This window comes from Martelella sp. HB161492, assembly GCF_013184775.1.
GTDB lineage: Bacteria > Pseudomonadota > Alphaproteobacteria > Rhizobiales > Rhizobiaceae > Martelella.
In genome coordinates this window covers 115,344-173,014 of the sequence record NZ_JAATVV010000005.1, presented here as the reverse complement: position 1 = coordinate 173,014, position 57,671 = coordinate 115,344, and the positions used below count along the sequence as shown (strand labels likewise).

Genomic DNA, 57,671 nt, shown 5'->3' with positions numbered 1-57,671 from the left:
GCTGGTCACCTTCGGCACGGCCACCGGCGCGCCGCTGGCACTCAGCTCTGGCACGCTCATCTTCAAGCAGCTGACGGTGAAAGGGTTCTGGGGCAAAAAGGTCAGCGACGAGATGGCGCCGGAAAAAAAGGTTGCGCTGTTCGGTGAATTGCTGCGCCTTGCTGTCGCTGATGCTCTGCCGCTGCCAGTCGGCGGTATTTTTCCGCTTGATGCCGTCGCAGATGCTGCAAAGGCAGCACTTGTGCCCGGTCGCCCCGGCAAGATCCTGCTGCAGCCTTAGCCGAGGCCGCGCCCATTCGGACCTATGGCGACGGCGCGTCAAATCGCGCCTGACGGGAGCCGCGCTTTTGGCTTCCGTCAGGCGGGTAAACTGTATAGCGTCAGCATGAAACGACGAAGCGATTTGGGGAGGCGGAGCGCATGTGCACGCGGATATTCTATGAGACTGGCAATGGCGCCTATATCACCGGCCGCAACATGGACTGGAGCGATGTCCATATGCAGACGGATTTCTGGGTTTTCCCACGCGGTCTGAAGCGGGATGGCGGGCTTGGTGAGGCCTCCGTGGAATGGACCTCACGCTATGGTTCGGCGATTGTCAGCATCTATAATCTGGCAACGTCCGACGGCCTCAATGAGGCGGGACTTGCCGGCAATATGCTCTATCTCGCCGAGTCGGATTTCGGCGATCCTGCTACGCGCAACAAGCCGCTCATTTCTGCGGGTGCCTGGCTGCAATATATGCTCGACAACTTCGCGACGGTCGAAGAGGCCGTTGCAGCAATGGCGGATGATCCGCTGACGGTTGTCAGTGCGGATGCGCCGAATGGCAAGCCCGCAACGGTGCACCTGGCGCTGTCCGATGCATCCGGCGATTCGGCGATCCTCGAATTCGTCGGCGGCAGGCTGACGATCCATCACGGCCGTGACTTCAAGGTCATGACCAATTCGCCGGTCTATGACCAGCAACTGGCGATCAACAGCTATTGGGATCTGGTCGGCGGCAAGAACTTCCTGCCCGGAACCATCGCTGCGGCCGACCGTTTCGCGCGTGCCAGCTATAATCTGAAATCGACGCCGCAATTTGCCGATCAGCGGGCAGCCCTTGCATCCGTCTTTTCGCAGATGCGCGCTGTCAGCACGCCGCTCGGAATGGCCGATCCGGAAAAGCCCAATATTGCCTCGACGCTGTGGCGTACGGTGATCGACCATGAGACGCGCCGCTATTTCTTCGATTCGGTGATCAATCCTTCGGTTTTCTGGATCACGCTTGATGATTTCGACCTTGAAGCCGGTGCGCCTGCCATGAAGCTTGGCCTTGGCGATCCAGCCACGCCGGGCGGCGATGTTGCCGGGCTGTTTCAGGCGCGTGAGCCGTTCACCTTTCTGGTGCCATGAGCCGACACGTCAACGCACCGGCCCGAAAATCGAAACTAATGTTCGGGCCGGTGCGTGAGAGCGTTCCCGGAGATCGTGGAAACGCTCAAGCCTTGGGAGGCTATTGCTTGAGGTCGAAGAGCAGTGCCTTGCCGCCGGTGACCCAGTCTATCGGTCCGATGTCTTCCGTACCGATCTGAAGTCCGGTTCCCGGATTGAGCCGTTCGCCCTCCAATGTCGCCAGCCCTTCGACAATCTGCACGAAGCGCCGGCGTCCGGGCTTCGGTGTGACGGTCAGACGATCGCCCTCCTGCGGTGCGGCGATCGAAATCGCAGTGTCCGAGATCAGTTTCAGCATGTCTTTACCGCCGTCCCGGCTGGCGAAAAGCGACCAGTCGCGCGTCTCTTCCGGCAATGCGATCTGCTGATAGGTCGGCGCACCGCCGAATTCTTCCGGAATGATCCAGATCTGCAGGAAATGGGCTGTCTCATCGTCAGAGGCATTCATTTCCTCGTGACGGATGCCCGAGCCGGCTGACATCAGCTGTGCCTCGCCCGGTCTGATCACCGTGACATTGCCGATCGTGTCCTTGTGGCGCAGCGCGCCCGACAGCGGCAAGGTCAGAATGTCCATATTGTCATGGCCATGGGCGGAAAAACCGGAGCCGGGAATGATCCGGTCCTCGTTGATGACGCGCAGGGCGCCGTAGCCCATGCGGGTCGGATCGGCAAAACCGCCAAAGGAAAAGGTATGAAAACTATCGAGCCAGCCCTGACGGGTATGGCCTCGATGCATGCTGTCATGAATGAGTACCATTGTCTGTCTCCTGCACCCGCCCCGTTACGGGGTGGGTCAATTGAGGGGTGATCAGGCCTTCAGAAAGGTTGCGACTGCCGTGATCTCCTGGGGTCTGATCTCATGACCGCCATCATGAATGCTGCTGGTGACGATCGCGCCCTGATGATCGAGAAAGGCCGTCAGCCGCTCCGTCAGCGGCAGCGGGCAGATCGGATCGCGCCGTCCCGCCGTCACCAGGACTTTCGTATTCGCCATGCCGGAATTCTTCTCCGGTTCGAAAGGGATCAGCGGATGCAGCAATGCTGCGCGGTCGAAAAGACCCGGATGTTTGAACAGCACGGCGGCGAGGATATTGGCGCCGTTGGAATAGCCAATGCCATAGACCGGCCGGCCTTCATTCGCAGCCCGGTGGAGGGCGATGAACCGCGCCATCTTTTCGGTGCGGCGGTTGAGGTCGTCCATGTCATAGACGCCTTCGCCGGTGCGTCGGAAAAAACGGGCAGCGCCGAATTCCAAGACATCGCCACGCGGCGATATGATCGCCGCGTCCGGCAGGATTTCGCCGACAAGGCCGGAAAACTGCATCTCGTTGCCGCCCGTGCCATGAAAGGTGAAGACGAGCGGCGCGTCGCGGTTTGTTGCCGGCTTTTCATAGGTCTCATAGGTCTCATCAAGCATTTTCGTCTCCTTCAGCCGGAAGGCGGGGTTTCCCCCGTCTTCCACGGCGTTTTGTCAGTCGGCGATCGGGGTCAGGATCTCCTCGATCTTGGCGCGATAGGCCTCGTACTGGCCTGGCAGCTTCAGGGCTTCGCCGAGATGAGCAGTATCCTCATCATGATCGAAACCGGGCTCGTTGGTGGCGATTTCGAAGAGCACGCCACCCGGCGTGCGGAAATAGATTGCCCAGAAATAGTTGCGGTCGATCACCGGCGTGACCTGATAGCCGGTATCCATCAGTGCCTTGCGGACTTCGAGCTGGGCAGCGCGGTCTTCGACGGCGAATGCAATGTGATGGACCGATCCGGCGCCCTGACGGGCACGCTCAGCAGACGGCAGTGCCTGCAGGTCGATGACGTCGGCGCCGTTGCCGCCGGGAATGGCGAAACGGGTCCAGTCATCCTTCTGATCGATCTTCTCATAACCCATGAAGCCAAGCAGTTCAGCGGTCGCGCCGTCATCCTTCAGCCGCATGGTGGCACCATGAAAGCCGCGAATGGCCTCTGCCGCGCCGATGTCGCTCTTCAGCCAGCCTTCGCGATGGTCATTGTCGACCTCGACCAGAGCAAAGCCGTCCCTGTCGGGTCCGGCGATCCGCAGACGCTTTTCACCGAACACCTCTTCCTCTCCAAGAATGGCGACGCCGCTCTTTTCAAAACGCGCGCGCCAGAAGGGGATCGAGCCCTTCGGAATGGCAAACAGCGTTTCTCCGACCTCACCCGTACCAGGCTTGCCGGCGGCGATATGCGGGAAGGGGAAATAGGTCATCACCGAGCCGGGCGTACCGACCTCGTCGCCGTAATAAAGATGGTATACATCAGGCGCATCGAAATTGACTGTTTTCTTGACACGGCGAAGGCCGAGCGCGCGGGTGAAGAAGTCATTGTTTTCCTGAGCATCTTTCGCCATGGAGGTGATGTGATGCAGGCCCTTGATCTCTTTAAGCATGTTCCTGTCCTTATCTCTTGCCGGGGCGTTTGCCGCCGCGTTGTTGGTGGCAAGATGGGGCTGAGGGAGCAGAAAGAGAATGGTAATAAAGTAGAGAATATTATTGCAAAAAAGGCAATAATGACCGTCATGAAAGATCTGAACGATATTCGCGTTTTTCTCGCTGTCGCAGCACACGGCGCTTTTGCTGCCGCCGCGCGCGAGCTTTCCATGACCGCGCCGAGCGTGACGCGGGCGGTGTCCGCGCTTGAGGGGCGGCTCGGGGTGCAATTGTTCCTGCGGACGACGCGGTCGGTCTCGCTTACGTCGGCCGGGGCCGTCTATGCGGCGCGGATGCGGCCGCTGGTGGATGCCATGGATGCGGCAGCCGAGGCGGTGCGGGCGGAAGCGGAGGCCGTCGCGGGTCTGATCCGGCTCAACGGTCCGCTCTCCTTCGGCCAGCGGATCCTGCCCGATGTGGTTTCGGGTTTTCGGGCTGAAAATCCGGCGATCACGGTTTCGGTCGCGCTGACCGACAGCTTTGTCGACATCATGACCGCACCTTTCGATCTGGCCATCCGCATTTCCGGTCCGCCCGACGACAAGTCGTCGATCTGGCGCAAGATCTGCCCGGTACGCCGCGTACTCGTGGCTTCCCCGGGCTTCATCGCCACCAATGGCCGTCCGCAAACGCCGGAAGAGCTGGACCAGATGCCATGTCTCGCCTTTGATGCCGATGCGGTCTCCGAGACCTGGGATCTCGCCAGCGCCGGGCGAAAGCGAAAGGTCCGCGCCGGCCATTTCATTGCCAGCAATAATGGCGATCTCATTGCCGCGCTGGCTGAAAATGGCGCCGGCATCGCCCTGCTGCCGCTCTTCATCGTCGAAGAGGCGTTGCAGGCCGGGCGGCTGATGCAGATCCTGGAAGACTGGCTGCCGCCTGAGCTGTGGCTGACCCTTTATTATCCGTCTTATGAGCGCCTGCCGATGCGAGTCGCCCGCTTTTCGGATTTCTTCGAAAGCTATGTGACGCGCATCAGGCCGCTTTGATGGCGCTCAGCCTCTGGTGAACAGGTGAGCGTACTGGCGCGGCTGGCAGCGCAGGTACTGACCGGAAACGGTGATGGTTTCGCCGAAATGCGCGGCTGCATGCCAAGGCCAGCGCGGATCATAAAGGATCGCGCGGGCGATGGCGATCATGTCGGCATCGCCGTTCTGCAGGATGGTTTCGGCCTGTGCAAATTCGGTGATGAGGCCGACAGCAATGACGGGAATGGAAACCGCATCGCGCACAGTCCGGGCAAAGGGAACCTGATAGCCGGGACCGATCGTGATCTTCTGCGCCGGGGACAGTCCACCGCTCGATATATGGATCGCTGACGCCCCCGCCGCTTCAAGCGTCCTGGAAAAGGCGACGGTGTCGTCGAGCGACCAGCCGCCATCAACCCAGTCGGTGGCGGAAAGACGCATGGTGACGGGACGTTCGGCCGGAAAGGCGTCACGCACGGCATGAAAAACCTCCAGCGGAAATCGCATCCGGTTTTCAGGCGTGCCGCCATAATCGTCGCTGCGCTGATTGGTCAGCGGGGAGAGGAACTGGTGCAGAAGATAGCCATGGGCGCCATGAAGCTGGATGGCATCAATGCCAAGCCGGGCCGCGCGCCGGGCCGCTGCGGCAAAGGCGTGCCGGATGCGGGCAAGATCATTCCTGTCGAGCGCATGCGGCGCCTCGTAATTCTGCTGATAGGCCAGCGGCGAGGGCGCGACCGTTGGCCAGCCATGGGTCGCCGCGCTGGCGATCTGGCCGCCGCCATCCCATGGCCTGGCGCTCGAAGCCTTGCGGCCCGCATGGGAAAGCTGGATGGCGACCGGCATGTCGGACCAGCGCCGCAGCGCCCGCAGGACCTTGTCCATCGCTGCCTCTGTGGCGTCGTCATAGAGACCGACATCGGCGTAGGAAATCCGCCCTTCCGGCAGGACCGCTGTCGCCTCAATGGTCAGAATTCCGGCGCCGGACTGGGCAAGATTGCCATAATGCATCATGTGCCAGTCCGTCATCCGACCGTCTTCGGCGGAATACTGGCACATCGGTGCAATAACGATCCTGTTTTTCAACGGACAAGTCCCGAGTGCGATCGGTGAGAAAAGCCTGGCTGACATGAGAAGGGCTCCGGAATTTTGGCAAGATTCTTGATAAGGACAGTTCACGATTTTCCGCAAGAGCGGTCAATTGCTTGCAGAAGATGTCTGGATTTCTGCTAAGGTGCGGCATTGTCGCGTCGACTTAAGTGCAGACTTTCTGGCATGCATGCGTTGATAAATGTAAAGAGGTCGCTTTTCTGTGGCGACTTTTTACGAAAGTTGCGCCTTGTGTCAGCCTGACGGTCATTTCATGTCAAATCTGTGGTTTTATTCGTTTTTCCTTGCATGGAATTGGACGCTACGCCTATGACTTGCTTTCGACCTGCTCGATAAAGTTCGGCGGGAACAGACTATTCAGATGATGCCGTGTAATCCTGAACGACATCATCTGCACGATATTAACAGGGGAGACATGGATGATGAAAAAGAAGCTTTTGCTTTCCGCATGCCTTGCGCTGGTGCTTGCCGCTCCGGCCTTTGCCGCCAGCCCGAAGCCGGGCGAAAAACTGTCCGACAATCAGAAATTGACCTATTGGCTGCTCGATGCCAACAAGACCAAGGACCCGCAGAAGAACAGCGATGTTGAGGGCTCAGCGATTATCCGCCAGCTCTTCGAAGGGCTTTATAATCAGGATAATGCCGGCAATCTCGTTCCCGGTGTCGCCACCAGCTACGAACTCTCCCCCGACAAACTGGTCTATACCTTCCATCTGCGTCCGGAAGCCAAATGGTCGAATGGCGACCCTGTCACGGCCGATGATTTTGTCTATGCCTGGCAGCGTCTCGTAGACCCGGCAACCGCCTCGACCTATGCCTGGTATGCCGAACTCATGAACATCAAGAACGCCTCGAAGGTCGTTGCCGGTGACGCACCGCCTGCCGATCTCGGCGTCAAGGCTGTTGACGATCACACATTCCAGGTGACGCTCGAAAGCCCGATCCCTTATTTCGTCAAGATGACCACCCACGCCTCGACCTTCCCGACGCTGAAGTCGGTGGTGGAAAAATATGGCGACCAGTGGACCCAGCCCGGCAATCTGGTTGGCAACGGCGCCTATATGCTCACCGACGACAAGATCGGTCAGGATATCACGCTGAAGCGCAACCCGAATTACTGGGATGACAAGGATACGGTCATCAACGAGGTCGAGTTCCTTGCCGTCAACGACAAGAATGCTGCGCTCAACCGTTTCCTCGCCGGTGAATTCGATTATGTCGAAATGCCCGGCGGCCAGTATCCGCGCCTGAAGGAAGAGCATCCCGACGAGGCCTTCGCCGTTCCGCATTCCTGCACCTATGCCTATCTTTTCAACCTCTCCGACAAGGGACCGGAAGCGCTGAAGGATGTGCGCGTCAGGAAGGCACTTTCCTATGCAATGGACCGCGATGTCGTCGTCGACAACATCCTGCGCGGTGGCCAGAAGCCAGCCTATAGCTGGACCTATGACGCGACGGCCGATTTCACCCCGCCGGTCACCGAATATTCGACCTGGACCCAGGACGAGCGCCTTGCCAAGGCCAAGGATCTGCTGAAGGAAGCCGGCTATGGCCCGGACAATCCGCTGAAGCTGACCCTGTCCTACAACACGTCTGACGATCACAAGAAGATCGCCATTGCTGCCCAGCAGTTCTGGAAGAAGCTGGGCGTCGAGATCACGCTCGATAACATGGAATGGAAGGTCTATCTCGACAAGCTGCACAATGGCGACTACGAGATGGGGCGCTATGCCTGGTGCGGCGATTATGACGAAGCCTCGACCTATCTCGATTATTTCCGCTCGGGCGGCATGAATTACGGCAAATTCTCCGATCCAGATTATGATGCTGTCATGGCGCATTCGCTGACGGCGGAAGATCCGCAGGCCGACTACAACAAGGCCGAGGAGATTCTTGCGGACCAGATGCCGCTGATCCCGATCTACTTCTACATGACGGACGTCATGGTTCCGAAGGATATCAGGGGGCTGCCGGTCGAGAACGTTCTGCAGAACTGGTATGCCAAGGACGTCTATCGCGTCGCCGAGTGATCCTTTGTGCCAGCGGGTGATGGCGCTTCGCCGTCACCCGCTCGGCCAGGATTGACCCTGTTATCCTGCATGTCCCGCTTGAGACGCCGTCCTGATCGGCAGACAGGAAGAGCGGGTGTGCCCAGCCTGGGTTCCGCCCATGATTGCTTACATCTTCAAGCGCCTTTTGGTGGCGATACCGACGATCCTTCTGCTGATCGTCTTCTCCTTCGTGCTCATGCATATGGCACCGGGCGGCCCGTTCACGTCTGAACGGGAACTGCCGGCTCAGGTGCTCGCCAATATCAATGCGAAATACGGTCTTGATCAGCCGCTCTGGAAGCAGCTTGTCGACTATATCTGGGGCATTCTGACGCGTTTCGATTTCGGCCCGTCCTTTGTCTATCAGGACCAGACCGTCAATTCGATCATCGCCCAGGGTTTCCCGGTCACGCTGACCTATGGCTCGATCTCGTTCGTGGTCGCTGTGCTGGTTGGTGTCACACTCGGTGTCGTTGCCGCTGTGAAGCATAATTCCTGGCTCGACAGCCTTGCCGTCGGCGTGTCCGTCGGCGCGCAGGTCCTGCCCAACTTCGTGATGGCGCCGATCCTGGTGCTGGTTTTCACGCTGTGGCTCGGATGGCTGCCCGGCGGTGGCTGGAAAGGGCTCGAGCATCCGGTCTATATGATCATGCCGGTCATTGCACTTTCCACCTCTTTCATGGCTTCGATTGCGCGTCTGACGCGCTCTTCCATGCTGGAGACGCTGAATTCCAACCATATCCGCACGGCCAAGGCCAAGGGCCTGCCGATGCATCGCGTCGTGGTGAAACATGCGCTGAAACCCGCGCTTCTGCCGGTGATTTCCTATCTGGGGCCGACCTTTGTGGTGATGATCACCGGTTCGGTTGTCATCGACATGTATTTCTCCACCGGTGGTATCGGCATTTTCTTTGTCGATTCGGCTCTCAATCGCGATTATGCCGTCATGATGGGGATCACCATTCTGCTCGGCTCGCTCACCATTCTGTTCAACCTCGTGGTCGACATCCTCTATGCCTGGATCGATCCGAAGATCAGGTACTGACCGATGATGATCGAAAAGACCAAGATGGCGAGTCTGGCGTCCGCCATGACGGAAACGGCCGTCAAGGGCCGCTCGCCATGGGCCGACGCCAGGCTTCGTTTCTTCCGCAACCGACAGGGCGTCATCGGCCTCTGTCTTCTGGCCTTCGTGCTGGCCTTCGCCGCATTCGGGCCTTTGATTGCCCGGTTTCCGATCGATGAGATCGATTTCATGGTCATGGGCGATATTGCCCGTGACGGCGGGCCATCGTTCGCCAATGGCCATTTTTTCGGGACCGATGATCTGGGCCGTGACCTCTTCGCCCGCACCGTTCTCGGCACACAGATATCGCTCGCCGTCGGTCTGATCGGCGCTGGCATCGCCGTGCTTGTCGGCACGGTTTACGGCGCGATTTCAGGCTTTTTCGGCGGCCGCATCGATAATGCCATGATGCGCACCGTCGATATCCTGCTGGCGATCCCCTACATGTTTGTGCTCATTCTGCTGCTCGTTATGTTCGGGCGGTCGCTGGTGCTGCTGTTCGTCGGCATCGGCCTGTTATCCTGGCTCGAGATGAGCCGCATCGTGCGCGGCCAGACTCTCAGCCTCAAGGGGCGCGAATACATCGAGGCCGCGCGGGCGACCGGCGTTCCCTCGCGGACCATTATCAGGCGCCACATCGTGCCGAACCTGATCGGCGTCGTTATCGTCTATGCGACGCTTCTCGTGCCCAATATGATCCTGCAGGAAAGCTTTATCTCGTTCCTCGGACTCGGCGTGCAGGAGCCGCTGACGAGCCTTGGTGCGCTGATTTCGGAAGGCGCGTCCACCATGAGCTACGGGACGCTGTGGCAGCTCGTCTTCCCGCTCTTCTTCTTCATCGTTACGCTGTTTTCCTTCTTCTTCATCGGAGACGGATTGCGTGATGCACTCGATCCGAAGGACCGATGACATGGCGCTCGTAGACGTTTCCAACCTGTCGGTCGACTTCATGACCAATTCCGGACCGGTTCACGCTGTTCGCGGTGTGGATTTCGCGCTTGACCGTGGCGAGACGCTCGCCATTGTCGGCGAAAGCGGTTCCGGCAAAAGCCAGACCGTCTTTGCCATGATGGGGCTTCTGGCGGCCAATGGCCAGGCGACCGGATCGGTCCGCTTCGAGGGAACCGAAATCCTCAATGCGCCGCAAAAGGTGATCAATCCGATCCGGGCCAACAAGATGGCCATCATCTTCCAGGACCCGATGACCTCGCTCAACCCCTATATGCGGGTGTCGGAGCAGATGGCCGAGGTGCTGACACTACACAAGGGCATGTCGAAAAAGGCGGCCGTCGCCGAATGTGTGCGCATGCTCGATGCCGTGCGCATTCCCGATGCAGCCTCGCGTGTGAACCTTTATCCGCATGAGTTTTCCGGCGGCATGCGTCAGCGGGTGATGATCGCCATGGCGCTTTTGTGCCGGCCGGATGTGCTGATAGCCGATGAACCGACAACGGCGCTCGACGTGACGGTTCAGGCGCAGATCATGAAACTGCTTTCCGATCTGCAGCGTGATTTCGGCATGGCGCTGATCCTGATCACCCATGACCTTGGCGTCGTTGCCGGTGCGGCGGAGCGGCTCATCGTCATGTATGGCGGCCAGATCATGGAGAAGGGACCGGTATCCGATGTCTTTGCCAATGCCAGCCATCCCTATACGCGCGGGCTGATCGCCTCGATCCCGCGGGTGGACCGTGATGACGCCGAGCTGGTTTCCATTCCCGGCAACCCGCCCAATATGGCGGAGGTGCCGAAGGGCTGTCCCTTCGCGCCACGCTGCGACTTTGCCGGTGAAGACTGTCTCGATCATCTTGATCCGCTCAGCGAATTTGCACCTGGCAGGCTGCGCGCCTGCAACCGCCCCATTGAGGAGGTTACCGCATGACCACGCTCATCAAGGCTGAAGATATCCGTGTGACCTTCGAGATCCGCCGGCCGGGCATGATGCCCTGGTCCAAGCCGGTGGGACTGCACGCCGTCAATGGTGTCGATTTCGAGCTCAAACCCGGGGAAACGCTCGGTGTTGTCGGCGAATCCGGTTGCGGCAAGTCGACGCTTGCCCGCGCCATCATCCGCATGGTTCCCGCTACCGGAAAGGCAGTCTGGGACGATGGCACGGACCTTCTGTCTCTGACGCCTGACGCGATGATGAAATATCGCTCCGACATCCAGATGATCTTTCAGGATCCGCTGGCGAGTCTCAACCCGCGCATGCAGGTCGGCGACATCATCGCCGAACCGCTCAAGACCCATCAAAAGGGGCTTTCGAAGACCGAAATCCGCGAGCGTGTGCAGGAAATGATGGGACGGGTCGGGCTGCTGCCCAACCAGATCAACCGCTATCCGCATGAATTTTCCGGCGGCCAGTGCCAGCGTATCGGCATTGCCCGGGCGCTGATCGTGCAGCCGAAGCTGATCATCTGCGACGAGCCGGTCTCCGCGCTCGATGTTTCGATCCAGGCACAGGTCATCAATCTCCTGATGGCGCTGCAGCGCGAGCTTGGTCTGGCGCTGATGTTCATTGCCCATGACCTGTCGGTGGTGAAGCATATTTCGACGCGGGTGATGGTGCTTTATCTCGGAAGGGTGATGGAGATCGCGCCCAGCGAAGCGCTTTATGCGCGGCCGCAACATCCCTACACGCAGGCGCTGCTGTCTGCCGTGCCGATACCGGATCCTGCGGTCGAGCGGGAAAAGGCCATTATTCCGCTGGAAGGCGACCTGCCGAGCCCGCTGAACCCGCCATCGGGCTGCGTGTTCCGCACCCGCTGCCTGCGGGCGACAAGCCTGTGTGCCGAAAAGGCGCCGGAACTTGCCGTGGCACCGGGTGAGGCTGCCGATCACCGGATTGCCTGCCATTATCCCGGCCCGGTGAAGGCGGAAGAAACGGTTTCGGCCTTTTGACAGAGCGCTGGCACGCAGGCTGCCGACCGGCGCGCGGCCAGGTGCGTTGATAATGTGACGCAGTAGTGTCGCAGAGAACAGATATGCTATGAGGCCTCGTCACGAGTGCTTCATAGCATGTCTGGAACAAACATGAAAATTGCGGTTGCCGGTCTCGGCTATGTTGGTCTTTCGAACGCGGTACTGCTGGCGCAGAACCATGAGGTCGTCGCCTTTGATATTGACGTTCATCGCGTTCAGCTGATCATGGAAAAGAAAAGCACCATCCTCGATCCGGTGCTTTCCGACTATCTTGCAAATCACGATCTGCATCTTTCTGCGACGACCGACGGCCGGGCCGCCTTCGATGATGCCGATTTCGTGGTGATTGCTACTCCCACCAACTATGATAGTGAAACCAATGGTTTCGACACGCGTACGGTCGAGGCGGTGATCGCGGATGTGCGGGCGACGAACCTGAAAGCGGCGATCGTGATCCGCTCGACGATCCCCGTCGGTTTCGTCGCCGAAATGCGCCAGCGCTTTGCAACGGACCAGATCTTGTTTGCGCCGGAATTCCTGCGGGAGGGGCGTGCATTGCATGACAATCTCCACCCGTCACGCATTATTGTCGGTGATCAGGGCGAACGGGCGAGGGCCTTCGCGGCGCTGATGGTCGAAGCTGCGATTGACAAGGACGTGCCAGTTCTTTTCACCGATCCGAGTGAAGCTGAGGCGATCAAGCTTTTCGCCAATACATACCTTGCCATGCGGGTTGCCTATTTCAACGAGCTGGACAGCTATGCCATGGCTAATGGCATGGACAGCCGCCAGATCATCAAAGGCGTGGGACTCGATCCGAGAATTGGAGATCATTACAATAATCCTTCCTTCGGCTATGGCGGCTATTGCCTGCCAAAGGATACCCGGCAATTGCTCGCCAATTATTCCGAAGTGCCGCAAAATCTGATCCGCGCCATCGTTGACGCGAATACGACCCGCAAGGATTTTATTGCCGAGCAGATCATCGCCAGAAATCCGCAGATCGTTGGGGTCTATCGACTGGTGATGAAGACCGGATCGGACAATTTTCGCCATTCCTCGGTTCAGGGCATCATGAAGCGGATCAAGGCCAAGGGTATTTCGGTCATCGTTTACGAGCCGGCGCTTGATGCGGCGGATTTCTTCCGCTCGCCGGTGATCAATGATCTTGCAAGTTTCAAGCGGAAGGCCGATGTCATCATCGCCAACCGGGCGACGGCGGAACTGAGTGATGTCGCCGAAAAGGTCTTTACCCGCGATCTGTTCGGCGCTGATTGAGCTGCTCCCGCAATTGTTGTTGCTTGCTCCGATTATCAGATGCCGCCACTCTCGACATGAAAGAGAGCGGATAGTAAAGCACACAGTAGTTCAGATAGAGGGGAATTGCATTGGACATTGAAGAAACGGGCCTATCCGGGCTTTTGCTGCTGACGCCGAAGCGGTTCGGCGACGGTCGGGGCTTCTTCGAGGAAACCTGGAACGGCAAGACCATGTCCGGCCTCGGTATCGAGATCGACTTCGTACAGGACAATCACTCACTGTCGTCGACTGTTGGAACGGTGCGCGGTCTTCATTTCCAGGCGCCGCCGGATGCGCAGGCTAAGCTGGTGCGCTGCGGCCGTGGCCGGCTTTTCGATGTGGCAGTGGATGTGCGGAAGGGATCGCCGACATATGCTCAGTGGTTCGGTGTTGAGCTCTCTTTCGAAAATGGCAGGCAGCTGCTGATCCCCGAAGGCTTCCTGCACGGTTTCATGACGCTGGAGCCGGATACAGAAATCGTCTACAAATGTTCTGACTATTATGCGCCGGCCAGCGATGGCGGGATTCGCTACGACGATCCCGATATCGGCATTGCTTGGCCGCTTGACGGGGTTGCACCGAAGCTTTCGGAAAAGGATGCGGCCGCACCCCTGCTGCGCGATTTCGACAGTCCTTTCGTTTTTTAAGGAGCGGGCGATGAGAATTCTTGTGACCGGAGGGGCCGGTTTTATCGGATCGGCGGTTGTCAGGCTGGCGATTGCGCGCGGACATGCCGTCGTCAATCTTGACGCTCTGACCTATGCGGCCTGTCTTGATAATGTTGCAAGCGTTTCCGGCAGCCCGCTTTACAGCTTTGTCCAGGCCGATATCCGGGATCGCGCCGCGCTCGACAGCGCGTTCGAGGCACATGCCCCCGACGCGGTGATGCATCTGGCGGCCGAAAGCCATGTCGATCGCTCGATCGATGGCCCCGGTGATTTCATCGAAACCAATATCAACGGCACCTATAACATGCTCGAGGCAGCCCGGTCCTACTGGACAGGGAAAGGCAAGCCTGACGGATTCCGCTTCCACCATATTTCGACAGATGAAGTGTTCGGTTCTCTTGGCGCAACGGGGCAGTTTACTGAGGAAACCGCCTATGACCCGCGCTCGCCCTATTCTTCGTCAAAGGCGGCGTCAGACCATCTCGTGCGCGCCTGGCACGAGACCTACGGCCTGCCGGTGGTGCTGACCAATTGCTCGAACAATTATGGGCCGTTCCATTTTCCCGAAAAGCTCATTCCTGTCGTCATCCTCAATGCGCTTGCCGGCAAAGCGATCCCGATTTACGGCAAGGGCGAGAATATTCGCGACTGGCTCTATGTCGAGGATCATGCCGACGCATTGCTGACCGTGCTGGAGCAGGGCAAGAGCGGGCGAAGCTATAATATCGGCGGTGAGAACGAGCGCAGCAATCTTGAACTGGTCCAGACGATCTGCGCCATTCTGGACAGCAAGAAACCGAAAGTCTCCAGCTCCTATGCCGATCAGATCACTTTCGTCACAGACAGACCCGGCCACGACATGCGCTATGCAATCGATCCGACCCGCATCCGCACCGAACTCGGCTGGCGGCCCTCGGTCACGGTCGAAGAGGGACTGGAGCGCACCGTTCAGTGGTATCTCGACAATGAGAATTGGTGGCGTGCGCTGAAGGCCCGTCATGGTGTTGGCGAGCGGCTCGGGGTGAAGGTATGATCCTGGTCTTCGGGAAAAGCGGCCAGGTGGCCTCCGAGCTCCAGCTGTTGCTGCCGGAAGCGCATTTTCTGGGGCGTGATGCGGCCGATCTGACCGATCCTTCCGCCTGCGCGCGGGCGATCGAGGCGGCGAAGCCGCAGGCCGTCATCAACGCGGCGGCCTATACCGCCGTCGACAAGGCGGAAGGCGATGAGGCAACGGCGATGATGGTAAATGGCGCAGCGCCGGGCGCCATGGCCGAAATCTGCGCCAGGATGGCGGTTCCTTTCGTCCATATTTCCACGGATTATGTTTTCGATGGCGCGGGCGATGAACCCTATGGGACAGATCACCCGACCGGGCCGATTGGTGCATATGGCCGCAGCAAGCTGGCCGGCGAGAAGGCCGTGGCCGCAAGTGGCGCCGCCTATGCCGTCCTCAGAACAAGCTGGGTTTTTTCGGTTCACGGCGGCAATTTCGTCAAGACGATGCTGCGGCTGGCGGAAACCCGTGACACGCTGAATGTGGTTGCAGACCAGATCGGAGGCCCGACATCGGCTGCCTCCATTGCTACGGCATGCAAGGTCATCGCCGAGCAGCTGGTGGTGTCGCCGGAAAAATCTGGCATCTACCACTTTTCCGGTTCGCCGGATGTCAGCTGGGCGGATTTTGCGCGAGAGATCTTTCGCCAGGCGGGCAGGGCCGTAACCGTGAACGACATACCGACATCGTCCTATCCGACGCCAGCACGCCGTCCGGCCAATTCTAGACTGGCTTGCAGGTCGCTGTCGGCCTTCGGCCTGGCCCGTTCGGACTGGAAAGCCGATCTTTCGGTGGTACTCGAAAAGCTGGGGGGCCTTCATGACAACGCGTAAGAGTATCATTCTGACGGGCGGCTCTTGCACGCGTCTCTATCCGCGGACCATGGCCGTTTCGAAGCAGCTGATGTCGGTCTATGACAAGACGATGATCTACTTCCGCTTTCAGTGCTGATGCTGAGCAGGATCAGGATCAGTTCCGCAAGCTGCTCGGTGATGGCAGCCAATGGAGGATCGCGCTCACCTATATCACGCAGCCGTCACCCGATGGTCTGGTCTAGGCCTATATTCTGGCGGAGGATTTCCTGGCCGGCGTTCCTTCGTCGATGGTGCTCGGTGACAATATCTTTTTTGGCCATGACCTGCCGGAAATATTGCAGAGTGCCGCGTTCAGGATGACCGGGAGAACGGTTTTGGATACCATGTCGTCGATCCCGAGCGCTACAGGGGGCGGGGAATCTTCAAGAGGCCGGAGGTCCCACCGTCCAATTATGCGGTGACGGGGCTCTATTTCCTTGACGGTGAAGCGAGTGCACGGGCGCGGGCGGTCAAGCCGTCGCCGCGTGGCGAGCTCGAGATCGTCACCCTGCTGGAAAGCTATCTCAAAGACGGCACGCTTTCGGTTGAAACTATGGGGCGCGGCTTTGCCTGGCTTGACACCGGAACGCATAGCAGCCTGCTCGAGGCCGGGATCTTCGTGCGGACATTGTCGGAACGGCAGGGCATGCAGACGGGATGCCCCGAAGAAATAGCCTACCGGGCCGGCTGGATCAGCGATGAGCAGCTGAGCGAACAGGCACAAAAATTCAGCAAGACCGAATATGGGAAATATCTCATGCGTCTGCTGGCCTAGTAAAATGGCCGGAATGCCGCCGGAGACCGGCGGTGCGGGCATTTTGCCAAATCGCAATCGATCCAGCGCAGGAACCGGAGCAAGTCCTCATGGTCGAAATCGAGACGGCACGACGAGGAGGCTTGCGCCGACTGCGACGGCGGAAGCCGGCGGGCACCGGACGTAATTCATTCTACAGAACGTCCGGAAAATAAACAATTTTGTCTATATCTGCGAAGGCCTGACGCTCTATATCCTATGACCTGAGAACTCTATCAAAGCAGGCCTTTGCCGCAATTTTCCGGGCCAGCGCCGAAAGCCGCGCCTTACCTTGACCTGCGCGGTCTGCGGCTGCCGCTGAAAAGACGTCCTTAGGACGGAAAATGTGCAACGGGCCGCCGATGAACGGTGGTGGGAGACAAATTGACTATTAGCACTTGTGCAATGCGCGAAAAAGTTAGAGAATCGAAACCGAACTCTATACCTTATCTATTTATTCAAGTGATTTCAGGTCGGGCGCGACACGGACGCAATATATCGCCTGCCCCCTGGAGGAAAGGGGTTGTGGTTGAATTCGTGCATGCATTGGTCATTGGTTTCGGGTTGCATTGTCGTCAAACGCGTGGGTTGAGGAAACGGTAGCTTGGCCTTGACATTGGCGCTTCAATTCTTGAAGACGTTAATGAGTATTTTTCGATGATTTTTAAGTGTCGTCTTGTCCAAATCGGGTTTTGAAATGTCCTTAACTCATCTTCAGCGTCTCGAAGCTGAATCTATCCACATTTTTCGTGAAGTTGCGGCCAGCTTTTCCAAGCCGGTTATGCTTTATTCGATTGGCAAAGACTCGTCGGTGATGATGCACCTAGCGATGAAAGCTTTCTATCCGGCGAAACCGCCTTTTCCCTTTCTTCATGTTGATACAACATGGAAGTTCAAGGAGATGTATGAGTTCCGCAGCCGGATGGCGCGCGAACTTGGCATCGATCTTCTGGTGCATATCAATCCGGAAGGCGTCGAGGGCAATATCAATCCCTTTGATCACGGCTCAAACACGCATACCCACATCTGGAAGACGGTCGGCCTGAGGCAGGCGCTCGACAAATATGGTTTCGATGCCGCCTTCGGCGGTGCACGCCGCGATGAGGAAAAGTCGCGCGCCAAGGAGCGCATCTTTTCCTTCCGCAACGCCCAGCACGCCTGGGACCCGAAGCACCAGCGACCGGAAATGTGGAAGACCTATAATACCCGTGTCGGACCGGGTGAATCGATCCGCGTCTTCCCACTGTCCAACTGGACCGAGCTCGATATCTGGCAGTATATCATGAAGGAAGAAATACCGATCGTGCCGCTCTATTTTGCCAAGAAGCGGCCGGTCGTCGAGAAGGACGGCATGCTGATCATGGTCGATGACGAGCGCATGCCGCTCGGTCCCGACGATAAGGTTGAGGAAAAGATGGTGCGGTTCCGCACGCTCGGCTGCTACCCGCTGACAGGCGCCGTCGAATCGGAAGCTGCCACTCTTCAGGATATTGTTCGCGAAATGCTCACCGCCCGGACTTCGGAGCGGCAGGGACGTCTCATCGACAAGGATGAGGCCGGTTCCATGGAGAAGAAGAAGCGCGAGGGGTATTTCTGATGAACGATATGATCGACGTTTCCGGCGATATGATCGAATATCTCGCCGAACAGGAACGCAAGTCGCTGCTGCGCTTCCTGACCTGCGGTTCGGTGGATGATGGCAAATCGACGCTAATCGGCCGTCTGCTTTATGACACCAAGCTGATCTTCGAGGACCAGCTCGCCTCGCTTGAGCGTGACAGCGCCAAGCACGGCACCACTGGCGAGGACATCGACTTCGCGCTGCTGGTGGACGGTCTGGAGTCGGAACGCGAGCAGGGCATCACCATTGATGTCGCCTACCGCTTCTTTGCCACCTCGAAACGTAAGTTCATCGTCGCCGACACGCCCGGCCACGAGGAATATACCCGCAATATGGCAACCGGCGCTTCAACCGCCGATCTTGCCGTGGTGCTGGTTGACAGCCGGCAGGGTATCCTGCGTCAGACCCGGCGGCATTCCTACATCGCCTCGCTGCTCGGCATCCGCCATATCGTGGTTGCGATCAACAAGATCGACCTGATGGATTATTCGCAGGAGGTCTATGACAGGATCGTTGCGGATTATCTCGAATTCGCCAAGGATCTTGGCTTCGAGACCATCGTGCCGATCCCGATGTCGGCCCGTTTCGGCGACAATGTGACGATGCGCTCGCAGAACATGCCCTGGTATACCGGGCCGGCGCTGCTGGAACATCTCGAGGTCGTGCCGATCGAATCCGATCTTGTCGAGCGTCCGGTGCGTTTTCCGGTCCAGCTGGTTACCCGCCCGAACCTGAACTTCCGCGGCTTCTCGGGACAGCTCGCCTCCGGCAAGGTGGCGATCGGTGACACGATCACGGTTGCGAAATCCGGCCAGGCATCGAAGATCAAGGACATTGTCACGATGGATGGCAGCCTGCCCTCGGCCGAAGCCGGGCAGGCGGTGACCCTGGTGCTCGAGGACGAGATCGAAGTATCCCGCGGCAATATTCTGGTGGCGACCGAGGCCCGCCCGAACGTTGCCGACCAGTTCCAGGCAAAGCTGATCTGGTTCGATGCCAATCCGATGATCCCGGGGCGTTCCTATATCCTGCGTACCGAGGTCGACAGCACGTCGGCGACGATCACCGCGCTCAAATATCATGTCAACGTCAATACCTTCGCCCATGAAGCGGCCAAGGCGCTGAACATGAACGAGGTCGGCGTCTGCAACATCTCGACCCAGGCGCCGATCGTCTTCGACGCCTATAAGGACAACCGCACCACTGGTAACTTCGTCATTATTGATCGTATCACCAATGCAACGGTTGGTGCCGGCATGATCGATTTTCCGCTGCGCCGTGCCCAGAACGTTCACTGGCAGGCGACCGAAGTCAACAAGGCGGCGCGTTCGGAGCTGAAAGCGCAGAAGCCGGCCGTTCTCTGGTTCACCGGCCTTTCGGGTTCCGGCAAGTCCACCGTCGCCAATACGCTGGAAAAGATCCTGCACGCCAAGGGCAAGCACACCTACATGCTTGACGGCGACAATATTCGCCATGGCCTCAACCGCGATCTCGGCTTTACGGCAGAAGACCGCGTTGAAAACATCCGCCGCGTTGCCGAAGTCGCCAAGCTGATGGCCGATGCCGGGCTGATCGTGCTGGTTTCCTTCATCTCGCCGTTCCGCTCGGAACGCCGTCTTGCGCGTGATCTGATGGATGCCGGAGAGTTCGTCGAAGTCTTTGTCGACACGCCGATTGAGGTCTGCGCCCAGCGCGACCCCAAGGGGCTCTACAAGAAGGCTCAGGCCGGCGAGATCGAAAACTTCACCGGTATTTCGTCGCCCTATGAGACGCCGGAAAATCCGGAACTGCATCTCCATACCGTCGGCCACGAGCCATTTGAGCTGGCGAGCCGGATCGAGGATTATCTCACCAATCTCGAGAAAAAGGACTGAGCATGCTTCAGGACGTTTTTCTCGAGGCGGCGCTTGAGGCCGGTGCGGTCATCATGGAGATTTACAACGGCGGCATCGACGTTTCCTACAAGGCCGATGCCTCGCCGGTGACCATCGCCGATGAGAAGGCCGAGGCGATTATCCTCCGTCATCTCGAAAAGGCCTTTCCCGACATTCCGGTCGTCGCCGAGGAATCGGTTGCCGCCGGCAAGGTTCCGGATGTTTCGGGCAAGAGCTTCTTCCTTGTCGATCCGCTTGATGGCACCAAGGAGTTTATCAACAAGCGCGAAGACTTCACGGTCAATATTGCACTGATTGAGGACGGCATTCCGGTTGCTGGCATTGTTTATGCGCCGGCCAAGAGGGTTGCCTATCGGACGACTGTGACGGGTGCTGAAAAGTTGATGATCGGGGACGGCGGCATTGCCACAGCCAGTCCGATCCATGTGCGTGAGAAAGGCGATGCGCTGATCGCCGTCGCCAGTCGCTCACACAACAGCTCGGAAACCGAGGTCTTTATGCGTGAAATTGGCGTGACTGACTTTACATCGGTTGGGTCATCGTTGAAATTCTGCATTGTTGCTGAAGGTCTTGCGGATGTTTATCCGCGGTTCGGCCGGACGATGGAATGGGACACGGCGGCAGGTGACGCTGTCCTGCGGGCGGCGGGTGGAATAACGGTCGGGATAGATAATAAGAAACTGTCTTATGGTAAGGTTTCTCAGAAAGAAGACTCTGATTTCGCAAATCCATATTTCACCTGTTGGGCAAAATATTTTTGACGCTTTAATTTTATGAATTTGGTTGTTGCGAAATTTTGACATTTCACGAGCCGCTCGCGGCAGGCAAGAAGCTGCGAATCCTGACCATTGTGGATATCCATTCCCGCTTCAGCCCGGCCACCGACCCGCGCTTTATCTATCGTGGTGAGGATGTGGTGCAAACGCTGGAACGGATTTGCAGGAAAGGCGGCTACCCGAAGACGATACGGGTCGACAACGTCCTATGTCGAGAAAATCTGGCTGCTTAGGTCAGCAGGTCATAGGGCATCCGGTGTCCCGGGTGCCTTGTCAAGATTGCCCAGACGGGCTCTGCCGTCAAGAAATGATCTCTTCCATAGCAAATCACAGGGTACGCGCGATGGCGGCCCTCACCGTCCTTAATACGAGATCCCAATTCCCAAGCAGAAGGCCCGAACATTGTCTACGAGGTCAGATGCCTGCCTCCACGGCTCGTGTCAGAGAGAGGTCCTTCCGCCTGGGCTCACCCCCTCGAAGAAGGGGCGATAGGCTTCGCCGTGTTTAACTACGGCGTGTACGGTGCGCGCCATCTTTGCCGCGATCGCGGTGTAAGCCTTGCGACGCAGATGAGCGTTGTGTCGGTCTTTCGAGATGTAGCGTTCGAACTGGTCACGAAAGCTGTTGGTCCGCTTGAGAACGGCAGTCTGGCCGGCCATCCAGAGCGTACGACGCAAGCGGGCGTTGCCGTACTTCGATATCCGGCTTTGACCGCGGAACATGCCAGACTGCACAGTGGCGAGGTCCATGCCGCAGAACTTCAGGAATTGCCGGTGATGTCGGAACCGGCGCAGGTCACCTGCCTTGGCCAAGATGGTCATGGCATTGATCGGACCGATACCGGGAATGGTTGTCAGCAACTGATAGTCCGGCAACTCGGAGAGCAGCTCGACTGCCCTGGACTCGATCTCGTTGCGTTGGCGAACACGGCTTCTGCCTTCGGCAAGGACAAGGCGGAACATGCGAACGGCGTCGGAATCCGGATGCACGGGCAGCCCCACGGAGCCGACGGCCGTGGCATAAATGTCTGAAAGCAAGCGCTCTTTGGAGACCTTCTTGCCAACCACCTGCCAGGCATCTGCGATGAAGGCGTCCCGGTTCATGGTCGTAATCATCGTCGGTGTCGGATACTTCTCGAGAAACGCCAGGAACCAGTCGGTCCGAGAGCTTCGATGAAACCGCTCAGCCTCGGGGAAGTAGAGTGGCAGGTAATGCGTCAGGATGCGGTGCCAAAGCTCGGTCTTGGAGCGTGAGACGATCTCGTGGGTCCTGAATGTCTGCTGTCCCGACGACCAGGGGATCATGGAAAAACTGCACTGCTCCGATCTCGAGCATGTGCAGAATAACCTGAGCATCCTTCGGGTCATTCTTGTCCCAGCTGTTGTGCAGGGCCTCCCGTGTCCGGGCGAGGCCGACAGAAGAGACGAGCTTCAGCTCAAACCCATACTGGCCGAGATGGTGCGCCAGCGGCCGGTGATAGTTACCGGTCGCCTCGAACCCGATCCGCACCGGCAGATCGTAGCTGGCTAGGGCCGCAGACAGTCTTCTGAAGTCCTCGAGTGTATTGGTGACCGTCATGCGCCGGCGGCGCCTCTTGCCTGGAATTCCGATCAGCACCTCGTGGCGATGCTTGGAAATGTCGATGGCGACTAGCAAGGTCGCGGATGTAGTATGGTTGATGGTCATAACCTGTCTCCTCAGCGGTGTGGTTCAGCAAAACCACTGTTGAGACCTGGGACCGGTTATGGCCACCCACTACGCTATTTGGGGCTCCGCGGCTGGCCATAACCTATCGACAGCACTGCTTCCCGACGTGCTATGGCAGCGAATTTATCTCCCGTGACCTCGATCTCTGGGCCTATGTGAACAAGGTTAGGCTAGACTTCTCGCGGCCTGGCAAACCGACTGACAACGGCTTCATCGAAGCCTTTAACAGCAAGCTGCGTCCGGAATGCCTGAACGCGAACTGGTTCATGACCCTTGCGGATGCGCGCGAAAAGTTGGAGGATTGGCGTAGACACTACAATGAGGATCGTCCTCATTCGGCGATCGGATACAACGTCCCGATCGCGTTGCATAATCCCGGTGGCGCGACCAGCCCGCCATCGTGATCAGAGCCGGAAAACTCCACCCTCCGCTGGTCCAGAAAACTGGGGCGGTTCAGATTGTTTCAACCCTAGTCGCTGCCGGATGAAAGTTCAGTGGCAGGTCACCCGACCCCATTCTGTCCATAATCATTCGACGACGGACATTGGAATAGTGAATCACACGATTAAGATCTTGATTAAGGAGAAATTTCATCGGAACCCCGATCCGCTTTCTTCCAGAGGTAAAAATGGATCAGAAAACCCGACAGAAACAGTAGCAAAGAGAGTCCGGTCCAGAAATAGACCTGCCGTATTGGAAGGCCCAATAGCCAAAACAAAAATATCAGAGAGAGGCTGCCGATTGACATTGTTGAGTCAATTAGCAATGCCATATCCTGTCGTGAGAACTGAGAATAAACTGATTGCAGTGCCCGTGCAATCATAAGCCCGTATATGAGCGCTGCCATGGACATGGACGCAGTTCCGATGTCTTGCCATCCATCTCCCAAAATGATCGGCGATAGAAGCTCGATGAGAGTAATTCCCGCGATAAGCGCTAGGGGTGTTATGCCGATGACCCAAATGGGCATCAGCCGCGCATATCTGAGATCCCCCTTCATAGAAACTCCGCGCATTGCCAGTCCAAGCCTCGAGCGAACGACATCAACCACTGCGTTCACGGCGATCTGAAGAGGCTGGAGCAACAATAGAAATGCCATTGAGGCGATCGCTGCTTGCTGTGGCCCGAACAGCGGAGCCACCAGGATGATGATACCTCTCTGCCCCAGCGGACGCATGAAGCCCCCCCACCCTTCAAGCAGCAGGAAGCGCCTGTGCTTGAACGCCATCGCGCGAAACCGCCGGTCACCAATTTTCCTAAATCCTGACCGAATGTAGGGGTAAAGATCGCGTACGATCCGATGGGTGCCCGAGAATGAACCAAACAGACCACTGAGGAGTAACCCCATGAGGTTTGGCATTGTGAATGCTGCAACAGTCCGCCCGACCAGCAGACCGATGGCGCGCATCAGTTCACCAACGTACACTTTGCGGTATCTTGTGTCACGGATATGGTAGCTTCGGGCAAGCGAAAACAGCCCTCGCGAGAAAATAGAGAACAGAAGATATGCTCCCATCATAATGCTCATGCCGCCGTCGAGCATTCCTCCAAATTCGATGAGCAGCCAAAGCACCCCGAGAGCAACTATGCAGGAGCAGCCCAAGGCCACCAATCCTATAGCGACAATTCGCTCATCTTCACCACGAGACCGGCTGATAAAGAATGCCTTATCGACTGCGAATAGGCCGCCAACTGCGAAAATCATAGCGAGTGCATCTACCGCTTGGTAGATGCCATAGACTTCAGGCCCCACATAATGGGTAAGAAGGAGGACTGATAGAGAACTGATGACCATGGCACCACTTGAGCCTAGCAACATCATCATCATTGATCTCAGGAGGCTTCCGAGCTTCATGCGTGCGATAGCGCCTTTGTCGTATTCTTGCAGGGTTGCCCTGTGGCAGGCTCCGTAGCCAATTTGGATTGTTTTGCATCAGCATGCAGCAGGGTTGTGCTGGCCGAGGCAAGCGCCAGTGTGGCCGTGAAAAGATTGAGCGTTGAAAAAAGGCCCTGAAAAGTCAGAAATATGTGCGCCAACAAAATGATGGAGCCATGGTTAATTACAGAGAAAAACGGCTTGCGGGAAGTCGGGCCTAGCCATGACAGTGTAAACAATGTCCAGAAGTAAATTAGGAACCCAATCACGCCGAATTTCACCAGGGCAGTCACACCGGCGACGTGGCCAAATGGAACTGTGGTATAGCTTGTTAGGTTAGCGGATTGAGCGCCCAATACGACACTGACCCCAAGATCGACCCGCGCCCCGAGGCCCTGCCCAAACAAATACGACCAACTGCTGCCGTTGATGAAAGTTTCCCAACCCCTTGAAGCCTCGAATGCACGGTAGGCATCGTTGATCTGAGAAAAGCTACCAAAATCGCTGGCCACAAGCTCACCGATAAAACTGCTAAGCTGCGGGTTGCCAAGTGAATCTACAAATCGGCCAATACCTTCCAGAACAGGTGGGAAGGACAAAATTGCAACGACTCCAACTACGATGCTGAGCAGGAACCCAAAAGGAGCTCTCAGCGCAATCCACACTTTGGCGACGAAAAAATATGCCAGCAACAGGAGCAGAGTTCGGGATGTTGACGCAACAACGGAATACATCAACATAGCCGAAAGACCAGTTTTAAATAGTATGCTCGTGAAGGAGACGCATCGTAAATTGGGTCCGAATAGTAATGTAAATATCGCGAAGACGGCCAGCACATAACCGCGACCGACACCAGTTTGCAACGCACGCCGTGTCAGTTCATCGCCCCCCATGCCCATATACCGAATAAGATAAACGGCAGCGAGGAAGGTGCCGGCCATGACAATAGCCCTGGCGAAGTTGCGCTCAGACATTTGATTTCCGACGATGAGGGCGCTCACTATAGCAATCAAAGGCACGCGCAACAATAGAATTGCGTCGCGCATGTAGTCCCAAAAAGTGAACCTGAGCTCAAAACCCCCGCTTATCGCGCCGATGATAATGAGCAGCAAAACAGGTCGCGTCACATAAAGTCCGGAGAGCTGAAGCTTGCCAGTTTTCAAAATCTGCCAGGCGATGATGACCGCCCCCAAAAATACAGCATACTTGTCAAGAGAAATGGCAACGAGCCAAGCTGCGAGCAAAACTGCCCGCCCAATTCCATCATCTTCGTTATCGGACCCAAATGACATATGAAACCAGCTTACCTTAGCGTCAGAAGAGAAGTGTTGATCTGCTCCACATTCGTGGTCAAAGCTTTGATAATCTCAATTCAGATCAACAAAATTTATCTAGCCAGCGCGCGCAAATATTTGCCATAGTCTCCCTTTCCAGAATTTTCAGCAATCTTCGCAAAATCGGCTTTTGAAATGAACCCCTTGGCCATGGCGATCTCTTCGGGGCAGGCCATTTTGAAACCCTGGCGCTTTTCCAGCGTTCGGACGAATTCACCGGCTTCCAGCAGGCTTTCGGGCGTTCCGGTGTCGAGCCAGGCATAGCCACGACCCATGATGGATACTTTGAGTTTGCCGCGGTCAAGATAATGCTGATTGACGTCAGTGATCTCGTATTCCCCGCGTGCCGAAGGTTTGAGATCTGCTACGATATCAACGACCTCAGAATCGTAGAAATAAAGCCCGGTGACCGCCCAGTTGGACTTCGGTTTCTCCGGTTTCTCCTCGATCGAAATTGCCTTCATGCTTTCATCAAAATCGACTACTCCATAACGCTCGGGGTCGGTGACGTGGTAGGCAAAGACTGTTGCACCATGATCGACGTTCTGTGCGTCCGTCATTAGCTCGGGAAGTCTATGCCCATAGTAGATGTTGTCTCCCAAGATCAGACATGAAGGCGAGCCTGCTACAAAATCTGCGCCGATCATGTAGGCTTGCGCCAGCCCGTCAGGACTTGGCTGTTCGGCATAGCTGAGGGAAATCCCCCATTGTGAACCGTCGCCCAGAAGCTTCTGGAACATGGGCATATCGTGCGGGGTGGAAATGATCAGGATTTCGTTGATCCCGGCCAACATCAGCGTCGTCAGCGGGTAGTAGATCATCGGTTTATCGTACACCGGGATGATCTGCTTGCTGATTGCAATTGTCATTGGATGAAGGCGCGTGCCGCTGCCTCCCGCGAGAATGATACCTTTCATGAAGTTTCTCCGGTTTCTTCCAATAGAGTTTCAATAACCTGACGCGTGGAAATTTGCCAGTCCGGCATCGTAATGCCGAACGCAGATTTTATTTTGGAGCAGCCGAGGCGGGAGTTGGCGGGGCGTTTGGCCGGTGTGGGATATTGCGATGTCGGGATATCGTTCACCAGCATCGATTTGCCGGTCTTTTCCGCGCGAAGTTCGTAGATGTAGCGTGCGAACCCCGCCCAGTTCATTTCGCCTGAGCTTGCGAGGTGAAATATGCCACGTAGTTCGGTGGCATAACCTGTAATCATTTGTTTGGCCGCATCCACCAGTGAGGTGGCGAAATCGTGCGCACTGGTCGGGCAACCGACCTGATTTGACACAACATTCAGTTCGTTGCGGGTTTCTGCAAGCCGCAGCATCGCTTTCACCAAGTTGTTGCCGTAGACTGAATAAACCCATGCTGTACGGAACATCGCAAAATTGGGGGTCGCCGCGGCAATTGCCTGCTCGCCCTCCAGCTTGGACTTGCCATAGACCGAGATGGGGCCAGAGCCGTCAGTTTCTACGTAGAGTCCGTTTTTGCAGCCGTCGAAAACATAGTCCGTGGAGAGGTGAAGAACTGGAATGCCTAGCTTTTTCGCCGCAGCTGCAACGGTGCCTGCACCATCGCGATTGACGGCAGAAGCAATTTCGCTCTCGCTTTCCGCCTTGTCCACCGCAGTGTAGGCCGCAGCGGAGATCACTGCATCCGCTTGAACGTCGCTCAGGGCCGATACAACACTTCCTGGATCTGCCAGATCCAGTTCCGGTCTTCCGGTGGCCTCAATTTGAAGATCTGGGCTCGCCAACGCCTGAAGTGAGCGTGTGACTTGTCCGTTTTTGCCAGTTACTGCCAGTTTCACAATCAAGCCTTTTTCAAAACACCAAGACGTTCGCCGGAATAAACACCTTCACGAAGCGGTTTCCACCACCACTCGTTATTCAAATACCATTCAACAGTTTTGCGAATGCCGGTGTCGAAATTTTCCTGCGCCCTCCAACCAAGTTCGGATTCCAGTTTGGTTGCGTCAATGGCGTAGCGCGCATCGTGCCCTGGTCGATCAGTAACGTGAGCAATCAGATCCTCGTATGGTGCGCTCTCTGGGCGAAGATCGTCCATGATCGAACAAACTCGTTTGACAACATCAATGTTGCGACGCTCGTTGCGGCCTCCGACATTGTATCTCTCACCGAGGCGACCATCGCGGACGATCAGCCACAAAGCGCGGACGTGGTCTTCCACATAGAGCCAGTCACGAATGTTCGCGCCGTTGCCGTAGACTGGCAAAGGCTTGCCGTCAAGGACGTTGAGGATAGTCAACGGGATCAGCTTTTCAGGGAAGTGGAACGGCCCATAGTTATTTGAGCAGTTGGAAATAACCGCCGGAAAACCATAAGTTCTCTGCCAGGCCGAAACCAGATGGTCGCTCGCCGCCTTAGAGGCAGAATAAGGTGACGATGGATCGTAAGGTGTGGTTTCCTCAAAGAGACCCTTTTCACCCAGAGATCCATAGACCTCGTCGGTGGAAACATGCAGCATGCGGAAGGTGGATTTGCGCGGTTCCGGCAGGTTGTTTCGATAACGGCGTGCCGCTTCCAGCATATTGAAGGTGCCGATCACATTTGTATTCACAAAGTCACCTGCCCCGGTTATCGATCGGTCCACATGGCTTTCGGCCGCCAGATGCATGACGTAGTCCGGCTTAAAGCTCTCGAATGCTTCAGATATTGCGTTCTGGTCGCAAATATCAGCCTTAAGGAAACGGTGGTTCGGATTGTTTTCAACCGGCTTCAGCGATGCAAGATTACCTGCATAGGTCAGCTTATCGATGTTCAAAACTTCACAGCCAACTTCACTGACCAGATAGCGCACGAGTGCAGAACCGATAAAGCCTGCACCTCCAGTTACCAATACCCGCACTATGCATTCTCCTATACAGCGACATGGAAATATGTAGGAAGGTCCCGCAAAAGTGGCTGCTTCTCATCCTTTTCAGATAAAATCGGGCTTGCTGTATTCGGCCACTCGATGCCAATTTCCGGATCGTCCCAGCGCAGCCCGCGATCGTTTTCTGCACTGTAAGGTGCCGTGACCTTGTAGAAAATGATCGTACCAGGGGCGATTGTCATGAAACCGTGTGCCATGCCTGCCGGCAACCACAGCTGGGTGCCGTTTTCAGCAGAAAGCTCGCAACCAAACCACTTTCCGTAAGTCGGGGATTCCCGGCGGAGATCAACGGCAACATCCCAAAGGGCGCCGCTGATACACCGCACAAGCTTGCCTTGGGCAAAGGGGTCCAATTGGAAGTGAAGGCCGCGTACGGTGCCTGGCTCAATGGAAAGGGACTCATTGTCCTGTACAAAGCGTACATCCGCGACGTTTTCGCAAAACCAGTTGTCTTTGAACACTTCGCTGAAATAGCCGCGATGGTCGCCACGGCGAACCGGCGAAATTATTTTAACGCCGTTGATCTTGGTGTCTTTGAACTGCACAGTTCAACTCCAATTTACGTGAAATAATTGCTGATACCGAAAATTCATGCTGTGTAAATAATATAAAATAGATTGATCCCTTTAGACGCTAAATCCCCTTCTGAGCGCAAGTTGTTTTTGAAATACAGGTTAATTTTACCGACTGAATACTAATCATGGAATCCATCCGCGAAGAGCCAAGTTTCTCGGGAAACTGCAATGCCCCCATTTTAGCGGGGTTCAGCGATAGAATTCAGGCGGCCATCTTCAGTCTCTGAGCGGATCTGATTCCGCCAAAGCCAATGTTGGGCCGTCCGGGGTTGTATGACGAAAGCCACTCTATGGCGATCTCCTGCACCTCTATTATCCCAACTTGCCTTGGAAGTGATTAACTACAGCCTGTGCCCCAGACGCTCTAAAGTGCATAGCGTTGTAAATCTTCAGCTGCAAACTGCTCAAAGTTCTTCGTCGCTTTCGTCATGCGTGCGCGGAGTTCTTGCTCCATCTCAGGCGGCAGCTCGTCATCAAAGCAGCTAACGCCCTTTGGTATGAGTAATTTTTGCAGGGCGCTTCGAAGAACTCGCGGGATAAGCGGCTTGATATTACGCTGCATCAAGTCGGAATACATGATCGTCCGCATAAGTCCGTGTGGCTGCCTTTTTCCAGCAGAGCTATTGGCTACTTCTCCAACTTCGACTGGCCCAACCTCTTCAAGCGCTGGCAAATTGAGAAAGCGGAACACTCTGTTTAGTGTTGTCTTCGGCTCCCGATTGTAATCCTGCATTCTCAGGACCAGTAGTTGGTCACGACTGAAGACTTCCAGCCACTGAGCAAGCTGCAGATCATAATCGGAAACACGCTCTAGGATCGGCCAGTCCGTCAGCACTTCACGTAGAGGTTTGGTAAAGTTCCGGTTTTGAATTTCGTGACGGTAGTGGCTTCGGAGCCGCTCCACCGGATCACGCCCGATGAAGATCAGCCTTGTTTCGGGCCCGAGAATCTCGAGGGCGCGCTGGGGTACGCCGCTGATGTCCGGATACTTCGCGTAGGCAGTTGAAGCTTCCCCAATCCATTGATCCGGCTTGGCACCTTTGAAAAGATTATAATATTTCTTCCGCCCCGCATCAGTCAGTACGGCATCGTCTGCCAGATCATCAGGTTCTTTGACCGACGGCGAGAATATTGCCGGATGCTTGGCCATATCATTGAAGAGCGATGTGGTCCCTGATTTCATCGAACCAACAATAAGAAAAACGCTATTTCGGGAGTTGGGAGAGGATTCTCTCATGCAATCAACCTTTCAAAAAAATTCAAATGTAGTACTCAAATGTCTATCGGAATCAGATTGAATAAAGTGTTCGTCATCGAATCATTTGGGGCAATATCAAAATCGAGCATCAACCAAATCGGCAGCCTATCACCTGGCGCGATTTAAACTGGGTTTGAACGATGTTGCAAGGACCCGCATTGGCAGGCGAGGCTTTTATTGTGATTACGCTGATGTGCAGATTGCGGAGAGGTGGCCCGGGAAATCTGCTCAGGGGGAAGATTACCTTTACATAGCGGCAATTATGCTGTTTTCTTCGATCACAAATTTTCAAGGATTTTTGGCCCAATGTTCAGGGCAATTCAGAGAGGCTTTTTATGTCAATCTGAGCCGTTTACGAAAACTAGGATTCTCTGCCTAGGCAGATTTTATTGGAACTTTTTTGATTTGAGATGACACAAGACCGGAAAAATACGACAAAAGGGCAATATACCGAGGCGATCTAGCCGACCTTGAAAACAATTTTCTAAACGAAACGAATTCTTAAAATAGGGTATCTGGAATGAAAATTGCTGTAGCGGGCCTTGGATACGTGGGTCTTTCTAACGCCGTACTTCTTGCTCAAAACCACAATGTTGTAGCAGTCGATGTTTCCAGTAAGCGTGTAGATCTTGTGAATGCTGGTACCTGCCCGATACTTGACAAGGAGCTTGAAGATGCCCTCTCTAATAGGAAACTAGACTTAAGTGCTACAATCGACCCACAAGAAGCCTACACTAATGCCGATTTTGTCATCGTCGCTACGCCAACCAACTATGACCCTGTCAATAACTACTTCGATACATCAAGCGTCGAGCTAGTCCTCAATCAGGTCCTGAAGTGCAATGACAAGGCGATGATCGTCATAAAGTCGACAATTCCGGTTGGCTACGTGGAGCGTATTAGAGCTGAGTTAGGCACAAAAAATATTGTCTTCTCACCAGAATTCCTTCGAGAGGGAAGGGCGCTTTACGACAATCTGTATCCATCCCGCATCATTGTGGGCGAACGCTCGGACAAGGCTCAACAATTTGCGCAATTGCTTCTTGAAGGGGCAATAAAGAAGGACGTGGACATTCTTTTCACGAACCCTTCAGAAGCAGAAGCTATCAAGCTCTTCGCAAACACTTATCTGGCCATGCGTGTTGCCTTCTTCAATGAACTGGATAGCTATGCGCTGTCACGCGGGCTCGATACACGCCAGATAGTTGATGGCGTTAGCCTCGATCCCCGCATTGGCAACCACTACAATAATCCATCATTCGGCTATGGTGGATACTGCCTACCCAAGGACACGAAACAGCTTCTTGCGAACTATTCAGAGGTTCCACAGAACCTGATTGCGGCTATCGTGGATGCCAACCGCACCCGCAAGGATTTTCTTGCCGAACAGATCATAGCCCGCAAACCCGGCGTTGTTGGCATTCACCGATTGGTCATGAAGGCGGGATCTGACAATTTCCGGCAATCTTCCGTTCAGGGCATTATGAAAAGGCTCAAGGCCAAGGGTATTGAAGTTATTGTCTTCGAACCGGTTCTAGAAGAAGATAAGTTCTTCGGTTCACGCGTACTGCGCGATCTGGATGCCTTCAAAGCTGAGGCGGAAATTATCGTGGCAAACCGCTTGACCGCCGAAATATCTGACGTCGCGGAAAAGGTATTTACTCGTGATTTGTTCGGAGCCGACTGATGCATAAAGCATCTGATAGACCGTTTTCCGGCAACTAGAAGATTCACCGCGGAATAATAAATGCCGCACTCTGGGTAGATAGAATACGATTTGCTAATCGTTATTTCAGAGAAAGGTCGAATTTTGAAAAAGAAAATACTCTGTATCCACCCAAACGTTGAAAAATACGGTTCAGACAGGAGTTTCGTTGCAGCGGTTGCCGCGTTGGAAAGATCTGACCGTTTTCAAACCGAGATACTTCTTCCTGAGACCGGACCGATTGATGAGCTTATTGCCGACGCGAATCTGAAACAGGCGAAAAGCCGCCCCCTTTGGGTTCTGCGCAAGGCGGACTTCGCGAAGAACGTCACAGTCGGACTGCCACGCAATCTGGCTTCAGTGGCTCGCGCCATTCGTGACGTTTGGACAAACGATAGAATCTATATCGACACCGCAGTTGTTCTGGACTTCCTAATTGCCGCAATTCTAACCCGCAAGAAGGTGGTGGTTCACGTTCGAGAAATACCCGTCGGGTTGGCGATGAGGGTCATCCGTTTACTACTGCTTTTGAGTGGAGCAAAGGTGCTGTTCAACTCAGAAGCGGCCAAGGAAGCATTTCGCTTGCCAGCTAACCAAGCACAGGCAGTTGTTTACAACGGCTTTAGCATTCCGGCTACCTATGAAAAGCAGCGTTATGATGGTTCGGAAAGGCTTAAACTTCTATGCATCGGTCGGTTGAATTCTTGGAAGGGGCAGGCCCAACTCATTGGGGCCTGTGCATTATTGCCTGAGGGGGTAAGGCAGCGTTTGTCAGTGCGTATCGTCGGCGGTGTTTACAAGGACCAGGTCCATTTTCGTGACGACCTTACCGCTGAAATCAAGCGGAAAGGTCTGGGTAATATCGTCGAAATGATCGACTTTGTTGAAGACCCAAGCGCTGAATATATCGCTGCTGATGTTGTTGTGGTCCCCTCTACGCTGCCTGAACCTTTTGGACGCGTTGCCATTGAAGGCATGGCATACGAATGCGCTGTTATAGCAACGAACCACGGTGGCCTTCGAGAAATTGTCGTTGATAGGAAAACCGGCGCACTTGTTCCCCCGGCAGATGAAGAGGCTCTCTCCAAAGTCATTCAGACTTGTCTGGTCTCTCCCGAAACTGTGAGAAACTGGGGCAAAGAGGGGTATTTGCGTTTTGTCTCAAGTTTTACCCAGGAGGCTTGCGACCGACGATTGCTGGACGTCCTCGATGCTTAAGTCGCCCAAATTGGCATGTGTTGTTTTGACAGCCATCATTCAACCCAAAGCCCAATTTGTTTCATTGCCGGTCAGCCGGCCAACTCAACCACCTTGCACATCACAAGTGGAGATGTGCCAATTCTAGTAGCAAGCCAGCGGTCTGACCGCTGTTTTTCTTACCTAAAAGGGACGTGATCCTATCGTTTTTTGATACGTTTTTGCCATTTTAGTAAGCCGGTGCGAGCTAGTTCCCCGACAGGCAAAGACCATTTTGTGGAAGATAGTTGTGCAGAAGCATTTAAATATTCTCGGCATACGCGGTATTCCTGCGGCACATGGTGGATTTGAGACATTTGCCCATTACTTCACGACCTGGCTAGTTGAGAAGGGATGGACCGTTACGGTCTATTGCCAGCACGACAAAGACGAGCCCGGTGCGCCAGCGGACTATTCTGAGGATACGTGGGAAGGTGTCCATCGTGTCCACATACTCTCTCGCGGCAATGGTCCAGCTTCGACTATGAAATTCGACTTGAAATGTGTTCGGGATGTCCTGAAACGGCCTGGCATAGATCTGGTTCTCGGCTACAATACAGCAGTTCTGTCGATACTTCAGCGCCTTTGGGGACGCAAAGTACTGATGAACATGGACGGAATTGAGTGGAAGCGCGACAAATGGAGTTTGCACGCCAAGATCTGGCTTTGGATCAACGAAATCGTCGGTGCTCATATCTGTAACACACCAATCGCGGACCATCCTGAAATCGCGCGTCATTTGTCCCGTCATGGTACCCGAAATATTGAAATTATCCCTTATGCTTCCCAGGTGATAGCTGATGCTCCAGTCGAGTTGATTACACCCCTCGGCATTGAGTCAGGCCGTTATCTGGTGTCGATCGCACGAATTGAGCCGGAAAATTCCATTCTTGAAATTGTCAGAACTTTCTCCTGTAAAAAGAGACACATGAAACTCGTCGTACTTGGCTCCTTCAAGGAAGAGATTTTGTATCACAGGGAAGTAAAGGGGGCGGCCTCTGACGAAGTGATATTCCCCGGCGCAATCTATGATCCCGCCACAGTCTCTGCATTACGGTTCCATTCCAGGGCATATCTGCATGGTCACCAGGTTGGCGGCACGAACCCTTCGCTTGTAGAAGCGCTTGGCGCAGGCAACGCCGTAATCGCGCACGACAACCGCTTCAACAAATGGGTTGCAGGTGACGGCCAATTTTACTTCAAGGATGAAGCTGGTCTCGATGACGCTATCGGTGCTGTTGCAAGTGACGACGAGCGATGGAATTCCGCTCGTTACGCCGCTCGTCGGCGCCATATGGAAGAATTTTCATTCGAGAAAATCCATCAACATTATCTCAGCGCCTGTGAAAGGCTGCTGACTTGACCAAGCTCTGCGTACTAAAAAATAAGCTTGTTTTCAGTTCGATAGCATGGACAAGGGGGTTATGCTTACACATTCGGCGACTAGCTTTTCCTGTTACTGACCTGCCACTGAACCTTCATCCGGCAGCGACTAGGGTTGAAACAATCTGAACCGCCCCAGTTTTCTGGACCAGCGGAGGGTGGAGTTTTCCGGCTTCATTCAAGGAGGCAGGCTGGTTGCGCCTCCCGAATACATCTGAGTGATCGGGGCTTTGTTACCGATCGCGCCATGTGGCCGAACCTCATTATAGTCTCTGCGCCAATCCTCTATCTTTTCGCGGGCATCCGCAAGGGTCAGGAACCAGTGTTGGTTCAGGCATTCAGCCCGGAAGCGACCATTGAACGCCTCGATGAAGGCATTGTCCGTGGGCTTGCCCGGACGTGAGAAGTCCAGGGTCACGCCCCTGGCATAAGCCCAGAGGTCGAGATCGCGAGACACAAACTCCGTCCCCTGGTCGACACGGATCGTCTTCGGATAGCCCACCTGGCGGCATATCCGTTCGAGCGTTTGCACGACCTCTTCACCGCGATAGCTATGTCGCGGATCAAGAACCGGAACATAGCGCGAGAACGTATCGACCACGGTCAGGACACGCAGTTTCTTGCCGGTCGCGAGTTGATCATGCACAAAGTCCATCGCCCAGACATCATTCGGTCCGATAGCCTTCTGCCGATCCTCCCGTAGCTTCGCCTTGACCCTGCGTTTCGGGGTCTTGTTCTGCAGTTGCAGGCCCAAGTCCCTGTAATTGCGATAGGTTCGCTTGATGTTCGGGCGCCATCCCTCGCGCTCCAGGAGCACTTGTACACGGCGATACCCATAACGCACACGCGTTTCGCAAATCTGTAACCGCTGCTCCGCTCCCACGTTGTCCTCGCCGCCTTAATCTGTGATCGCCTATCCATGGATGAGCAACGGGAGTTTCTCCATGGAGACTACATTGGAGGTTCTCACAACCAGGAAGTCTGGACGTGAGACGCATCGGCATTGGCCAGACGACGTTAAGGCACAGATCGTTTCAGAGAGCCTTCGGCCAGGTGCTTTGGTCAACGAAGTGGCAGAACGACATGGCTTGAAGCCAAACCGCCTGTCGACCTGGCGGACAATGGCGCGGCAGGGCAAGCTGGTTCTGCCAGCACCCGAAGATGCGGTGGAGTTTGCAACGATGATCGTCGATCCACCCATTGCGGAGTCGCCCATTAAAAAAGCTAGCCGTCCCGAGATCACCGTTGGCGCTGTCACAATCCGCTTGGAAGAAGGCGCGTCCGCATCCCGGATCGCCGCCGTCGCGCGAGCTTGTGCGGTTCTAACATGATCTTACCGTCGAACCGAGTGCGGATCATGTTGGCGACTAAGCCTGTCGATTTCCGTAAGGGTCACGATGGCTTGGCGACGCTGGTAAAGAACGAGCTGCACAAGGACCCGTTTACAGGAACGGTTTTCGTATTCCGATCACGTAAGGCGGATCGGGTAAAGCTGATCTACTGGGATGGCAGCGGTCTGGTGATGGCCTACAAGCGGTTGGAGGAGCACACTTTTACCTGGCCAGACATCCGGGACCGCCTGATGACCTTGGGCCATGCCCAGTTCGAAGCGCTGTTTGCAAGACTTGATTGGCGTCGTGTCCGATCCGTAGAGACACGAGCGCCAACAGCAATTGAATAGGTGCGTCACGATGACTCGGTTGCGAGATTCCGGCGGCGATCCGACACGTAATTTGATAGACTTCCTCCATGTTGGGCGCGGTCGATCTTCCAGACGATATTGCTGCTCTAAAGGCGATGCTGATCGCCTCCCAGCTTCGTGAAGTCCGCAAGGAGGAGCGGATCGAACGGCTGGAGAAACTGGTCGCCGCTTTCAAACAAGCCGCCTTTGGCCGCAAATCCGAGAAGGCCGACCCTGAGCAATTCGATCTTGCACTGGAAGACTTGGAGACGGCCATTGCGGCGATCCGTGCCGAAGACGAGGCTGACAGCGCTCCGGGTAAACCGCAGCCCAAAGCACGCGCGGCCAATCGAGGCTCTCTTCCCGCCCATCTTCCTCGTGTCGAGGAACTCATCGAGCCGGATAGCTTGATCTGCAACTGTGGCGGTGGTCTGCATTGCATCGGGGAGGTCGTGTCCGAGCGGCTGGATATCATTCCGGCGCAGTTCCGTGTCCTCGTCACCCGCCGTCCCAAATATGCCTGCCGTGCCTGCACCGATGGAGTGTCCCAGGCTCCAGCGCCAGCACGATTGATCCACGCCGGATTGCCGACCGAGGCGACCATCACGCATGTGCTGGTGTCCAAATATGCCGATCACCTGCCGCTCTATCGCCAAGCCCAGATCATGAGCCGACAGGGTATCGACCTTGACCGCTCAACACTCGCTGATTGGGTCGGTCGAGCGGCATTCGAACTGCGCCCGGTCTTCGACGCTCTGATCGCAGACCTGAAGCGGTCGACGAAGCTGTTCATGGACGAGACCCGCGCACCAGTCCTCGATCATGGCTCCCGCAAGACCAAGACCGGATACTTTTGGGCCTTGGCCCGTGATGATCGACCGTGGCGTGGCGGTGCACCTCCCGGTGTGGCCTTCACCTATGCGCCCGGTCGCGGCGGGCTCCATGCGGAGCGGATATTGCAGGGGTTCACGGGCATTCTCCAAGTCGATGGATACGCCGGATATAATCGGCTGATCGCACCGGATCGTGTCAGTCTCGACATCCGGCTTGCCTATTGTTGGGCCCATGCCCGTCGCAAGCTGGTCGAGATCACGCGTAATGGGTCAGCGCCAATTGCCGAAGAGGGCGTAAGGCGGATCGGCGAACTCTATCGGATCGAGACCGAGCTGCGCGGGCTCCCCGCAGAAACTCGCCTCGCTGGGCGGCAAGAACGATTATCGCCATTGATTGCCGACATGCGAACTTGGCTCACACACCATCGCACCCGCGTCGCTGGCAAATCGCCGCTCGGCGAAGCTCTGGCCTACATCGCCAAATACTGGGATGGCCTCTGTGTTTTCCTGACCGACGGCCGGATCGAGATCGATAACAATACCGTCGAGCGGACCATCAGGCCGATTGCGTTGAATCGGAAGAATGCGCTCTTCGCCGGACACGATGCAGGAGTAGAGAACTGGGCAACCATTGCCTCGCTCATCGAGACCTGTAGGCTAAATTCTCTCGATCCGTTCGCCTACCTGAGCGCCACGCTGACCGCCATCGTCAATGGCCATAGGCAGAGCCGTATCGAAGAGCTGTTGCCGTGGAATTATTCGCGGCGATCAAACGGCTAAGGTCTGCTGTCGGTCCCGAAGCGGACATGCGAGCTGCGTATATTCTCTTGCTTCTTGAGATGATGGCGTATTCCCTGTTGCGCAAAGGGCTCATCAACGAAGCGCCCGATAACATGTAGGTGGACATGTGGGACCGTTTGTCCTGCAACCGGGTTCACGTTCCAGCCGATGTTGTAGCCATCAGGGCTATCCTGATCGAGCAGCAGCTTTGCCTTGCCAAGAAGTTCGAATGTGTCATTCCACTCCGTCTGTGTGAGATCGAACGGGGTCGAAACGTGTCGGAGTGGAATGATCATTCCGGCGCATTGCAGCACCGGGTCGGGGCTTCGAAGGAAGTACACGCTACCCTGCTCGATCTGGATGGAGTCATCTTGAGGCCTGTCCTTAGTACAAAAGGGGCAGCGTGAAGTCATTGAAGAAACCTCTGAATAAGCATCTGTGCGACCTTACTAGACCTTCACAAACCCTTCGTGACAGCTCTCTGAGTTCGTCCGCAATTAGCGTATAGCGCTTTGTTGCCGTCAATGCTGCAGCGGTAGCTTCGGAACGGCCCGCCGCGCCTGGTCAATGTGCGAGGAAAACACCGCTTACGCAAATCTCGCGGATGCGTCGTTCGAGACCGGCCTGATCGGGGCGGCGAGAGGTGTAGTGGTAGGTGGATCGATCGAAGTCCAGAGCCCCACAGGCACGCCGGATTGAAATCGCCCAATCCTGGCACATGCCCTTCACTATCTCCCGCTTCCGAGCAGGCCTTAGAGTTTTCGGCGGATAACATCCTGAAGCATTTCGCGATCAAGGGTCAGGTCCGCGATGATCCTCTTCAGACGCGCTCCTCGTCCTCGAGCTGCTTGAGCTTCTTCATCTCTGGCGGCAACATGCCGGCATACTTCTTCTTCCAATTGAAGTAGGTCGCCTGACTGATCCCCGCTTTGCGGCAAATCTCCGCAACGGGCACACCCTCGTCGCCCTGCTTCAAGACAAACGCCTTCTGGGCGTCCGAAAACTGCGATGCCTTCATCGTCTTCCGCTCCTTTCCCAGCCAGGAAAATGCACCGGAAAACTCTAACCAAATCTGGTCCAGTTTGAAGGGGGCAGATCAAAACGATCAACGGGCTCTACAAGGCGGAGGTTATCCATCGGCGAGGTCCATGGCGCAACTTCGAAGCCGTAGAGTTCGCAACGCTGGAATGGGTCGACTGGTTCAATAACCGACGCCTTCTGGAGCCGATCGGAAACATTCCGCCCGCAAAGGCCGAAAAACGATACTATGCCACGCTGGACGCACCAGCGGTGGCCGTATAACTTAAGCCAAACGGTCTCCGGCAAACCCGGCACGGTTCAATCATCAGGTCCGCGTTCTTGGCACCGAGAGCCTTCCCACGACCTGTCATGGGTATCGTTTGATGCTATCCTGGATGAAGTCTTTTGGCGATCTGCAATGTATCGGGATTGAACGCTCAGGAAGCGATGGCGCAGGATTGCTGCGGTACATGAAGGCGGCTCGCGTCGAGGTTCTGGAAGTCACGGCACCTGACAAGCTCGACCGCCGTCGTCGCGTCAAGAATGACGACTTCGATGCGGAAACTGCCGACCCCGAAGAGAACCAAGAGCCTGACCTGTGACGCCAATTCCGACAAGCTCGACGACCGCGATTAACGAACTCCACGGGACATGATCCGAATATGCTGTGCATGATCGGCATATTCGGACCTGACATTTCTCAGATCATTTTAGAAACGGCGCATAGGCGCGGATCGAAGTTGGTGAAAGCGGCCCGGTGGCGCATTGCTGCGCAATATCGTTGTCGCGGCAAAGCTTGTTGATCGCCATAATCGTGCTTTGCGTCAGCCTGCCGTTCGCACGGCCGTCATAATACGTTTTCTCGATGAGCTGGCCCTGAACAGTTTCGACAAAACCGTTCGGGTCGATCAAGCGTTGCGTAATCAGACCGCCGGTGGACAGGGTTGCCCCGGCCTTTGCTGCCCATTCATAGGCCTTCGGCATGTTTTTCCGAACGCCGTTGCCGTCACTATAGGCTTTGGCAAGTGCGGCCATGCCGCCAACATTTCCCAGATCCGCAGCTTGGGTGAAATAGGCTACGGCTTTATCGCCATCTTGCTTGACGCCAGTACCCGTGAGATAGGCTTGGCCGAGCGCGATCAGAGCGCCGATATTGTTTTTCTCGGCGGCCTGTTCGAAATACTCGACAGCCTTTGCACTGTCTTGCGGGGCGCCCTGACCTTCAGCATAAGCCCGTCCAAGGGCAACCATGGCACCAACATTATCGCTTTTTGCGGCCTTCTGAAAGTATTCGATTGCTTTGGCATCATTTTGAGCTACGCCCGTTCCTGACTGGTAAGCGCGTCCGAGCGCGACCCATGCGCCAGCATTGCCCTTATCCGCGGCTTGCTGAAAGTAGTCGACAGCCTTTGCCTCGTCCTTGGGTACGCCGGCGCCGGACTGATAGGCGCGTCCCAGTGCGACCAATGCGCCGGCATTGCCTGCGTCGGCTGCTTTTTGGAAGTAATCGATTGCCTTGGCATCGTCCTGTAGGACACCATTGCCTTCGCTATAGGCCAAGCCTAGCATCACCATGCCACCGGCATTCCCAGCTTCGGCTGCTTTTTGGAAATAGTCCGCGGCTACGACGCTGTTCTGTGCCACTCCGTCGCCGTTGTGATAGGCGAGACCAGCCATCATCATGGCACCGGCATTGCCACTTTTCGCGGCCTGCTCAAAATATGATGTTGCCTTGCTGGAATTTTGTTCAACGCCATCGCCTGCGCTGTAAGCTCGGGCGAGCTTCATCATCGCCGACACAGCGCCGTCGCTGGCCCGTTGTTCCAGAGCAGGTACATCAAGAGTGGTGTCCTGAGCGAAAGAGGTGGAAGGAGCCAGTGCGATTATGATTGCACATATGGCTGATAAGTGGGTTTTTCTAGGCATTTTTGCCTCTCCAGACTGTTGGGTTTGGCTACGATTTTTTCTTAATCCGGTATTTGCTACAGATAATTAGGACAAGCAGTACTTACAAAACATAAATGCGACCAGCGCCTGTTGTCGTGATGTACAATGCTCTGGTGCTGAACACGATCTTGGTTTTCTCGTCATGCGAGAGGCGACGAAATGTAAGGTGCTATAATGAACGGTTCTGGCGTTTATCCAAAGAAAAAAGTTGTATTTTTGTCATTCGCAAGCATTTTGATCCCGCCATTCGCATCATGTTGGTTGTGGCTTTAGTCTTGTCTTTCGTCGCATCCCAATCGTAAGGAAGTCATCATGGACTATGTCAAGCTTGGCCGCACAGGCCTTGATGTTTCAGCACTCTGCCTTGGTTGCATGACCTATGGCGTGCCGGAGCGGGGCACCCATCCCTGGTCGCTGCCGGAAGAACAGAGCCGGCCGTTTCTGAAAAAGGCCGTCGAGCTTGGCATCAATTTTTTCGACACGGCCAATGTCTATTCCGACGGAACATCGGAGGAGATCGTCGGGCGAGCGCTGAAGGAGCTGTTGCCGCGCGACGAGGTTGTCATTGCGACCAAGGTCTTCAACCGCATGCATAAAGGGCCGAATGGCGCCGGACTGAGTCGCAAGGCGATCATGCAGGAAATCGACAATTCGCTGCGCCGGCTTGGAACCGATTATGTCGATCTCTACCAGATCCACCGCTTCGATTATCACACGCCGATCGAGGAGACGCTGGAGGCGCTGAATGATGTCGTGAAGGCCGGCAAGGCGCGCTATATCGGCGCCTCATCCATGTATGCCTGGCAGTTTGCCACCATGCTTTCGACACAGAAAGCCAATGGCTGGGCACGGTTCGTGTCGATGCAGAATTACGTCAATCTGCTCTATCGCGAGGAAGAGCGGGAAATGCTGCCGCTTTGTGCTGCCGAAGGTATTGGCGTCATTCCCTGGAGCCCGATGGCGCGCGGACGGCTGACCCGGCCCTGGGCGACGGCAACGGCGCGCTCCGAGACGGATGATTTTGGCAAGACGCTTTATGTTGCAAGCGAAGAGGCCGACCGCGAGGTGGTGAATGTCGTCGCCGCGATTGCCAATGAACGCGGCGTGCCGATGGCGCGCGTGGCGCTGGCCTGGGTTCTGTCCAAGGATGTGATCACCGCGCCGATCGTTGGTGCTTCCAAGCCGCACCACCTCGATGACGCGGTGGCGGCGCTGTCCTTTCATCTGTCGCCGGACGAGATCGCGCGCCTGGAGGCCCCGTATATTCCCCATCGGGTGATGGGCTTTTCCTGACCGCTCAGACCATCTGCAACCCGGCCAGAACCCCCGAGACGGCTGTGATGAAGACGGAGACCTTTGGCGGCAGCATCAGCCGGGTCGGAAAGATGGCGTAGACCGCTGTCGTTTCAGGGGTGGCATCGTCAAGCAGCGTGATGGCCTTGAGGCGGCCCGCCTGAAGATCATCGGCGATGTTCCAGTGGGCCAGCACGGTGATGCCGGCGCCGGCAAGCGCAGCGGCATAGACGCCCTCAATCGAATTGCAGGCAAAGCGACTGTTGATCTTCAGCCGCTTTCTGCCATTTGGCGTTTCAAAATACCAATGCTGCGCTGAAAACGTCGTCAGACAGCTATGCTGGGCGAGATCGTCCAGTCTCAGGGGCCGGCCGACGTTTTCAAGATAATCAGGGCTTGCGACCAGAAGCCGGCGATTGTCTGCAAGCTTGCGGGCGATCATCTCCGAATCACGCAGCCGGGCGATGCGGATAGCGACATCCGTTCCGTTGGCGACGAGATCCGTCATGTCGTCGTTCATGTCAATCTCAAGGCTCAGTTCCGGATGGCGGTTCAGCAGTGACGGGACAAGAGGAGCGATGATCTTGCGCGAGAACGGGACCGAAGCCGATATTCGCAGCCGTCCCGTCACCCGTCCCGGGTCGGTGAACAGGGCCTCTGCCTGCATGGCGCTGTCAATGATCGTGCGGGCATAGCCAATCAGGCTTTCGCCCTCCGGTGTCAGCGACAGGGAGCGCGTGGTGCGGTGGATAAGGCGTACGGACAATGCTGTCTCGAGGGCCGCCAGACGGCGGCTCGCCAGCATCGGTGTGATGCCAAGCCTGCGGGCAGCAGCAGACAGGCTGCCGCTATCGGCCGCGGCGACAAAGACACGAAGATCATTGGTGTTCATTATATCACATATCGTTATACCGGATCATCATATCGGAAGACTAACAGTCGTGGCGTTAAAATCATATCTTTCCGTCATGTTCTTTTACGAAAGGCTTTGATCATGAATGCCGAACGCCGGATGTCGCCGGGTGGGCTTACCCCGGTCGTGCTTTACGCCATGACCCTTGCTGCAGGGCTGGCGGCGGCGAATGTCTATTACAACCAGCCGATGCTTGGCCTGATCGAGGCTGATTTCCCCGGCAGTGTGCTGGCCACCTACATTCCCACCGCCACGCAACTCGGTTTTGCTGCCGGTCTGTTCTTTCTGCTGCCGCTCGGGGATATCCTCAATCGGAGGCGGCTGATCATCACCCAGTTTGCTGTGATTGCCGTTGCCTCGGGCCTGACCGCGCTTTCGCCGACACCGCTCCTTCTCGCGCTGGCCTCCATTTTGCTCGGGGCAGGTGCTGCCGTTGCGCAGCAGATTGTCCCTTATGCCGCGGCGCTCGCCAGCGATGCTGCCCGGGGGCGAACGATCGGTGTCGTGATGGCTGGCTTGCTGACGGGCATTCTGTTTTCGCGCACGCTGTCGGGATTTGTCGGCGAGCTTGCAGGCTGGCGGTCGATGTTCTGGCTTGGTGTCCCGCTGGCCATTATCGGCGTTGTGTCGATGGCGGCGACCCTGCCGGATCATCCTCCCGTGTCGAAAATGCGTTATCGCGCTGCGCTTGCATCTTTGGCCCATTACTGGCGCCAGCATCCGGCCCTGCGTATTGCGGCCTTCGTTCAGGCAGGGCTGTTCGGCGCGTTCACAGCGTTCTGGAGCATCCTTGCGCTTTATCTGGCCACGCCGCAATTCGGTCTTGGTGCGGATGTCGCCGGCCTGTTCGGCATTGTCGGCGTCGCCGGGATTCTAGCTGCGCCGCTTGCCGGGCGGCTGGCCGATCGTCGCGGTCCGCATCTGGTCGTGATCGTGGGCGCGATGCTGGCGCTGGCGGCCTGGCTGCTGTTCGGCCTGACGGCTTCACTGATTGCGCTCGTCGTCGGCGTCGTGATTCTCGATCTCGGCATTCAGGGCGCACTGGTCTCCAATCAGCATATCATCTACGCGCTTGATCCGGCGGCACGCAGTCGAATCAATACACTCTTCATGACGGTGATGTTCCTTGGTGGCGCACTGGGCTCGTCGCTTGCCGCCTTCGCCTGGGGGCGCGGCAGCTGGCCAATGGTCAGCCTGACCGGGATTGCGCTCGCTGGTGTTGCCGTGCTGGTCAAGCTTCATGCGCTTCGAAGCGGACGAAGGTCAGCATCTGGACTACATGAATGAAACCGCTCAGCCGTATAGCGTGATTTTCTGGCCGCCGGGGCTTTCCGGCGGCTCTTTGCGCAGAAAAGCTGGCGGAGCTGCACTGTCGACGCGGCCCCTGAATAGCACAGTCGATGGCAGCTCCGCCTTCGACGCGGCTTATGCGCGCCGATGGAGAGTTGAGATGTCAACTATATTGACACATTGGTCATTCTTAATCATGGGGAGAGGGTCCGGGATGATCAGCAGATCATCCCGGCTTGCTGCCCCTGGCATTGAACGGAACACTGGGTTAAGCCCGAACCGTCAACAATATTGACACTAGATGATAATCAACAAGAAGGCAACAGGCAGAACATTACAATCTGTTCATTCAGGATGATCAGCTGCGCCGGCGTCTCCAGCTGCTGATGCGCTCGTTGGAGATGTCCTCATTGGCAACGGTCACCCGCTGCAGCATATTGCGCAGTACCTCGCGCTCTTCATCGTTGAGGGTTGCGAAAAAAACCTCTTCCACGCGATTTATGACTGATACCGCCTCTTTCATCAGCCGCCGGCCTTTTTCGGTGACAACGATCTGCTTGGTGGCATGGCCGGTGGCTGGGACCCAGGTAACAAAGTCATTCTCGACAAAGGCGGCGATCAACTTGCTCATGGCCTGCTTTGAAATCCCCGCACGTTCGGCCATGGCGGTCACGCTGGCGCCTTCGAGCTGCATCACGCGAACGACGTGAAACTGTGCCGCGGTCATGTGATCGAACCCGGCTTCCTTGAGGTAGGTCAGCGCCAGCTTGTCAAACCCGACATGGAGCCGGTCAAGCAGTCGGCCGAAATTGTTCCAGCGGTGGAAGCCAAGTTCATCATCACTCATGTCAGGGTCTTCATTAATCGGAGTTTTCAATTCGGCCTCCCGGCTGATCCAGTCTGAGGGATGAAATTAGCGTTTCGCTGACGCAAACGAAAGCTTAAGTGCACTGTTTGAGACCATAGGCGAACAAATTACTCTCACGAACGGTCGGTTTTGTTGCGGTATGATAGATTGTTCTGGCTGCAGCCCGTGTTGAATTTTCCTTTCGGGCACGTTGAGAATGTTAGTGTATACTTATTCATGGCGTTCATTCGGCATGTCTTGCAGCTCCTGCCAAAGAGCTGAGCGGACACGCAGCTGTCCCTTGCTGTTGCGTTTTCGGGCCAGATGGCGGCGCGCCGAGGGCAGGCGGGCGCCCTGGCTGACAATGCTGTCGAACAGCGCCTCGCCGCGGGCGAGATGGAGCGGTGCGTGATTGCCCATGAAACGGGCTGGATCGAAAGCGAGAATGATTTCGCCGTGGCAGGGCACAGTTCCGCTGTCATAGGCAAGCGAAGCGGCGCTTGTCATGTCGCCGATCAGTGGGCCGGCCATCAGCTCGATCATGGCGGAGAGCGCGGATCCCTTGTATCCGCCAAATGTCAGCATGGCGCCTTCTGCCGCGGCTTCCGGGTCAGTGGTTGGATTGCCGGCTCGGTCGACAGCGACGCCGTGCGGCAAGGGCCGTCCTTCGCGGCGACAGAGTTCCAGCTCGCCGCGGGCAATTGCGGATGTGGCAAAGTCGAAAACGAAAGGCAGACGTCCGGGCCTTGGCCAGGCGAAAGCGATCGGATTGGTGCCGAAAGCGGGTGCATTGCCGCCTGCAGGCGCGACCCAGGCATGGCTGACTGTCATGACAATCGCCACGAGGCCTTCTGCTGCCAGAGCTTCCGCTTCAGGCCAGAGTGCGGAGAAATGATAGCAATTATTGATCGCAAGCGCTGCCATGCCGAGGCTTCGGCTGCGTTCGACGAGTAGCGGCATGGCCTTTTGAAAGGCCAGCAGGGAAATGGCATGGCGGGCATCGGCGCGGATAATCGCCGGCGCGGTGCTGCCATCGACGCTCGGCTCGGCTGCCGGATCGATCCGGCCGGTCTGCAGCGCACGGGTGCAGCTGATCAGCCGGTAAAGACCATGCGAATGACATTCATCACGCTGGGCCGTGATGATCGACTGGGTGATGGCTTCAGCATGGGACTGTGAAAACCCGGCCTCCTTGAGGATTTCCATGGCAAGGGTGTTCGCCTCGCCTTCACTGACGCTGATCAACACATCGTCCATCAAATCGTTTCCTTCCACATCGGCGTTGCCACATTGTTTTGCCGAATTCTGTTCTGGCACAGACGGTGTGACCTGGGAAAGTCCGCGCTTGCGTTTAAGAAATGACGCTGGCACAGTCGCGGCCGAAGCGGGGAGACGATGCGCGACTGGGCCTTAAGAGCATTTGAGAATGCTGTGGCGTTCTTGTGTGGCAGGAAACATGCCGCCGGGAACAAGGCGTCCGTGCGAGCCCGCGCCGTGCCGGTTTCTGGCCGGCAGCGGACAAAGGCCCGTGTTCAGGACGGCGCCAGCGCCGTCTGCCGCGAGCTGGCGGCGGCACTTGCCGTCGTGGCGATCTTCATACTCACCTTTGTGCCTCTGCCTTCAGGTGCGGCGGGTTTTCAAACTGGACTCAGTGCCTTTGGACCGCTTTCGCTCTGCGGCGGCGCAGGCGGCACAGTGGATGATCATTCCCATCACGGTGCTTGCCATGCTTGTCGCGGCAAAGTGTTCAGTCTGCCCTCGCCACCGGCTGCGGCAGAGCCGGCCTTTGACGGTCTGGTTTTTGTTCTGAGCGGCCGCCAGGCTCCACTGGTGAAGCGGGCGGAGCCAGTGCGCGCTGCCCGTCCGCGTGGCCCGCCCGCCTCCGTTTGACATCGTGTGAGGGCCGCGTTGCGGCCGGTGATTTTGCGAACGGAGAAACATTATGAACAGACGACTTCTACAGCTGGCCGTGGCCGGCGCGCTCTTTCTTGCAAGCCAGGGCGGTGTCTATGCCCAGACCATGCCGAAGATGGGCGATATGCATTCGACGGATGGCGAAACCCTTATGCTCGGCGATCTTGTGCTTGGCAGTCCCTTTGCCCGGGCAACGCTGCCGGGCGCGCCTGTCGGCGGCGGTTTCCTGACGATCGCCAATCATGGCGGGACGGACGACCGGCTGTTGTCGGCGGAGTCGGATATCGCCGGGCAGGTGCAGCTGCATAATATGCGCATGGAGGGTGACGTCATGCGCATGTATCAGCTGAAGGACGGTATCGATATACCTGCCGGAGGGACGGTCACGCTTGCACCCGGCGGCATGCACATCATGTTCATGAAGTTGCATGGGCCGCTGGTTGAGGGGGATATCGTGAAGGTTAAGCTGACCTTTGAGAAGGCCGGATCCATCATCGTCGACTTTCCCGTTCTGTCGGTCGCTGCGGGCGCGGACGGAAAAGCCGGCATGAACATGACGGGCAACTGAGCGCTGCAGCGCGGTTTTGCCTGACGGCAGACGCCGCAAGGCGAACTGCGCTGTGCCAAAGGTGCAGCGCAGCGCCTTGCGGTCCTATGTGACCTCAAACATGCGATTACGTGCTTTGTGTCGGCCGGCTCTGTCGATGACGCGCCGCTTGCGAAAATTTCAGCTATATTTCCGACCGGCCTGCCACTTTTCCTTCCAGTTATCTCGTTGAAAATAAACTGAGAAATTTACCTAGTTGTAAAACATGGTATTTCAGTAAAAACATACAAGTATAGACTTAGCTATACTATAGATTTTAGCAAATTCACCTTCTCTGTGCCTGATGGCAGCTTTCGGCCGTTGTTTTAACGGCTCGAATCGAATTCCGAATCTGATGTGAAACAGGCTTTTCTGCATGCAAGTGCAAGCCTGGGGGCTTTCATAAGGATACTGCTGCGCATCTGCCTCAGCAGCGGGAACGCTTTCGAGACATTGGCGGGAACAGTCCGCCGGCATCTGGCTTGCCAGGCGCTGGCTGCTTTCCCGCGTCCATCCGAATGCTGGAGTTGGGGATACTCGCTTATGACATTGAAAAAAATACTGTTTCCCGGACGTTCCGTCCGGGAATGCGGTGCTGTGCGTGCCAGTGCCAGGCAGCAGTCCGGGCGCCAGAGAGAAGGCGTCGATCTCACGATTTTTGCGGTTTTCTGCGCTGCCCTGCTGGTCACGCTGGCGGTGTGTTTCTCGGCAATCCGCGTCATGGCGCAGGATATTCCGACGCTGTCCTGTGCGGACGCTGGTCAGCTGTTCAACACCGGCTTCAACAAGGCCAATGGCGGGCGATTGACATCGGGCCTTGATGCCAATTGGGAAGTTACTCGGCCGCAATCGCCTTATTATGAATCGTCAACGCCGCCGCGCAATTACGCGTACCAGCGCGCGAATATTGTGGTTCGCAGCCATCAATCCTCGCATTGGCACAGAGCTGCAGGCGGAAATGCCGAGTGGATCTCATTCAACAGCGCCGGCCACCAGGGACCGCCAACCAGCCCGAAAAGCCTCAGCTATCGGGATACGTTCTTCCGCTATCAATTCAATCTCGACCAGAGCATTGATCCGTCATCACTGGATCTGAAGATGGACTTTTACGCCGACGATGGCGTCTACCAGGTCTGGGTCAATAGCACCGCTCAGGGTGTAAGAAGTCGGAGTATCAAGTCAGACCATACCGGGAAAGACACATATTACTGGGCGGATAGTTATAAGTCTGGTCGCGGTGAAAGCGGACATCTGAGGAGCGGTTTCAGGCAAGGCCGCAACGAAATTGTTGTGCAGATCAAGTCGCAGGCTGAGCATACCGGTCTGCTGGCCTATTTTTCCGGATTTGGCGGCATCTGCAAGGCAGCGATCAGCGTCGAAAATCAGGGAACCTTCCGCGACGCCAATGGCAACGGCCTGGCCGATGCCGGCGAAACAATTGACTACAATGGCAAGGTGACGAACACGGGTAGCCTCGCTGTCACGGGCCTCCGGGTGTCCAACCCGCCGGTTGCCACCATGGCGCCGGCGCAGATCGACAGCCTGCCGATCGGCAAGTCCGAGTCCTTTACGGGCACCTACACACTGACCCAGGCCGATATCGATCGCGGCACGGTCGGCGCCAAAACCACCGTAGCGGGGAAAGATTCGCGCGGCAGTGCGATTTCTAGTCAGACGCCGGTGAATACAGCTCTTCCGCGCCGGGCCGGGCTTGAGGTCGACAAGACCGTCTCCGGCGATGGTGCGGATTTCTATCCTGGCGCCAGCCTTTCCTACACGGTCAAGATCCGCAACAGCGGCAATGCAACGCTCAGCAATATCAAGGCGGCGGACAAGACCCTCGATGCACCGCTTGCCGCGCCAAGTGGCTTTGACGGCAGTCTACTGCCGGGTAAGGACGTCACCCTGACGGGTCGCTATACGCCTAGCCAGGCTGAAATCGACACGGGCTCCTTGACCAATGTCGTGACCGTGACGGCGACAACGCCAGCGGGCGCAGGGACCAATGGCGGATCTAAGATCGAAGGTAAGGATGATGCCAAAGCCACATTCCCGGCAGATCCAGGCATCAAGGTCGAGAAGACCGGTAAACTCAACGATCTGAATGGCAATGGCCTTTACGATGTCGGTGAGACGATCAGCTACAAGATCAAGGTCACCAATACCGGCGGCGTGACGCTTCGGAACATCCTGCCGGAAGACACGCTGAAGCGTGACGACGGCACGACACAGCGGCTCGCGCTTTCGCCTTCGACAGCGCAGGTTCTGGCGCCAAACACGAGCACTGAGTTCACCGCCAGCTACACGGTCACCCAGCGCGATATCGATGCCGGCGGCATGACCAATACGGTCACCGCAAGCGGTACCCCGCCCGGCGATGCTACGCCCCCGGTTTCCGATGGCGACGAGGCCCGCGTCAGCGCACCGAACATCAAAGCAACGATCAGCGTCGAAAATCAGGGAACCTTCATCGACGCCAACAGCAACGGCCTGGCCGATGCCGGTGAAACGATCGACTACAATGTCCGGGTGACGAACACGGGCAAGGTTGGCGTGACGGGTCTCCGGGTGTCCAACCCGCCGGTTGCCGCCATGGCTCCGGCGCAGATCGACAGCCTGCCGATCGGCAAGTCCGGGCCCTTTACGGGCACCTACACACTGACCCAGGCCGATATCGATCGTGGCACGGTCAGCGCCGAAGCCACCGTGACGGGTAAGGACACGAACGGCAATTCGGTTTCCGAAAAGAAGCAGATCAATACGTCCCTTCCGCGTGAGGCAGGGCTTGAGGTCGATAAGGCCGTGTCCGGGGATGGTGCGGATTTCTATCCTGGCGCCAGCCTTTCCTACACGGTCACGATCCGCAACAGCGGCAATGCAACGCTCAGCAATATCAAGGCGGCGGACAAGACCCTCGATGCACCGCTTGCCGCGCCAGCTGGCTTTGACGGAAGTTTGCTGCCGGGCCAGAACGTCATCCTGACGGGGCGCTATACGCCAAGCCAGACGGAAATCGACACGGGCTCCTTGACCAATGTGGTGACCGTGACGGCGGCAACGCCAGCGGGTACAGGCTCCAATGGCGGATCGCAGATCACCAGAACAGACGAAGCCAAAGCCACGTTCCCGACCGATGCAGGCATCAAGGTCGAGAAGACTGGCGAGCTCAACGATCTGAACGGCAACAACCTTTACGATGTCGGTGAGACGATCAGCTACAAGATCAAGGTCACCAATACCGGCCGCGTAACGCTTCGGAATATCCTGCCGGAAGACACGCTGAAGCGCGACGACGGCACGACGCAGCAGCTCGCGCTTTCGCCTTCGACAGCGCAGGTTCTGGCGCCAAACACGAGCGCTGAGTTCACCGCCAGCTACACGGTCACCCAGCACGATATCGATGCCGGCGGCATGGCCAATACGGTCACCGCAAGCGGTACCCCGCCCGGCGATGCTACGCCTCCGGTTTCCGGTGGCGACGAGGTCCGCGTCAGCGCACCGAACAGCCGGGCTGCCATTGACGGTGTTCTGCAGGGAACGTTCAACGACGTTAACGAGAACGGCGTCGGTGAAGAAGGTGAAACCGTCAGCTTCACGATGGATGTCACCAATACCGGTACCACGACGCTTGAAGCGGTGAATGTTGCGCCAACGCTTCAGGGCCTGGAAATGACCGCGTCGAAGACGACGCTTGCACCGGAGGAAACGGCGCGTTTCACCGGCACGTACCACCTGATCGCCAAGGATGCCGCTGAAGGTCGCCTGTTCACCGAGGCTTTGCCGGCGGCCAAGAATCCCGGTGGCGAAGACGTCAAGGGTGTTCTGAGCCGCGTTGAAATCACCTGGGCCAAGCCATCAACGCTGGTTGTGACCAAGACCGGTACGTTCAACGATGTCGATGCCGACGGCTTCTCCAGTGAAGGCGACACGATCTCCTATGCCGTTACCGTCACAAATGATGGCGGTCAGCGTATCGAGAATGTGAAGCCTGTCGATGAGGGCGTCGTTCTTCCCGGCGGTCAGCGGGGAAGCGGCACGCTATCGAACTTCGTGCCGGCGACCACCACGCTCGGTCCCGGAGAGACCGTCACCTTCAGGGCAGACTACAGTCTCACCCTCTCGGATGTCGAGATCTCGGCCGGTAGCCAGACGGGTATCGTCAACACCGCGACCGCCTCAGGTTCTGCCGGCAAGCAGACGGCTCCGGCCACGCCTGGATCGGCAACGGTGATCCTGCCGGGGCTGGCACCGTCAGGGATCACGCTCATCAAGCAGGCTGGTATCCGGCAGATACACCGCGGAGACCGGGCACCCTTCATCATCTCGATCATCAACAACGCCAAGAGCCAGATCTCGGAGATCAGTATCGAGGATCGGCTGCCCGACGGTTTCCGCTATGCCGCGGACACTGCCACCGTCGATGGCGTGCAGGTCAAGCCTGTCATGAATGGTCGCACAATCCGCATCGACAACATCACGCTGGCCGCCGGCCAGACGGCCTATGTCCGCCTTTCGATGATCGCTCTGTCGACGCTTTCTCCCGGTGACTATGAAAATAAGGCCAATATCTTCAATCAGTTTGGCCGGAAGCTGGCACCGGAAGCGGCAGCCAAGGTGACGGTCATGCCCGATCCGGAGTTTGACTGTGCAGATGTCATCGGCCGTGTCTTCGACGATCGCAATGGTGACGGCTACTTCGATCAGGGCGATTCCGGCGTGCCAGGCGTCCGCGTGGCAACGGTCACCGGAACGCTGGTGACGACCGACAAGCATGGGCGTTTCCATGTTGCTTGTGCGGATCTGCCAGCCGCCGATATCGGCTCGAACTTCATCATGAAACTCGATGAGCGCACCCTGCCAGCCGGCTACCGGCTGACAAGTGAAAACCCGCGCGTGGTGCGCCTGACGAAGGGCAAGATGACGTCCATCAATTTTGGCGTCGCTGCGGGGCATCTGGTGGATTTCGACCTTCAGGCGGATGCCTTCCAGCCAGGTACGACTCTTCTGAAGAGCGAGTGGCAGCACGGCATCGATCAGCTGATCGCAGTGGTTTCCAAAAGTCAGTCACGGTTGCGCGTGACCTATCACACGGCTCCCTCCGATTCCCTGGCTGATCAGCGACTGACCGCCATCGAACGGGCACTCAACGCCCGCTGGGCCGCCGTCGGAACACCCTACGAGCTCGATCTCACCACACGCAAGCAAGTCTCGCAGTGAACAGACCTATGCGTCGAAACCTTAGACGGGTTGGAACAAAAATCATGAATTCTGCAATGAAAACAAACTTCTTTCTTCTCGGACTCTATGCGTCAACGGCTCTTTTCTCCTGTGTCGAAGCAGCCCGCGCCGAAGAGAAGCCGGTGCCTTTCGCGATTACCGTGGATGGTCAGCCGCTGCTCTCGGGGAATGCACCAATGCCGGCCGACCAGTCTTCGGCCGCCGCAGCGGTGCGGCCGGTTGATCCGCTCGGCAATGTCGACATTCAGGTCAAGTTCGATGGACTTGGTGCAAAGCCAATCCTGAACGTGCTGACACGGGATGTCGAAAAGCCGGTCGGTTACGGTGAGACAGTCGATTTCGTAACAAGCTCGAACTATCCCGACTTCATCGAACGCGCGGAAATCCGCATCTTCAAGGACGAGAAGACGTTCAGTGCCGACAGCGTGCCGATGGATGTCGTTCCGGCCGCCGTGAACGGCGATACGCAATGGGTCATTCCACCTATTCCCGACAGCGAGGAAAGGCTCGTCTATGTTCTGCGTGTCTACGGCAAGAACGGGCTTTATGACGAAACCCGCGCGCGTCTCATCCGCCTCAAGCCGACGACGGGCTATTTCAACCAGCCAGGCTCAAAGCTCTCCCGCACCTCAGGGGCAAGCGACCCCGAGAATTTGCAGGGGACGCTGGACATGTCGGAAGACTATGCCGGGATCCGCAACATGGTGCTCAACGGCGGTCAGGTTACGGTCTATGGCAAGAACGTGCCTGACGGCTACCGGGTCGAGGCGCTGAACGACAATGTTCCGACCGAAGACGGCGCCTTTGTCGTCCAGCGCATCCTGCCGGCTGGTCAGCGGTCGGTTGATGTTTCGGTGCTTCGGCCGGGCGGCCAGCAGGGGCTGGAGTTCTCACGTGATGTCGAAATCCCGCAGAGCGAGTGGTTCTATGTCGGTCTGGCCGACCTGACGGTCGGTCAGCGCACGGGCTCGGCCAATATCGAGGAGGTCAAGCCCGGCGAATATGACGAGATCTATACCAATGGGCGCGTCGCCTTTTACCTGAAGGGAAAGATCAAAGGGAAATATCTGATGACGGCGGCGCTCGACACCGGAGAGGGCGAGCTGAAGGATCTGATACCCGGGCTTGGCGACAAGAATAAGCGCGATCAGCTGCGGAACCTGAAGGAGGATGACTATTACCCCGTTTATGGTGATGATTCAGTGGCCTATGAGGATGCTCCGACGCGCGGAAAGTTTTTCGTTCGGCTGCAGGCCGACGGCAGTCAGGTCATGTGGGGCGAATACAAGGTCACGATCGACGGAACCGAACTGCAGAAGAGCAACCGGGCGCTTTATGGTGCCCAGGCGATCTATCAGCCCAATCGGGCAACGTCCTTTGGCGCGCCCCGTGCCAAGGCTCAGCTCTACGCAGCCAAGCCCGATGAGCTGACGGCAACCGATCAGTTCAAGGCGACCAACGGCTCGCTCTACTATCTTAATCACGACGATCTCATCAGCAGCAGTGAAACCATAACGGTTGAAACCCGCAATCCTGATACCGGCGAGGTTATCAAGACTACGACGCTCGTCTACGCTGAGGACTATACCATCAGCTATTCGGGTGGCTACGTCCAGCTGACGTCGCCGCTGCAGGCGCAGCTCGGCACTGCGGACGCGGTCCGGGACGGTGCGCTTGGCGGCAATGATGTCTATCTCGTCGTTCAGTATAACTACGAAGCGGCCACGGAGGATGTCGATGGCTATGCCTATGGTGGCCGGGCAGAGCAATGGCTTGGTGATCATGTCCGCCTCGGGGTAACCGGTTCATCCGATAGTTCGGATGGCGAAAGGGCCAAGGCCTATGGCGGTGACGTCCGCCTCCGCTACACGGATCAGACCTATCTTGACGCTGAAATTGCCAACACCCGAGGCTCGGTCAACAACCTGTCGACCTCGACCGATGGCGGCTTCTCCTTTACCTCTCCTGACAAAAACGCCAACAAGCAGGCCCTTGGCTGGCGGCTTGCCGGCCAGGCGGATCTGTCGGATTTCAACAGTTCGGCGAAAGGGTTGATCAAGGGCTATTTCGAGGACAAGGAGGCGGGCTTCAGCTCGATCACCGAAGACCTGGACGCACCTCAGGTGACCTGGGGGCTCAGTGCACGGGAGTTGCAGCTGACCAGCGATCTGTCGCTGGATCTGTCCTATGATTATTTCGATCGGGACAGCTACTACAATCCGCAATCTGAAAGTGTCGTTGCCGGGCGCACCAAGCAAGACGGCAAGGCAACCCTAGCGAAGGAAATCAATGACCGGCTGACCGTGTCCTTCGGACTTGGCTATGTAGTTCAGCGTGATCCGTCCAGCGTTCAGGCCGGGCAGTATGGGACCGACGGGCGACGTCTCGATACGGGTGTCCGCGCGGCCTATCTTCTGAACGACGAGGTCAGCAAGGTTTATGGTTTCGGTCAGGTCACCGCGAACCGGCAGGGCAATATTCTCCGCAATGACCGCGGCGGTGTCGGTACCAGTTACCAGATAACCGAGCGGCTTGGCGCCAATGCCGAGCTTTCCTATGGCACAACGGGGTTGGGCGGGCTTGTCGGTGTTTCCTACAAGACCAGCGAAACCGACCGGTATTACGTCAACTATGTCGTGGATCCCGATCGGGCCTATGACTGGAACCGCGACTACGACCTCACCGGGCGTGACCTCGGTCGCTTGGTTGTCGGTGCGGAAAAGCAGTTGAACGATATGTGGAGTGCCTTTGCCGAGAACAGCTATGATCTGTATGGCGAACGCAATTCCCTGTCGAAAACCTATGGTATCAAGTTCGCACCCGACGCGGTCAGGACGGTCGAGGCCTCCTATGCCGGACAATCGGTCATCGACGACACGATTGATTCCGCAACCGGCCTGAAAAACGCCGATTTCGACCGCGATGCGTTTGCTCTGGCCTATGCCTATGATGATGACAAGAATTCGGGGATCTCGATGCGGTTGCGCGGTGAAACGCGCTTCGACAATTCCGAGGATGGCACGCGCGACCTCGATGTCTATCTTGCCACGGGTTACCTGAATTATCGCACAAATGACGACTGGCGTCTGCTGACCAGTGTCGATGCTTCGTTCAGCAACAAGGGTGACAACGCATATTCGACATTGGGGGACTATATCAACGGCTCGGTTGGCTATGCCTATCGGCCGGTCGCCAATGATCGCTTCAATGCGCTGTTCCGCTATAACTTCGTTTATAACCTGCCCGACAGCAATGGCAGGGCAAGCAGCACGAATAGGCTCGATCCAGGCCAGCGTTCGCATATCTTGTCCGCCGACGCAGAGTTCATGGCGACCAAGATGCTGACATTGGGGGCCAAATATGCGTTTCGCCTCGGTGAGACGAACTATCAGGTCAACGATCCGCAGAAGGGCGTCTACTTCGCGGGCTGGGAGAATTCAAACGCCCAGCTGGGGGTACTGCGCGCAGATTTCCACGTCATCGAAAAATGGGACTTCCTGACCGAAGCACGCGTTCTCTACCAATCCAGCGACAATGAGGCGAACTACGGTGCGCTGGCGGGTGTCTACCGTCAGATCGGCGATAATCTCAAGGTCGGCGGCGGCTATAATTTCGGCAGTTTCAGCTCTGACCTGGCCGATCAGACCTATAATGACCGCGGCTGGTTCATCAATATCGTCGGAAAGATGTAGGTATCGACTATCGGTGGCGGCGTGACAATCACAAGGATTGCGCCGCCACAACTGCAGGCTGGCACATCGTCTATCACTGCGAACGAATGCAAAAAACTGAGGACAGGCCGGCGGTTTTGGTCGCCGGTTCTCACAAGTCGGGTGAATTCGGGTTGGACGACGCTCCGTCGTGGCCGGCGATCTGGACCGCCAACCGAAAATAAACCATAAAGAGCAGGTAATAAAAATTCCACCTAAGATAGTTCTTGTCCGGACTTGCGATTACGCGCGAATACGGGCAGGTTCGCAATCTTCGAACGGGATGCGCGCAATGTGCGAGAAAGGAAGACTTTGATGATTTCACGCAGAGGATTTCTCGCGGTCGTGGGGGCTTCCGTCCCGTTTCTTGCCGCAGGCACCGCCTTGGCCGGCGAACAGCCATCGCCCAAGGCCGTCTTGTTCGACAAGGATGCACCGGTCATTGGCAATCCGGACGGCGACGTGACGGTGGTCGTCTATTTCGACTACCAATGCAGCTATTGCAAACGCGATTATCCGATGCTGCGCAAGGCTGTCGCCGATGATGGCAATACGCGGCTGGTGATGAAAGACTGGCCGATCTTCGGACCGGTTTCCGCCTATGCGGCGCAGTGCGTTCTGGGGGCCGCTCAGATCGGCCAGTATGAGACAGGCCTTAATGCGCTGATGGGCGCGACGGGGCGGCTGGAGATGGC

General features: G+C 56.7%; 45 protein-coding genes and 8 pseudogenes (2 of these 53 cut by a window edge). 33 read left to right on the top strand and 20 right to left on the bottom strand.

Annotated features, from left to right (window positions below):
- Together HCK86_RS10135 and HCK86_RS10130 are read left to right on the top strand one after the other, a co-directional pair.
- On the top strand, nt 1–280 hold the 3' portion of the coding sequence (locus HCK86_RS10135; RefSeq protein ID WP_176084339.1) for a zinc-binding dehydrogenase. It extends 698 nt beyond the left edge of the window; 280 of the gene's 978 nt are visible here — the last part of the coding sequence; the start codon falls outside the window, past its left edge; the stop codon is at nt 278–280.
- A gap of 140 nt (nt 281–420) precedes the next feature.
- Nucleotides 421–1,398, top strand: a complete 978-nt coding sequence (locus tag HCK86_RS10130) for a linear amide C-N hydrolase (protein ID WP_176084338.1) — start codon at nt 421–423, stop codon at nt 1,396–1,398.
- Nucleotides 1,399–1,498: 100 nt separating this feature from the next.
- On the opposite strand, the gene HCK86_RS10125 is transcribed toward HCK86_RS10130, so the two are convergent.
- From HCK86_RS10125 to HCK86_RS10115, 3 genes are read right to left on the bottom strand one after another with little or no spacing between them, the layout of a single operon-like run.
- Nucleotides 1,499–2,194, bottom strand: a complete 696-nt coding sequence (locus tag HCK86_RS10125) for a pirin-like bicupin family protein (protein WP_176084337.1) — start codon at nt 2,192–2,194, stop codon at nt 1,499–1,501.
- A 51-nt stretch (nt 2,195–2,245) separates the two neighbouring features.
- Nucleotides 2,246–2,854 carry an alpha/beta hydrolase gene (locus HCK86_RS10120; RefSeq protein WP_176084336.1) on the bottom strand — a complete coding sequence of 203 codons (609 nt, stop codon included), beginning with the start codon at nt 2,852–2,854 and terminating at the stop codon, nt 2,246–2,248.
- 54 nt (nt 2,855–2,908) lie between these two features.
- Nucleotides 2,909–3,841, bottom strand: coding sequence for a ring-cleaving dioxygenase (locus tag HCK86_RS10115; RefSeq protein WP_176084335.1), 933 nt, complete (start codon nt 3,839–3,841; stop codon nt 2,909–2,911).
- A 129-nt stretch (nt 3,842–3,970) separates the two neighbouring features.
- Here HCK86_RS10115 and HCK86_RS10110 point away from each other — a divergent pair, with 129 nt between their 5' ends.
- Nucleotides 3,971–4,870, top strand: a complete 900-nt coding sequence (locus HCK86_RS10110; RefSeq protein ID WP_176084539.1) for a LysR family transcriptional regulator — start codon at nt 3,971–3,973, stop codon at nt 4,868–4,870.
- Between the two features lie 6 nt (nt 4,871–4,876).
- Here HCK86_RS10110 and HCK86_RS10105 read toward each other — a convergent pair whose 3' ends face one another.
- Nucleotides 4,877–5,980, bottom strand: coding sequence for an NADH:flavin oxidoreductase/NADH oxidase (locus tag HCK86_RS10105; protein ID WP_176084334.1), 1,104 nt, complete (start codon nt 5,978–5,980; stop codon nt 4,877–4,879).
- Nucleotides 5,981–6,378: 398 nt separating this feature from the next.
- Here HCK86_RS10105 and HCK86_RS10100 point away from each other — a divergent pair, with 398 nt between their 5' ends.
- The 15 genes and pseudogenes from HCK86_RS10100 to HCK86_RS10035 form a co-directional block, all read left to right on the top strand.
- Complete coding sequence (locus tag HCK86_RS10100) at nt 6,379–7,989, top strand: peptide ABC transporter substrate-binding protein (RefSeq protein WP_176084333.1); 1,611 nt, start codon at nt 6,379–6,381, stop codon at nt 7,987–7,989.
- A 139-nt stretch (nt 7,990–8,128) separates the two neighbouring features.
- Nucleotides 8,129–9,055 carry an oligopeptide ABC transporter permease OppB gene (oppB, locus tag HCK86_RS10095; RefSeq protein WP_176084332.1) on the top strand — a complete coding sequence of 309 codons (927 nt, stop codon included), beginning with the start codon at nt 8,129–8,131 and terminating at the stop codon, nt 9,053–9,055.
- A 3-nt stretch (nt 9,056–9,058) separates the two neighbouring features.
- The gene (locus HCK86_RS10090) at nt 9,059–9,985 is read left to right on the top strand and encodes an ABC transporter permease subunit (protein ID WP_176084331.1); all 927 of its coding nucleotides are present in this window, start codon (nt 9,059–9,061) and stop codon (nt 9,983–9,985) included.
- 1 nt (nt 9,986) lies between these two features.
- Nucleotides 9,987–10,958, top strand: coding sequence for an oligopeptide/dipeptide ABC transporter ATP-binding protein (locus HCK86_RS10085; RefSeq protein ID WP_176084330.1), 972 nt, complete (start codon nt 9,987–9,989; stop codon nt 10,956–10,958).
- Nucleotides 10,955–11,977 carry an oligopeptide/dipeptide ABC transporter ATP-binding protein gene (locus HCK86_RS10080; RefSeq protein WP_176084329.1) on the top strand — a complete coding sequence of 341 codons (1,023 nt, stop codon included), beginning with the start codon at nt 10,955–10,957 and terminating at the stop codon, nt 11,975–11,977. Before HCK86_RS10085 ends, HCK86_RS10080 begins: the two co-directional genes overlap by 4 nt.
- Nucleotides 11,978–12,109: 132 nt before the next feature.
- On the top strand, nt 12,110–13,276 hold the full coding sequence (locus tag HCK86_RS10075; protein WP_176084328.1) for a nucleotide sugar dehydrogenase: 1,167 nt from the start codon (nt 12,110–12,112) through the stop codon (nt 13,274–13,276).
- A gap of 110 nt (nt 13,277–13,386) precedes the next feature.
- Nucleotides 13,387–13,944, top strand: a complete 558-nt coding sequence (gene rfbC / locus HCK86_RS10070; protein WP_176084327.1) for a dTDP-4-dehydrorhamnose 3,5-epimerase — start codon at nt 13,387–13,389, stop codon at nt 13,942–13,944.
- Between the two features lie 10 nt (nt 13,945–13,954).
- Nucleotides 13,955–14,998, top strand: coding sequence for a dTDP-glucose 4,6-dehydratase (gene rfbB, locus HCK86_RS10065; protein WP_176084326.1), 1,044 nt, complete (start codon nt 13,955–13,957; stop codon nt 14,996–14,998).
- On the top strand, nt 14,995–15,852 hold the full coding sequence (rfbD, locus tag HCK86_RS10060; protein WP_176084325.1) for a dTDP-4-dehydrorhamnose reductase: 858 nt from the start codon (nt 14,995–14,997) through the stop codon (nt 15,850–15,852). Before rfbB (HCK86_RS10065) ends, rfbD (HCK86_RS10060) begins: the two co-directional genes overlap by 4 nt.
- A complete protein-coding gene (locus HCK86_RS24210; RefSeq protein ID WP_281409598.1) occupies nt 15,839–15,970 on the top strand; it encodes a sugar phosphate nucleotidyltransferase in 132 nt (43 codons plus the stop codon). The genes rfbD (HCK86_RS10060) and HCK86_RS24210 overlap by 14 nt, the downstream gene beginning before the upstream one ends.
- 198 nt (nt 15,971–16,168) lie before the next feature.
- The gene (locus tag HCK86_RS24205; RefSeq protein WP_348641068.1) at nt 16,169–16,648 is read left to right on the top strand and encodes a sugar phosphate nucleotidyltransferase; all 480 of its coding nucleotides are present in this window, start codon (nt 16,169–16,171) and stop codon (nt 16,646–16,648) included.
- A 715-nt stretch (nt 16,649–17,363) separates the two neighbouring features.
- Complete coding sequence (cysD, locus tag HCK86_RS10050) at nt 17,364–18,263, top strand: sulfate adenylyltransferase subunit CysD (protein ID WP_141151029.1); 900 nt, start codon at nt 17,364–17,366, stop codon at nt 18,261–18,263.
- A gap of 8 nt (nt 18,264–18,271) precedes the next feature.
- Nucleotides 18,272–20,161, top strand: a complete 1,890-nt coding sequence (gene cysN, locus HCK86_RS10045; protein ID WP_176084538.1) for a sulfate adenylyltransferase subunit CysN — start codon at nt 18,272–18,274, stop codon at nt 20,159–20,161.
- A gap of 2 nt (nt 20,162–20,163) precedes the next feature.
- Nucleotides 20,164–20,943 carry a 3'(2'),5'-bisphosphate nucleotidase CysQ gene (gene cysQ, locus HCK86_RS10040; RefSeq protein ID WP_176084324.1) on the top strand — a complete coding sequence of 260 codons (780 nt, stop codon included), beginning with the start codon at nt 20,164–20,166 and terminating at the stop codon, nt 20,941–20,943.
- Nucleotides 20,944–20,987: 44 nt separating this feature from the next.
- A pseudogene (locus HCK86_RS10035) lies at nt 20,988–21,158 on the top strand (IS3 family transposase); the annotation flags it as partial.
- A 240-nt stretch (nt 21,159–21,398) separates the two neighbouring features.
- On the opposite strand, the pseudogene HCK86_RS10030 reads toward HCK86_RS10035, so the two are convergent.
- Nucleotides 21,399–22,644: pseudogene (locus tag HCK86_RS10030) on the bottom strand (IS110 family transposase).
- Between the two features lie 134 nt (nt 22,645–22,778).
- Here HCK86_RS10030 and HCK86_RS10025 point away from each other — a divergent pair.
- Nucleotides 22,779–23,069, top strand: a pseudogene (locus tag HCK86_RS10025) (integrase core domain-containing protein); the annotation flags it as partial.
- A 173-nt stretch (nt 23,070–23,242) separates the two neighbouring features.
- On the opposite strand, the gene HCK86_RS10020 reads toward HCK86_RS10025, so the two are convergent.
- From HCK86_RS10020 to HCK86_RS09990, 8 genes and pseudogenes are all read right to left on the bottom strand, one after another.
- Entirely contained in the window at nt 23,243–24,493 is a 1,251-nt protein-coding gene (locus HCK86_RS10020) for a hypothetical protein (protein WP_176084323.1), read from the bottom strand.
- A 23-nt stretch (nt 24,494–24,516) separates the two neighbouring features.
- Nucleotides 24,517–25,833, bottom strand: a complete 1,317-nt coding sequence (locus HCK86_RS10015) for a hypothetical protein (protein WP_176084322.1) — start codon at nt 25,831–25,833, stop codon at nt 24,517–24,519.
- A 95-nt stretch (nt 25,834–25,928) separates the two neighbouring features.
- Nucleotides 25,929–26,792 carry a glucose-1-phosphate thymidylyltransferase RfbA gene (gene rfbA, locus HCK86_RS10010; protein ID WP_176084321.1) on the bottom strand — a complete coding sequence of 288 codons (864 nt, stop codon included), beginning with the start codon at nt 26,790–26,792 and terminating at the stop codon, nt 25,929–25,931.
- The gene (rfbD, locus tag HCK86_RS10005; RefSeq protein WP_176084537.1) at nt 26,789–27,682 is read right to left on the bottom strand and encodes a dTDP-4-dehydrorhamnose reductase; all 894 of its coding nucleotides are present in this window, start codon (nt 27,680–27,682) and stop codon (nt 26,789–26,791) included. Before rfbD (HCK86_RS10005) ends, rfbA begins: the two co-directional genes overlap by 4 nt.
- A 2-nt stretch (nt 27,683–27,684) precedes the next feature.
- On the bottom strand, nt 27,685–28,740 hold the full coding sequence (gene rfbB / locus HCK86_RS10000; protein ID WP_176084320.1) for a dTDP-glucose 4,6-dehydratase: 1,056 nt from the start codon (nt 28,738–28,740) through the stop codon (nt 27,685–27,687).
- An 11-nt stretch (nt 28,741–28,751) separates the two neighbouring features.
- The gene (rfbC, locus tag HCK86_RS09995) at nt 28,752–29,312 is read right to left on the bottom strand and encodes a dTDP-4-dehydrorhamnose 3,5-epimerase (protein ID WP_176084319.1); all 561 of its coding nucleotides are present in this window, start codon (nt 29,310–29,312) and stop codon (nt 28,752–28,754) included.
- Nucleotides 29,313–29,544: 232 nt separating this feature from the next.
- Nucleotides 29,545–29,658 (bottom strand): annotated as a pseudogene (locus HCK86_RS24070) (IS3 family transposase); the annotation flags it as partial.
- A gap of 48 nt (nt 29,659–29,706) precedes the next feature.
- A complete protein-coding gene (locus HCK86_RS09990; protein ID WP_176084318.1) occupies nt 29,707–30,579 on the bottom strand; it encodes a sulfotransferase in 873 nt (290 codons plus the stop codon).
- A 541-nt stretch (nt 30,580–31,120) separates the two neighbouring features.
- Here HCK86_RS09990 and HCK86_RS09985 point away from each other — a divergent pair.
- From HCK86_RS09985 to HCK86_RS09975, 3 genes are all read left to right on the top strand, one after another.
- On the top strand, nt 31,121–32,287 hold the full coding sequence (locus HCK86_RS09985) for a nucleotide sugar dehydrogenase (protein WP_176084317.1): 1,167 nt from the start codon (nt 31,121–31,123) through the stop codon (nt 32,285–32,287).
- A 90-nt stretch (nt 32,288–32,377) separates the two neighbouring features.
- Complete coding sequence (locus HCK86_RS09980; protein ID WP_176084316.1) at nt 32,378–33,523, top strand: glycosyltransferase family 4 protein; 1,146 nt, start codon at nt 32,378–32,380, stop codon at nt 33,521–33,523.
- 268 nt (nt 33,524–33,791) lie between these two features.
- On the top strand, nt 33,792–34,904 hold the full coding sequence (locus tag HCK86_RS09975) for a DUF1972 domain-containing protein (RefSeq protein WP_176084315.1): 1,113 nt from the start codon (nt 33,792–33,794) through the stop codon (nt 34,902–34,904).
- Nucleotides 34,905–35,102: 198 nt separating this feature from the next.
- Here HCK86_RS09975 and HCK86_RS09970 read toward each other — a convergent pair.
- A pseudogene (locus tag HCK86_RS09970) lies at nt 35,103–35,820 on the bottom strand (IS3 family transposase); the annotation flags it as partial.
- 48 nt (nt 35,821–35,868) lie between these two features.
- Between HCK86_RS09970 and HCK86_RS09965 the strand changes: the two are divergent.
- The 3 genes from HCK86_RS09965 to HCK86_RS09955 all read left to right on the top strand — a co-directional run bounded on the left by HCK86_RS09965 (nt 35,869) and on the right by HCK86_RS09955 (nt 38,218).
- The gene (locus HCK86_RS09965) at nt 35,869–36,255 is read left to right on the top strand and encodes a transposase (protein WP_246739539.1); all 387 of its coding nucleotides are present in this window, start codon (nt 35,869–35,871) and stop codon (nt 36,253–36,255) included.
- Nucleotides 36,256–36,281: 26 nt separating this feature from the next.
- Nucleotides 36,282–36,605, top strand: a complete 324-nt coding sequence (gene tnpB / locus HCK86_RS09960; RefSeq protein ID WP_176084314.1) for an IS66 family insertion sequence element accessory protein TnpB — start codon at nt 36,282–36,284, stop codon at nt 36,603–36,605.
- Between the two features lie 68 nt (nt 36,606–36,673).
- Entirely contained in the window at nt 36,674–38,218 is a 1,545-nt protein-coding gene (locus HCK86_RS09955; RefSeq protein ID WP_176084313.1) for an IS66 family transposase, read from the top strand.
- On the opposite strand, the gene HCK86_RS09950 is transcribed toward HCK86_RS09955, so the two are convergent.
- Both HCK86_RS09950 and HCK86_RS09945 read right to left on the bottom strand, forming a co-directional pair.
- Nucleotides 38,215–38,631, bottom strand: a complete 417-nt coding sequence (locus tag HCK86_RS09950; protein ID WP_176084312.1) for an HIT domain-containing protein — start codon at nt 38,629–38,631, stop codon at nt 38,215–38,217. The two genes, HCK86_RS09955 and HCK86_RS09950, sit on opposite strands and share 4 nt — an antisense overlap.
- A 178-nt stretch (nt 38,632–38,809) precedes the next feature.
- Nucleotides 38,810–39,236, bottom strand: a pseudogene (locus HCK86_RS09945) (transposase); the annotation flags it as partial.
- Between the two features lie 80 nt (nt 39,237–39,316).
- On the opposite strand from HCK86_RS09945, the pseudogene HCK86_RS09940 reads away from it, so the two are divergent.
- A pseudogene (locus tag HCK86_RS09940) lies at nt 39,317–39,520 on the top strand (IS3 family transposase); the annotation flags it as partial.
- Between the two features lie 89 nt (nt 39,521–39,609).
- Nucleotides 39,610–39,807 (top strand): annotated as a pseudogene (locus HCK86_RS09935) (IS110 family transposase); the annotation flags it as partial.
- A gap of 136 nt (nt 39,808–39,943) precedes the next feature.
- Here HCK86_RS09935 and HCK86_RS09930 read toward each other — a convergent pair.
- Nucleotides 39,944–41,164 (bottom strand): tetratricopeptide repeat protein, encoded by a 1,221-nt coding sequence (locus tag HCK86_RS09930; RefSeq protein WP_176084310.1) that lies wholly within the window; start codon nt 41,162–41,164, stop codon nt 39,944–39,946.
- Nucleotides 41,165–41,497: 333 nt separating this feature from the next.
- Here HCK86_RS09930 and HCK86_RS09925 point away from each other — a divergent pair, with 333 nt between their 5' ends.
- Complete coding sequence (locus tag HCK86_RS09925) at nt 41,498–42,478, top strand: aldo/keto reductase (protein WP_176084309.1); 981 nt, start codon at nt 41,498–41,500, stop codon at nt 42,476–42,478.
- A gap of 4 nt (nt 42,479–42,482) precedes the next feature.
- Here the strand turns inward: HCK86_RS09925 and HCK86_RS09920 are convergent, their stop codons facing one another.
- Entirely contained in the window at nt 42,483–43,370 is an 888-nt protein-coding gene (locus tag HCK86_RS09920; protein ID WP_176084308.1) for a LysR family transcriptional regulator, read from the bottom strand.
- A 102-nt stretch (nt 43,371–43,472) separates the two neighbouring features.
- Here HCK86_RS09920 and HCK86_RS09915 point away from each other — a divergent pair, with 102 nt between their 5' ends.
- A complete protein-coding gene (locus HCK86_RS09915; protein ID WP_246739538.1) occupies nt 43,473–44,678 on the top strand; it encodes an MFS transporter in 1,206 nt (401 codons plus the stop codon).
- 361 nt (nt 44,679–45,039) lie between these two features.
- Here HCK86_RS09915 and HCK86_RS09910 read toward each other — a convergent pair whose 3' ends face one another.
- Together HCK86_RS09910 and HCK86_RS09905 are read right to left on the bottom strand one after the other, a co-directional pair.
- Nucleotides 45,040–45,528: a MarR family transcriptional regulator gene (locus HCK86_RS09910; RefSeq protein ID WP_176084307.1), complete on the bottom strand. Its 489-nt coding sequence runs from the start codon at nt 45,526–45,528 to the stop codon at nt 45,040–45,042.
- Nucleotides 45,529–45,759: 231 nt separating this feature from the next.
- Nucleotides 45,760–46,785 carry an Ldh family oxidoreductase gene (locus HCK86_RS09905; RefSeq protein ID WP_176084306.1) on the bottom strand — a complete coding sequence of 342 codons (1,026 nt, stop codon included), beginning with the start codon at nt 46,783–46,785 and terminating at the stop codon, nt 45,760–45,762.
- A gap of 685 nt (nt 46,786–47,470) precedes the next feature.
- Here HCK86_RS09905 and HCK86_RS09900 point away from each other — a divergent pair.
- The 4 genes from HCK86_RS09900 to HCK86_RS09885 all read left to right on the top strand — a co-directional run.
- Entirely contained in the window at nt 47,471–48,010 is a 540-nt protein-coding gene (locus tag HCK86_RS09900) for a copper chaperone PCu(A)C (RefSeq protein ID WP_176084305.1), read from the top strand.
- Nucleotides 48,011–48,571: 561 nt separating this feature from the next.
- Entirely contained in the window at nt 48,572–53,245 is a 4,674-nt protein-coding gene (locus HCK86_RS09895; protein WP_176084304.1) for a DUF11 domain-containing protein, read from the top strand.
- Nucleotides 53,246–53,301: 56 nt separating this feature from the next.
- Nucleotides 53,302–56,958 carry a TonB-dependent receptor gene (locus HCK86_RS09890; protein ID WP_176084303.1) on the top strand — a complete coding sequence of 1,219 codons (3,657 nt, stop codon included), beginning with the start codon at nt 53,302–53,304 and terminating at the stop codon, nt 56,956–56,958.
- A gap of 333 nt (nt 56,959–57,291) precedes the next feature.
- Nucleotides 57,292–57,671, top strand: partial view of a DsbA family protein gene (locus HCK86_RS09885; protein WP_176084302.1) — the 5' portion only. It continues 229 nt past the right edge of the window; the window shows 380 of its 609 coding nt (coding positions 1–380); it begins with the start codon at nt 57,292–57,294; its stop codon lies off the right edge, out of view.

Coding starts and splice junctions, on each gene's coding strand:
- HCK86_RS10130 (WP_176084338.1), top strand. CDS start 421: ATGTGCACGCGGATATTCTATGAGACTGGCAATGGCGCCTATATCACC.
- HCK86_RS10125 (WP_176084337.1), bottom strand. CDS start 2,194: ATGGTACTCATTCATGACAGCATGCATCGAGGCCATACCCGTCAGGGC.
- HCK86_RS10120 (WP_176084336.1), bottom strand. CDS start 2,854: ATGCTTGATGAGACCTATGAGACCTATGAAAAGCCGGCAACAAACCGC.
- HCK86_RS10115 (WP_176084335.1), bottom strand. CDS start 3,841: ATGCTTAAAGAGATCAAGGGCCTGCATCACATCACCTCCATGGCGAAA.
- HCK86_RS10110 (WP_176084539.1), top strand. CDS start 3,971: ATGAAAGATCTGAACGATATTCGCGTTTTTCTCGCTGTCGCAGCACAC.
- HCK86_RS10105 (WP_176084334.1), bottom strand. CDS start 5,980: ATGTCAGCCAGGCTTTTCTCACCGATCGCACTCGGGACTTGTCCGTTG.
- HCK86_RS10100 (WP_176084333.1), top strand. CDS start 6,379: ATGATGAAAAAGAAGCTTTTGCTTTCCGCATGCCTTGCGCTGGTGCTT.
- oppB (WP_176084332.1), top strand. CDS start 8,129: ATGATTGCTTACATCTTCAAGCGCCTTTTGGTGGCGATACCGACGATC.
- HCK86_RS10090 (WP_176084331.1), top strand. CDS start 9,059: ATGATGATCGAAAAGACCAAGATGGCGAGTCTGGCGTCCGCCATGACG.
- HCK86_RS10085 (WP_176084330.1), top strand. CDS start 9,987: ATGGCGCTCGTAGACGTTTCCAACCTGTCGGTCGACTTCATGACCAAT.
- HCK86_RS10080 (WP_176084329.1), top strand. CDS start 10,955: ATGACCACGCTCATCAAGGCTGAAGATATCCGTGTGACCTTCGAGATC.
- HCK86_RS10075 (WP_176084328.1), top strand. CDS start 12,110: ATGAAAATTGCGGTTGCCGGTCTCGGCTATGTTGGTCTTTCGAACGCG.
- rfbB (WP_176084326.1), top strand. CDS start 13,955: ATGAGAATTCTTGTGACCGGAGGGGCCGGTTTTATCGGATCGGCGGTT.
- rfbD (WP_176084325.1), top strand. CDS start 14,995: ATGATCCTGGTCTTCGGGAAAAGCGGCCAGGTGGCCTCCGAGCTCCAG.
- HCK86_RS24210 (WP_281409598.1), top strand. CDS start 15,839: ATGACAACGCGTAAGAGTATCATTCTGACGGGCGGCTCTTGCACGCGT.
- cysD (WP_141151029.1), top strand. CDS start 17,364: ATGTCCTTAACTCATCTTCAGCGTCTCGAAGCTGAATCTATCCACATT.
- cysN (WP_176084538.1), top strand. CDS start 18,272: ATGATCGACGTTTCCGGCGATATGATCGAATATCTCGCCGAACAGGAA.
- cysQ (WP_176084324.1), top strand. CDS start 20,164: ATGCTTCAGGACGTTTTTCTCGAGGCGGCGCTTGAGGCCGGTGCGGTC.
- HCK86_RS10020 (WP_176084323.1), bottom strand. CDS start 24,493: ATGATGATGATGTTGCTAGGCTCAAGTGGTGCCATGGTCATCAGTTCT.
- HCK86_RS10015 (WP_176084322.1), bottom strand. CDS start 25,833: ATGTCATTTGGGTCCGATAACGAAGATGATGGAATTGGGCGGGCAGTT.
- rfbA (WP_176084321.1), bottom strand. CDS start 26,792: ATGAAAGGTATCATTCTCGCGGGAGGCAGCGGCACGCGCCTTCATCCA.
- HCK86_RS09990 (WP_176084318.1), bottom strand. CDS start 30,579: ATGAGAGAATCCTCTCCCAACTCCCGAAATAGCGTTTTTCTTATTGTT.
- HCK86_RS09985 (WP_176084317.1), top strand. CDS start 31,121: ATGAAAATTGCTGTAGCGGGCCTTGGATACGTGGGTCTTTCTAACGCC.
- HCK86_RS09965 (WP_246739539.1), top strand. CDS start 35,869: ATGGAGACTACATTGGAGGTTCTCACAACCAGGAAGTCTGGACGTGAG.
- tnpB (WP_176084314.1), top strand. CDS start 36,282: ATGTTGGCGACTAAGCCTGTCGATTTCCGTAAGGGTCACGATGGCTTG.
- HCK86_RS09955 (WP_176084313.1), top strand. CDS start 36,674: ATGTTGGGCGCGGTCGATCTTCCAGACGATATTGCTGCTCTAAAGGCG.
- HCK86_RS09950 (WP_176084312.1), bottom strand. CDS start 38,631: ATGACTTCACGCTGCCCCTTTTGTACTAAGGACAGGCCTCAAGATGAC.
- HCK86_RS09930 (WP_176084310.1), bottom strand. CDS start 41,164: ATGCCTAGAAAAACCCACTTATCAGCCATATGTGCAATCATAATCGCA.
- HCK86_RS09925 (WP_176084309.1), top strand. CDS start 41,498: ATGGACTATGTCAAGCTTGGCCGCACAGGCCTTGATGTTTCAGCACTC.
- HCK86_RS09920 (WP_176084308.1), bottom strand. CDS start 43,370: ATGAACACCAATGATCTTCGTGTCTTTGTCGCCGCGGCCGATAGCGGC.
- HCK86_RS09915 (WP_246739538.1), top strand. CDS start 43,473: ATGAATGCCGAACGCCGGATGTCGCCGGGTGGGCTTACCCCGGTCGTG.
- HCK86_RS09910 (WP_176084307.1), bottom strand. CDS start 45,528: ATGAGTGATGATGAACTTGGCTTCCACCGCTGGAACAATTTCGGCCGA.
- HCK86_RS09905 (WP_176084306.1), bottom strand. CDS start 46,785: ATGGACGATGTGTTGATCAGCGTCAGTGAAGGCGAGGCGAACACCCTT.
- HCK86_RS09900 (WP_176084305.1), top strand. CDS start 47,471: ATGAACAGACGACTTCTACAGCTGGCCGTGGCCGGCGCGCTCTTTCTT.
- HCK86_RS09895 (WP_176084304.1), top strand. CDS start 48,572: ATGACATTGAAAAAAATACTGTTTCCCGGACGTTCCGTCCGGGAATGC.
- HCK86_RS09890 (WP_176084303.1), top strand. CDS start 53,302: ATGAAAACAAACTTCTTTCTTCTCGGACTCTATGCGTCAACGGCTCTT.